Source organism: Bacillus sp. CGMCC 1.16607 (assembly GCF_042683745.1).
Lineage (GTDB): Bacteria > Bacillota > Bacilli > Bacillales > Cytobacillaceae > Pseudoneobacillus.
Genome location: NZ_JBHUJX010000026.1, coordinates 1 through 54,760, shown reverse-complemented (window position 1 = coordinate 54,760; position 54,760 = coordinate 1). Strand labels below are relative to the sequence as shown.

The 54,760-nt window shown below is 31.7% G+C and carries 38 protein-coding genes, 6 pseudogenes and 1 riboswitch; of the genes and pseudogenes, 14 read left to right on the top strand and 30 right to left on the bottom strand.

Annotation, left to right across the window (positions count from 1 at the left end; translation table 11 throughout):
- Positions 1 to 1,124: 1,124 nt before the first annotated feature.
- A complete protein-coding gene (locus tag ACFSO7_RS21805) occupies positions 1,125 to 1,670 on the top strand; it encodes a DUF3231 family protein (RefSeq protein ID WP_377879543.1) in 546 nt (181 codons plus the stop codon).
- 706 nt (positions 1,671 to 2,376) lie between these two features.
- On the opposite strand, the gene ACFSO7_RS21800 is transcribed toward ACFSO7_RS21805, so the two are convergent.
- From ACFSO7_RS21800 to ACFSO7_RS21790, 3 genes are all read right to left on the bottom strand, one after another.
- Positions 2,377 to 2,691: a DUF3137 domain-containing protein gene (locus ACFSO7_RS21800; protein WP_377879542.1), complete on the bottom strand. Its 315-nt coding sequence runs from the start codon at positions 2,689 to 2,691 to the stop codon at positions 2,377 to 2,379.
- Between the two features lie 11 nt (positions 2,692 to 2,702).
- Positions 2,703 to 3,323 (bottom strand): hypothetical protein, encoded by a 621-nt coding sequence (locus tag ACFSO7_RS21795; RefSeq protein WP_377879541.1) that lies wholly within the window; start codon positions 3,321 to 3,323, stop codon positions 2,703 to 2,705.
- An 878-nt stretch (positions 3,324 to 4,201) separates the two neighbouring features.
- Positions 4,202 to 5,356: an HD-GYP domain-containing protein gene (locus ACFSO7_RS21790; protein ID WP_377879540.1), complete on the bottom strand. Its 1,155-nt coding sequence runs from the start codon at positions 5,354 to 5,356 to the stop codon at positions 4,202 to 4,204.
- A gap of 369 nt (positions 5,357 to 5,725) precedes the next feature.
- Here ACFSO7_RS21790 and ACFSO7_RS21785 point away from each other — a divergent pair, with 369 nt between their 5' ends.
- Positions 5,726 to 6,235 (top strand): ferritin, encoded by a 510-nt coding sequence (locus ACFSO7_RS21785; protein ID WP_377879539.1) that lies wholly within the window; start codon positions 5,726 to 5,728, stop codon positions 6,233 to 6,235.
- Positions 6,236 to 6,774: 539 nt separating this feature from the next.
- On the opposite strand, the gene ACFSO7_RS21780 is transcribed toward ACFSO7_RS21785, so the two are convergent.
- The 4 genes from ACFSO7_RS21780 to ACFSO7_RS21765 all read right to left on the bottom strand — a co-directional run bounded on the left by ACFSO7_RS21780 (position 6,775) and on the right by ACFSO7_RS21765 (position 7,859).
- A complete protein-coding gene (locus ACFSO7_RS21780; RefSeq protein WP_377879538.1) occupies positions 6,775 to 6,957 on the bottom strand; it encodes a hypothetical protein in 183 nt (60 codons plus the stop codon).
- A 118-nt stretch (positions 6,958 to 7,075) separates the two neighbouring features.
- On the bottom strand, positions 7,076 to 7,195 hold the full coding sequence (gene sda, locus ACFSO7_RS21775) for a sporulation histidine kinase inhibitor Sda (RefSeq protein ID WP_377879537.1): 120 nt from the start codon (positions 7,193 to 7,195) through the stop codon (positions 7,076 to 7,078).
- Positions 7,196 to 7,514: 319 nt separating this feature from the next.
- Entirely contained in the window at positions 7,515 to 7,652 is a 138-nt protein-coding gene (locus tag ACFSO7_RS21770) for a hypothetical protein (protein ID WP_377879536.1), read from the bottom strand.
- A gap of 18 nt (positions 7,653 to 7,670) precedes the next feature.
- Positions 7,671 to 7,859 carry a Spo0E family sporulation regulatory protein-aspartic acid phosphatase gene (locus ACFSO7_RS21765; RefSeq protein ID WP_377879535.1) on the bottom strand — a complete coding sequence of 63 codons (189 nt, stop codon included), beginning with the start codon at positions 7,857 to 7,859 and terminating at the stop codon, positions 7,671 to 7,673.
- A 33-nt stretch (positions 7,860 to 7,892) separates the two neighbouring features.
- A riboswitch (cyclic di-GMP riboswitch) is annotated at positions 7,893 to 7,976 on the bottom strand.
- A 401-nt stretch (positions 7,977 to 8,377) separates the two neighbouring features.
- Here ACFSO7_RS21765 and ACFSO7_RS21760 point away from each other — a divergent pair.
- Both ACFSO7_RS21760 and ACFSO7_RS21755 read left to right on the top strand, forming a co-directional pair.
- A pseudogene (locus ACFSO7_RS21760) lies at positions 8,378 to 9,733 on the top strand (spore germination protein).
- 18 nt (positions 9,734 to 9,751) lie between these two features.
- On the top strand, positions 9,752 to 9,925 hold the full coding sequence (locus ACFSO7_RS21755; RefSeq protein ID WP_377879534.1) for a GerAB/ArcD/ProY family transporter: 174 nt from the start codon (positions 9,752 to 9,754) through the stop codon (positions 9,923 to 9,925).
- 90 nt (positions 9,926 to 10,015) lie between these two features.
- On the opposite strand, the pseudogene ACFSO7_RS21750 reads toward ACFSO7_RS21755, so the two are convergent.
- From ACFSO7_RS21750 to istA, 3 genes and pseudogenes are all read right to left on the bottom strand, one after another.
- Positions 10,016 to 10,440, bottom strand: a pseudogene (locus ACFSO7_RS21750) (transposase); the annotation flags it as partial.
- Positions 10,441 to 11,853: 1,413 nt separating this feature from the next.
- A complete protein-coding gene (gene istB / locus ACFSO7_RS21745; protein WP_377879533.1) occupies positions 11,854 to 12,576 on the bottom strand; it encodes an IS21-like element helper ATPase IstB in 723 nt (240 codons plus the stop codon).
- Positions 12,576 to 14,084 carry an IS21 family transposase gene (gene istA, locus ACFSO7_RS21740; RefSeq protein ID WP_377879532.1) on the bottom strand — a complete coding sequence of 503 codons (1,509 nt, stop codon included), beginning with the start codon at positions 14,082 to 14,084 and terminating at the stop codon, positions 12,576 to 12,578. Before istA ends, istB begins: the two co-directional genes overlap by 1 nt.
- 1,265 nt (positions 14,085 to 15,349) lie before the next feature.
- Here istA and ACFSO7_RS21735 point away from each other — a divergent pair.
- Complete coding sequence (locus ACFSO7_RS21735) at positions 15,350 to 15,523, top strand: Spo0E family sporulation regulatory protein-aspartic acid phosphatase (protein WP_377879531.1); 174 nt, start codon at positions 15,350 to 15,352, stop codon at positions 15,521 to 15,523.
- A gap of 86 nt (positions 15,524 to 15,609) precedes the next feature.
- A complete protein-coding gene (locus tag ACFSO7_RS21730) occupies positions 15,610 to 16,167 on the top strand; it encodes a CBO0543 family protein (RefSeq protein WP_377879530.1) in 558 nt (185 codons plus the stop codon).
- An 852-nt stretch (positions 16,168 to 17,019) separates the two neighbouring features.
- Here the strand turns inward: ACFSO7_RS21730 and ACFSO7_RS21725 are convergent.
- The 8 genes and pseudogenes from ACFSO7_RS21725 to ACFSO7_RS21690 form a co-directional block, all read right to left on the bottom strand.
- Positions 17,020 to 17,235 carry a hypothetical protein gene (locus ACFSO7_RS21725; RefSeq protein WP_377879529.1) on the bottom strand — a complete coding sequence of 72 codons (216 nt, stop codon included), beginning with the start codon at positions 17,233 to 17,235 and terminating at the stop codon, positions 17,020 to 17,022.
- 56 nt (positions 17,236 to 17,291) lie between these two features.
- Positions 17,292 to 17,924: a methyl-accepting chemotaxis protein gene (locus ACFSO7_RS21720; protein ID WP_377879547.1), complete on the bottom strand. Its 633-nt coding sequence runs from the start codon at positions 17,922 to 17,924 to the stop codon at positions 17,292 to 17,294.
- Between the two features lie 129 nt (positions 17,925 to 18,053).
- Positions 18,054 to 18,515 (bottom strand): annotated as a pseudogene (locus ACFSO7_RS21715) (protoglobin domain-containing protein); the annotation flags it as partial.
- 149 nt (positions 18,516 to 18,664) lie between these two features.
- Positions 18,665 to 19,810 carry a methyl-accepting chemotaxis protein gene (locus ACFSO7_RS21710; RefSeq protein WP_483861714.1) on the bottom strand — a complete coding sequence of 382 codons (1,146 nt, stop codon included), beginning with the start codon at positions 19,808 to 19,810 and terminating at the stop codon, positions 18,665 to 18,667.
- 783 nt (positions 19,811 to 20,593) lie between these two features.
- Positions 20,594 to 20,818 carry a hypothetical protein gene (locus tag ACFSO7_RS21705; RefSeq protein ID WP_377879527.1) on the bottom strand — a complete coding sequence of 75 codons (225 nt, stop codon included), beginning with the start codon at positions 20,816 to 20,818 and terminating at the stop codon, positions 20,594 to 20,596.
- Between the two features lie 225 nt (positions 20,819 to 21,043).
- Positions 21,044 to 21,850 (bottom strand): EAL domain-containing protein, encoded by an 807-nt coding sequence (locus tag ACFSO7_RS21700; RefSeq protein ID WP_377879526.1) that lies wholly within the window; start codon positions 21,848 to 21,850, stop codon positions 21,044 to 21,046.
- Positions 21,851 to 21,941: 91 nt separating this feature from the next.
- Positions 21,942 to 22,400: a chemotaxis protein CheW gene (locus ACFSO7_RS21695; protein WP_377879525.1), complete on the bottom strand. Its 459-nt coding sequence runs from the start codon at positions 22,398 to 22,400 to the stop codon at positions 21,942 to 21,944.
- A gap of 129 nt (positions 22,401 to 22,529) precedes the next feature.
- A complete protein-coding gene (locus ACFSO7_RS21690) occupies positions 22,530 to 23,102 on the bottom strand; it encodes a hypothetical protein (protein WP_377879524.1) in 573 nt (190 codons plus the stop codon).
- Positions 23,103 to 23,614: 512 nt separating this feature from the next.
- On the opposite strand from ACFSO7_RS21690, the pseudogene ACFSO7_RS21685 reads away from it, so the two are divergent.
- Both ACFSO7_RS21685 and ACFSO7_RS21680 read left to right on the top strand, forming a co-directional pair.
- Positions 23,615 to 24,706 (top strand): annotated as a pseudogene (locus tag ACFSO7_RS21685) (HAMP domain-containing protein); the annotation flags it as partial.
- A gap of 3 nt (positions 24,707 to 24,709) precedes the next feature.
- Positions 24,710 to 25,657 carry a methyl-accepting chemotaxis protein gene (locus tag ACFSO7_RS21680; protein ID WP_377879546.1) on the top strand — a complete coding sequence of 316 codons (948 nt, stop codon included), beginning with the start codon at positions 24,710 to 24,712 and terminating at the stop codon, positions 25,655 to 25,657.
- Between the two features lie 688 nt (positions 25,658 to 26,345).
- Here ACFSO7_RS21680 and ACFSO7_RS21675 read toward each other — a convergent pair.
- Together ACFSO7_RS21675 and ACFSO7_RS21670 are read right to left on the bottom strand one after the other, a co-directional pair.
- The gene (locus ACFSO7_RS21675) at positions 26,346 to 27,173 is read right to left on the bottom strand and encodes a methyl-accepting chemotaxis protein (protein WP_377879523.1); all 828 of its coding nucleotides are present in this window, start codon (positions 27,171 to 27,173) and stop codon (positions 26,346 to 26,348) included.
- A 1,061-nt stretch (positions 27,174 to 28,234) separates the two neighbouring features.
- Positions 28,235 to 33,661, bottom strand: a complete 5,427-nt coding sequence (locus tag ACFSO7_RS21670) for an EAL domain-containing protein (protein ID WP_377879522.1) — start codon at positions 33,659 to 33,661, stop codon at positions 28,235 to 28,237.
- 616 nt (positions 33,662 to 34,277) lie between these two features.
- On the opposite strand from ACFSO7_RS21670, the gene ACFSO7_RS21665 reads away from it, so the two are divergent.
- Together ACFSO7_RS21665 and ACFSO7_RS21660 are read left to right on the top strand one after the other, a co-directional pair.
- Positions 34,278 to 34,727, top strand: a complete 450-nt coding sequence (locus ACFSO7_RS21665; protein ID WP_377879521.1) for a DinB family protein — start codon at positions 34,278 to 34,280, stop codon at positions 34,725 to 34,727.
- A 309-nt stretch (positions 34,728 to 35,036) separates the two neighbouring features.
- Complete coding sequence (locus tag ACFSO7_RS21660) at positions 35,037 to 35,330, top strand: hypothetical protein (RefSeq protein WP_377879519.1); 294 nt, start codon at positions 35,037 to 35,039, stop codon at positions 35,328 to 35,330.
- A gap of 1,261 nt (positions 35,331 to 36,591) precedes the next feature.
- Here the strand turns inward: ACFSO7_RS21660 and ACFSO7_RS21655 are convergent.
- From ACFSO7_RS21655 to ACFSO7_RS21635, 5 genes and pseudogenes are all read right to left on the bottom strand, one after another.
- Positions 36,592 to 38,031: a sensor histidine kinase gene (locus ACFSO7_RS21655; protein ID WP_377879518.1), complete on the bottom strand. Its 1,440-nt coding sequence runs from the start codon at positions 38,029 to 38,031 to the stop codon at positions 36,592 to 36,594.
- A gap of 16 nt (positions 38,032 to 38,047) precedes the next feature.
- Positions 38,048 to 39,244, bottom strand: a complete 1,197-nt coding sequence (locus ACFSO7_RS21650; RefSeq protein WP_377879517.1) for a beta-ketoacyl-[acyl-carrier-protein] synthase family protein — start codon at positions 39,242 to 39,244, stop codon at positions 38,048 to 38,050.
- A gap of 135 nt (positions 39,245 to 39,379) precedes the next feature.
- Entirely contained in the window at positions 39,380 to 39,568 is a 189-nt protein-coding gene (locus ACFSO7_RS21645) for an aspartyl-phosphate phosphatase Spo0E family protein (RefSeq protein ID WP_377879515.1), read from the bottom strand.
- A 2,053-nt stretch (positions 39,569 to 41,621) separates the two neighbouring features.
- Entirely contained in the window at positions 41,622 to 42,548 is a 927-nt protein-coding gene (locus tag ACFSO7_RS21640; RefSeq protein ID WP_377879545.1) for a methyl-accepting chemotaxis protein, read from the bottom strand.
- 15 nt (positions 42,549 to 42,563) lie between these two features.
- Positions 42,564 to 42,758 (bottom strand): annotated as a pseudogene (locus ACFSO7_RS21635) (HAMP domain-containing protein); the annotation flags it as partial.
- Between the two features lie 1,390 nt (positions 42,759 to 44,148).
- Here ACFSO7_RS21635 and ACFSO7_RS21630 point away from each other — a divergent pair.
- A complete protein-coding gene (locus ACFSO7_RS21630; protein ID WP_377879514.1) occupies positions 44,149 to 44,337 on the top strand; it encodes a hypothetical protein in 189 nt (62 codons plus the stop codon).
- Positions 44,338 to 44,830: 493 nt separating this feature from the next.
- Here ACFSO7_RS21630 and ACFSO7_RS21625 read toward each other — a convergent pair whose 3' ends face one another.
- Positions 44,831 to 45,637, bottom strand: a complete 807-nt coding sequence (locus ACFSO7_RS21625) for a cupin domain-containing protein (protein WP_377879513.1) — start codon at positions 45,635 to 45,637, stop codon at positions 44,831 to 44,833.
- 195 nt (positions 45,638 to 45,832) lie between these two features.
- Between ACFSO7_RS21625 and ACFSO7_RS21620 the strand changes: the two genes are divergently transcribed.
- Complete coding sequence (locus ACFSO7_RS21620; protein ID WP_377879512.1) at positions 45,833 to 46,735, top strand: ferritin family protein; 903 nt, start codon at positions 45,833 to 45,835, stop codon at positions 46,733 to 46,735.
- 552 nt (positions 46,736 to 47,287) lie between these two features.
- Here the strand turns inward: ACFSO7_RS21620 and ACFSO7_RS21615 are convergent.
- Positions 47,288 to 47,857, bottom strand: a complete 570-nt coding sequence (locus ACFSO7_RS21615) for a dienelactone hydrolase family protein (protein ID WP_377879510.1) — start codon at positions 47,855 to 47,857, stop codon at positions 47,288 to 47,290.
- A gap of 416 nt (positions 47,858 to 48,273) precedes the next feature.
- Here ACFSO7_RS21615 and ACFSO7_RS21610 point away from each other — a divergent pair, with 416 nt between their 5' ends.
- Together ACFSO7_RS21610 and ACFSO7_RS21605 are read left to right on the top strand one after the other, a co-directional pair.
- Positions 48,274 to 49,278: a DUF3231 family protein gene (locus ACFSO7_RS21610; RefSeq protein ID WP_377879509.1), complete on the top strand. Its 1,005-nt coding sequence runs from the start codon at positions 48,274 to 48,276 to the stop codon at positions 49,276 to 49,278.
- A gap of 1,279 nt (positions 49,279 to 50,557) precedes the next feature.
- A complete protein-coding gene (locus ACFSO7_RS21605) occupies positions 50,558 to 51,493 on the top strand; it encodes a helix-turn-helix domain-containing protein (protein WP_377879508.1) in 936 nt (311 codons plus the stop codon).
- 654 nt (positions 51,494 to 52,147) lie between these two features.
- On the opposite strand, the pseudogene ACFSO7_RS24045 reads toward ACFSO7_RS21605, so the two are convergent.
- From ACFSO7_RS24045 to ACFSO7_RS21585, 3 genes and pseudogenes are all read right to left on the bottom strand, one after another.
- Positions 52,148 to 52,660, bottom strand: a pseudogene (locus ACFSO7_RS24045) (PIN domain-containing protein).
- Positions 52,661 to 52,951 (bottom strand): UPF0175 family protein, encoded by a 291-nt coding sequence (locus ACFSO7_RS21590; protein WP_377879504.1) that lies wholly within the window; start codon positions 52,949 to 52,951, stop codon positions 52,661 to 52,663.
- Between the two features lie 478 nt (positions 52,952 to 53,429).
- Positions 53,430 to 54,347, bottom strand: a complete 918-nt coding sequence (locus tag ACFSO7_RS21585) for a tyrosine-type recombinase/integrase (RefSeq protein WP_377879503.1) — start codon at positions 54,345 to 54,347, stop codon at positions 53,430 to 53,432.
- Between the last annotated feature and the right edge of the window lie 413 nt (positions 54,348 to 54,760).

The window sequence follows — 54,760 nt, the reverse complement described above, 5'->3', positions numbered from 1 at the left end:
TTATGGATCTTGTCCTGCAAATACGGATAATACGTGAAAATTAGAGTTTATATTTGCTAGGTGGTATCACTGCAGGATGAAAACGCAAGATCCTTTCACGACCTAGAGGGGCCCTATTATAATAATCTGTGATAGTTGAACCTTCCTGAAAATGGAAGACGGGGGTTTTACTTAAAGTCGGCCATTTTTCTTAAAAATTATTACTTGACCTATTCCCCATTATACGCTGGCACCTTATGTTTCGCTGGTCCAGACTTTTTAAACTCTGGTATTGTTCAAACAACGCACTGCATACTCTTTCTTTTGAATCCTTAACCGATGCATCAGGTAACCCTACAATCACAAATGATTACCGATCCGTTCGAGCACTCACTTCCACCTTGAAACGATACCCATCCCCCTTTTAAGCCTACTGTCATAACGGTTGAAGTCAAGTAATCAACCCCTTTGGTGGGAACTCCCACTATTTTATGCAACCTAGACTCTCCGCACGATCTGGCACCTGTATTGCGCTAATGAGCAATAAGTGTCCAATTGTGGTTGACGGTTACACCCCAGTTCTGTTTGGACAGGATATTCTTTTCACCTTTTTTTCGACTAATTACGAACAAGTTATTTGATTATTTCTGTAAAGAAAAAAACATTCTTTCTCAAACTAAGTTCATTTGAACCATCTCATTTTTAAACAACTTTATAGAACGCTAACTGATTATGCAATAATGCGTCTCCTGGATGATTATGATTCAACAATTAAACAAGTTTTTTTATGCAATTTTTAATAAACTAATTTTCAATTGTACTCCGAAATGACAAAACCACTCGAAAGATGGTGAAGCGAAACAAAATGGGATAAATAATTAACAGATTCATCCATATTGAAGAATTTGACAAAAATAATAAGTAATTTTCCAATATAATAAATTCAACAACTCATTTAAAAAGCTCGTTGTAAACTCAACGGGTTATTTTTATTTACAAGAATGAATTGTAATTACATAGAAGACTTATACTGGAATATTTAAAGAAAAGAAATAAAAAAAGTGGCGAAGTAACAAGAAAATATAGTATTTTTTAAAATTTTTTTCAAACAATAGTAAAAGGAAAAAGAAGATAGGAGGAAACAAATGCCTAATCCTTTTGAAACTGTATGGAATACTTTAATGACTTTAGTTGAAAATGAACCAAAACAACCCCTCCATGTAGGAGAAGTAATGACTATTTGGACTTACTTAACGGTTCTTAATGAGGCAATAAGATACGAAGAAGTAGGGCTAAATACAACTATTGATAATGAACTAAAAGAATTACTTGTAGATGCTAAAAAACTATGCGAAAGTCAATCTCAAAGGTTATCGAGTTTTATGCAAAAAGAAGGAATACCATTACCTCCTAGCCAACAGAAAAAGCCAGTATCAGATCCAAATGAAATTCCACTAGGAGCTAAGCTTACAGATGATGAGATAGCAAATGGAGTATCTTTAAAAGTTGCAACTGCTGGAGTGGAATGTGCAATTGGTAATTCACAATCTATCAGAATAGATGTTGGTTTGATTTGGACAGAGTTTTATACGGAGATGTTAACTTTCGGAGCGACTACTAAAAGACTTTTACAAAAAAGAGGTTGGTTAAAAGTGCCACCTTATTATACCCCATCAGGATTACCTGAATAAAAGCCAACTAAGACTCTTTAACGAAAGGTGAGTGCATATTGTAGAAGGAAAGGTACTGATCTAAGCCAATTAGTACCTTTCTTAACGAAGAAGTATCAGTTAGGAGATTTACAAACATAAAGGGACCATCCCTCATCTCATACAAATCGTGTACCGTTTATGTTTACCCTCCATTCGATGCAAACGGTTCTTCAGGACACACTTTTACGCTTACTTTGGATTAAAATGGAAATTTAACTTAGATATAAATTTAGTCATTAAAAACTGCACCTCAATTGTTAGAGAGTGTCTAACAATCGGGTGCAGTTCAACTAAGGACTGACTCTTAATATCTATAGCTCTTCGGAATAATTGGTTGCTGATGATATACTTGTATTATCTTTACAAAGAATCACAGTAGACATAAATAAAAATAAGGTATTTCATCTGATCTAAACTAGCATTTTATTCAAACAAACACACTGGCTATATACATTCTTTAGGTGATTTTTTATTACGTATTGCTTTCCATGAAATCATTACATACCGAGCAATAATGAGATTATCTAAGAACTGCTGAAATAGAACAAATTGAAATTAGGGGTATTTGAACAGTTTCTTCGTCTTTTTATAACACCATAAAAAAAGGGCCAGACGATTATACCTTACTCCATATTCTTGTATTCAGATCAAAGTCTTCGATTATTCCAAAGTAAAAGCATAACTCCTAATAAATCTCTTCAACAGCCTTGTCGTTTAATTCGTGATTAATATTCGCCTCAAATTGATCTTTATGATTCCAAATGGATATAAACATACAGGTATCAACGAAAGAAATATTGATAGGTGCATATCGTCCTTTGCCTCTATTTTTAAAATTAAGCAAACTCTCCATCATACTGGATGAAAGAATGTAACGTGCTTCTCTTTCGTCTGATACGCGTACTTGAAACGCTTCATTAAAACTTTTATTATCTAGTTTGATAACTTGATTTAAGGTACCATTCTTCCACTCAAGCAGATTCTTACTTATTTGTGTCATGACCTTACCAACTAGGCTATTAGTCGATGACTATTCCCTGTCAGCACAGTAAGCCCTTCAAAATTCTTGTGAAAATCTGCAACAAAAAATACCCCTTGAAACATAATTGACTTATCTGTCATACCATCTGTACCAGCTTGCTCCTGGATAAGTTTAAGCTCCGAAAATTTAAAACTTGTTAAGCCTAGTTTTCCGACAAATAGATTTTCACCCTGTGTGGTAGAAATTTTGTAAGGAAATAGATTGGATCGATGAATTAACTCATCCTCTACGCGATCAGTTGGATAATATTCGCACTCATAAGTATATGATTCGTTCTCGTTAGGGAATCTGCAGAGTTCCGCCATCTTCTGAGTCAGAGGTGCAACGATTTTGCTCTTATATGCCGTTCGAAATTGAGTTGCAGCTTTCTTCTTCCGTACCCAATATACAATGGTCAAAATGATCAATACTGCAAATACAGGCGGAACGAAGTTAGGTGCATATAAGTAGCAGATGATATTCAATACTAGGGTACCTAATAAAATTAATCGCAGCGTCCTTCTCGAAGCTACTAATCGTCTTCGCAAATCTTCAATTTGAGCGAAAGACGAGGAGATTGTATGTTTAAGATCGTTATAAGCCGGAAGCAATGAACTCCCCTCCTTAATAAACTTGTCATATCCACATCTGTTTTTTTACAATATCAAGTAAATTTTCTGATTAAAATCCTGTGCTCTAACAATAAGATTCATGGGAATGTCAGCAATCCTAATCCTATTTTTTTAGCTTGTAAAGATTGCATTATATGTACGTCAACTTGCATATAATTTTTCCTCCAGGTTATTGTCCGTAAGTTGTAAATATATATAATTCATATGCTTTAAGCTTGGGATAGCTCTCAGTTTGTAAGTTGAGCCTAGTGTTTGTTCCAATTCTTCATAGTTCTTTATTTTTGCTTCTGTCGATTGTGGCTCTGAGAGGTCTTTACGAAACGTGTGACTTCCTGCAGCGTATCGCTCTCATATGTTGCATAAGCACATAACATTTTCTTAGATTATATAGTTAGTGATGCTATTTGTTACAAAATACTAATCTTAAGCCGATCTGTCACAACCAATCTATTCTTTGCAAAACATCAATAAAAAACAATCACATGAGGGCTCTGACGGAAAGATATAAGGTAAAAATCCATTACATCCTCAACAATATGGTGTGTAAAAATAACAGAGTTGCTTGATTTTTATAATTCTATACTTGGTGCTAGAAACTTCTTTATTTCATTCATTATTAAATATAGAAGGTATTGATCCTTTCCTTAATTTACTTATGTTCTAGATAGATATAAAACTTTTTTAATGATAGTGGGACAAATAAATATGATAATATCATCACACTAATATTTTCAAATTCACTCCACTGAATACTAATAAAAACATGAATTTGAACAAAGTTTAAATATGTAAGATAATTTTTCTCTTAAAGAGAGGTTTTTTCATTATTATATTTTAAGTCCGAATCTAGAATTATCTTAAATAGTTTTACTTAAATCCCTAATGTATCCTTCTTCCATTTTTACAATAGGCAGAAGAGGGCTGTTAATGAAATCACTAAAGCCTATAATAATCCCTTTTTGGTAATTTGGTAAAAAAAAGGGCTCGTTTATCTTAAAGATTGAGGTTCTATAGATGAATATTCTTATAATTTCCTCATCCAACATAGTTCCCCTATGCTCCCAAATATATTGCATTGCTTGATAAGAAACTAAACTGGTTTCCTCTATATATCCTCCAACAAGTTCATCATATTTTTGAGATATGGCAATAATTTTTCCGAATAAATGGATTTCATTTCCTTTTTTATTTTTGGGTGAACCAGTTCCATCAACCCGTTCATGATGATCAAGGATTCCAAATACAACATTTTTTCGTTTGCAAAATTGAGATGTAGAAATTGCTTCAATTGATTGCTTTATGTGATTAGCAAGTAAATCATGTCTCTTGCCGTGATTTAAATATACAACAAAATCTGATTTCGGGTATTTGATAAATCCGATATCAGCGAATAATGTTGCGATTGCTAATTCCACAAGTTCCTCATCATTTAATTCTAGAGTTAATCCTATCGAAATAGAAATGATCACAGTATTCATACTGTGTATCTTTAAAACATCATGAAACTCTCTCAATTGTTTAAATAGAATTTCAAGAAGTGGATCCTTTTTTAATGTTTGAAAAAATAACTCTTTTACTTTTGGAACTCTCTTTAATAAATAGGTTGAATCAAAGAATCGTTCCAGATTTCTCCATATAGGAGAGTGAATAAATTTGTCAAAAATAGATGTTATATGGAGATTGGATATAAAAGCTCTTTCATCCTTATAATTGAGTATATCTAATTCAGTTTTAATATATATACTGAGTAAATTAGCAATACTTTCAAGCTCTTTTATAAACTTTTCATTCTGATAAATCTTCTGTACTTCAAAGGTTTCTAAGTCATTAATGCTAGACACTATAAGAATCTGAATATTTGAAGGAAACTGCTTTTTGAGAGTAATTAGAATTGAACTAGTCAATTCTTTGTATCTAGTCAAGAAAAGCAACCCATCTGTACGGTAAAGAGGATGTAAAATAATATCTCCTTGCAGAAGTTCATTAATGTATTTCTTTTTATAAATTGTCATAAGTCATCACCCCATTATAATCTTATCAAATTTTGCGTCTATTTATAAAAATTACTAATAACTTAGGTAATCTTTTTTTATTAATAAGTAAGGTGTGATTTAAGGAAATTATTTAACATGTAGATTTTACCTATTTTGTTAAATGCATTAAGGATAGATTTTTTTCCATTCACATACTACTTAAGCATATATAAATGATTTCCGCAGCTGTAACAAATTTAAAAACAACCCATATTTTTGGAACCAATCTTTATTTCATATGTTGCTGAATCATTTATCATGTAAATTTCCTAATAAAATAAAGAACCATTTTCATTAACATTTATATACTGTAAGCGTAAAACATCATGGGTTAGGAGTGTATAGGAAATGAATGAAGAACTTCAAAAGTTATTTAATAATTTGATTCAAATTGAACATGTATCAACGACTTTATATCTTGCCATGTCTTCATATATGGGGAGATTGAACTTAACAGGTATGGCTCACTGGCTGAGATTGCAATCGGAGGAGGAAAGAAAACACATGCTTTCCTTAATTGATTTTGTTGTGGATCGGGATGGTACTGTCCAACTGAGTAGTATTCCTGCCCAGCCAAGTGACTATGGTATGCCGTTAGAGACTTTTCAAAAAGTGTTAGCTCATGAACAATTTGTTACAAATTCTTATCGTCAAGCCTATAACTACGTAAATCAAATAGACCCGCAGGCTGCTGTCATTATACAAGATTTTTTAAGAGAACAAATCGATGAGGAAGCACAAGCAAAAACAATTATTGATCGACTTAGACTTGCTGAGAGTAACCCTTCTGCACTTTTATTATTGGATCAGGAATTAGGAGCGCGAACAGCCACAAAAACTGCTTCAGCAGCAGGATAAACTTGAAATTGCTCTAACACACTCTACACAAGATATGCATAGACTTAAATGTTTTTATGGGAATTATTCACTATTTCCAACCATTCTTTATAGAATAGTTTTGTTTATTTCAGCTGTATTTTTAAACAAACTTCCTATAATCTAATTTTACCTTTTACAAATTCATTTAGTTAGATAAGTATAGACATTCTTTAATAGGATTAATCTAATTAAATGGACATTTTGGGAATATAATATATGTTATTGATTCTTTAGACAAATTACATCTAGAGGAGATGTTATTTTTCATTTTTGTACCCGTGAAGGAGAAAACTGCATCCTTTGGAATTTTTTTATAAAAATGATGCCGATTGGAAACCGTAGTTATCTAAAAATCAATGTGGAGAACTATTGTATTATCAATAGCTCCCCACATTGATGCTTAGATAACCACATAATGTTAGTGGTATCCCTCTTTGTATTTCAAATCAATCTTGTATAAAAAACTTCTTCAGTGTTCCAACAAGCTTTTATAAATAGTAGGAGAAAGTATTAACTTATCAAATATCTACTCTATCCTTCAGTATGGTAGAAATATGATACAGACATTCAAGAATAGTATATGCTTCAACAATTCCTTTTGATTGTCTCATGTCTATTTTATAAAAAAGTTTCAGGGTTGCTATGAACATAGCAACTAGAGTAGGTGTATTTATTTTATCCAATACTTCTAATTCGTGCATGTATATCTCCTCCTCAACACATTAGTATTATACTAGTGTGTTTTAAAATGGGCATAGATGAATTTATTGTATTGCCACTAGTTCAATAGGATTATCAAAACAACTCATAATTTTTTGTCTAAGTTTTATCCAAAAGCTCTCTTTTAATGCTCTCTTTTTTCATTAGCACAACAAAATCTTTATCTAGATTTGACTTAAAGTAAGTTTCAATCAACACTTCATCCCTAATATTTTTCATGATTTTCCCCTCTTTAATTGAAAAATATTGCAGAGTTTCTTCTTTACTTTTAAATTTATCTATTTTGTTCGAATTACTTTAATTTAAATTGATTAGATGAGACTAATTAATAATTTATTTTCAGCTATATGTGCTTGAATTTCAAATGTTTTTGATATATCTCTATCTACCGTTAAGCATATATTTTATGATTTTTCTTATAGGTTTTGACTGTGTAAGCGCAAAATTTAAAGCCGAAATTTTCAGGGTAGCAATTTGTACTGAATTTTAAAACTTCAGAATGATAAAACAGTTACCATTCAAAGGTAATTTATAGTACCTACTTCTTTAGAAGTACGCTATATTCTTCTCTTATCACAGATTTTTGCCACTTTATTTGCTCTTTCTGTTCTTGTTCTTTTAAATGAAGTTCGATAGTTATTGGATCTTTGTTTTTTATAGGTTTCTTTTTAACCAAAGTACACTCCTCCAAATATTAAGTATGGGTTTTTATTAACTCTATATGCTTAGCTATCTTTTGATCCAAATATTGGCTTATCTCAAGGACTAATGAGTCATCTATTCTACCAGTTTGATCTCGAGCCATGTACATTAATCTTCTTAAGATATAAATATCCTTATTTATCATATCTAAATAATTTTCCCTACAAAAATCTCCATCCAAATTACATTCCCCCTTTATTTATTAGGAGTAAACTTTGGTAACATGTGGGCATATTTTCATAACTTAGCCCCTATAGTTTGCGTCACCATCTATCGAATGTTTTTGCCATTTTGCATTTAAGTGCAACTGGTTTATAAGGAAAACGGAGCTGATAAGTTAAATATACTATGTTTTCAGAATATTCACAACTATTTAGATTTATTTTTCGACATTTTTTTACAATCAAAATTTTATTGAATATTAAAGCTTACTCATCTGAAATAAAGTCAATACCGTTATCCTAATTTACATTACTCTTAATATTGAATAATTAAGATACAATTAGTAGAAAATAAAATATAAAAAATGATAGGAGTAAGTATATGTTTAATAAATTATCATCTTCACAGGGTGATGCAGATTCTACTGATAGGAATGTGAAATCTAAGGAAGGGAATTTTTTATCTAAAATTAATGACCTTAAAATGTATTACCCAGATTTAGTAGTCAAGACAATTTAAAATTTCCACCTAGTATATATAGGTTATTTAATTGATGATGAAGAATTGGTAAGATTTGTAATTACTCATTTACAAAATATAAGTGAGAGTGAAATTAATTTCGAATTAATAAAATCTAATTTACCAATTGGAAGAATCGAAGAAGCTAATGATCATAATGGGATTGTTGAGCAAATACTAAAAGGATTTATTTGTATTGTTATTTCTAATCATCAAAGAGTAGTAATGATTAACTTGCAAAAAAATTTAGAAAGAGCCATCCAAAGTTCAGAAAATGAATCAACTATTTTTGGTCCTGATTCAGCCTTTACCGAATCATTGTCAACAAATCTAGCTTTTATTAAAAAAAAATTTAATGATGAAAATCTTATCACTGAGAAACTTGAAGCTGATACTAGAAATAAGACGGAAGTAAGACTTGTTTATATAAATGATATTGCAGATCCTGAAAATGTTCAGACTTTACGTCAAAGAATAAACGACCTTAAAGTAGATGATATTTTAGATAGTACGTATCTTTCACAGCTATTAGACGATGATTCAATTTCCCTTTTTCCTCAATTACTTATTACCGAACTTCCGGATAGAGTATGTTATATGTTATCAAGAGGTAAAATAGCTTTTTTAGTGAATAGAAGTCCAAAAGCAATTATTGCACCAACGTCTTTTTTGAATTTCTTTGAAACAACAGATGATGTATATACCCGCTGGAATATAGGAAGTTTTTTAAGAATTATCCGATATGTATCAATGTTGTTGTCCATTTTATTAACTCCAATGTAAGTTGCTGCTTTAACATTTCACTATCAAGTTATTCCCTCTGCACTTTTAGTTTCTCTAGGAGAGTCACGAGCTAAGGTTCCGTTTCCACCCGTACTTGAGGCATTAATTTTAGAATTTATTTTAGAGTTATTACGTGAAGCCGGAGCTAGACTACCAACAAAAGTTGGACAAACAATGGGGATTGTAGGAGGTATTGTTATTGGACAAGCTGCCGTTGAAGCAGGTTTTACTAGTAATATTTTAGTTATTATTGTTGCATTCAGCGCATTAGGTACATTTACAGCATCAAACTACATGATGGGGGCAGTTATAAGAATTATTCGATTCCCACTTATTATTTTAGCTGGATTTTGGGGTGGATTTGGAATTGTAATCGGACTCATTTACATAATATTACACTTATTAAATCTAACAAGTATTGGAAGACCGTATCTTGTTCCAATATTTCCTTTTAGAATCACTGATTTAAAGGATTCCTTTATACGTTTGCCTATTTCTTTTTCAAGTAAAAGACCTTTATCTAATCGTCCTGTTGATGAATATAAGTTTTCTCCTAAAAAGGGCAAAGAGAAAAAAGATATAGACGAATAGTGAGGGGCTAAAGTGAAAATGACACCTAACATACCAAAGTATTTAATGTTTAATTCATTTCTTGTATTTTTCATTATTCACACAACACAGATGGGAATTGGTGTTGCTGGTGTTCAAAGAATCATCTATAAAGAGTCGAAACAAGATGCTTGGATTTCAATTATTTGGCATCATTTGTCATTCATCTGGTAGTGATAGTAGCAATAAAAACCTTGAAATATTATCAATCTTACAATTTATTTGAGATTCATATTGACATATACGGAAATGTAATTGGTAATGAAAAATGTCGATAATATAGGAGGTGATGTTATCCTCAGATTCTCTTACTTTTGCTTCATAGTAATAGGTACTCCTAGGTAGTTGTAGGACTTCGCACATTTCTGATATCGAGTATTTGTGTTGGTTATTCTTGATTACATTTACTTTCGTCCTAGTATCAGCGCGGCTTGCTTTAAAATATCGTTCTCCATTTGAAGTTGCTTAATTTCTTTTCGGAGTTTATTCAATTCTTGTTCTTCAGGAGTCAGATTATCTTTTTCTTTGAAAGATCCAGAAGTCTGGTTTTGACTCACCCACTTATCTAAGTAAGAGGGGGTTAAGTCATATTCCCTGATAATATCCTTTCGTGCTTTTCCGTTAAGATAGAGTTGAACAATCTGTTCCTTAAATTCAGATGTAAATGTTCGGCGGGCTTTTTTAGTCATAGTAGATTCTCCCCTATAGTATTTACTGTAGTCTACTTGACCTTAAAGTACCTGTCCAACTAAGTGTAGCCTAACCAAACTTTATTTCATGTCGGTTGTTAAATATAAAATTATAGAACTTTATTAGATTTACATATCTCTGGAGTTGATTAATTTTGGATAAATCCAAACTTATGTTATTTGCAAGTATGTTATTTTATCTGGCTTCACTCCCATTATTAATTGGAGCATTTTTTTCAGCAAACAAGATTCCATTCGTTAGTTTAATTATCTTATTTTCCTCACTAGGATCCCTGTATTTAGTTTTACACACCAAGAACAAAACTTCTGTTAAGAACAAATAATCGACGAATACTACGAATGAGGGATTAGGAATATCTAATCCTTTTTATTTTGTAGGTATCATATTAATTCTTTTGTTATTTTCATTTTTTCTGGTAACTTATCCTTAATACCATCTGTCTATTAAAATGGAGGTAATCAAATATGAAAAAACTAACTAAATTACTTTTTTCACTAACCTTTATACTATTACTTAGTGGGTGTGATGATATTATTCTGAACACATTGCATAAGGATCCTTGTGCTTGTAGAGATACTGTCGAAGTACCTGAGAAAATTGAAAATAGGTAATAATTATTCTCTTTTTTTGCGAAAGATAATACAAAATTTGATTATTAATCTACAAAATCCCATATTTAACAAATACGTTTCTCCAAGCCCTAGACAATCTATCTTTTCGACGGCGGGCTATTGCTATACATTATTTAACTCTCAAGAGTTTCGACTCTGATTCTTCATCAATTGGATGCTCCCCCTACGGTATAAATACATTTCCTAGAAATGATGAAAACTCCAATTGTCAATGGATTTTTGGTCTATTAGACAATTTCGAAATTGTACTTCGCTTTAATATATTGAGCCTGCTGTTTTCGATAATTGATTTTGAGCCACTCTGATTATCAAAAAGTGAGGCACTATTCCTTTCAAAACTAGAAAATCTGGAATATCTTGACGTGGAGCCTCCAGAGGTAGGATTTTGCTCGAAAGGCGACACACCAAAGTATTTCGAGAATCCAGCGAGCCTATCATACCTCTCACTCCAAATCAAGACGTGTTCTAGCTGGAAAATGAGTGGCTTACGATTTCGCGATCGGAGTGGCTCTATTTAAATGAGCCAATACACCAGCCAAGCAAAGCCAATGAGTTATGTTTAGAACGATACTAACCATTGAGAATTTTATCGTAGCTATGTAGGTCTTCTATAATTAAATATTCCCACGCAGTACTTCTTTTTGAAGCAAAACTGGCATGAAATTATACAGGAAGCCTTGGAGACGGTAGTATGTTTTTGGCAAGTAGGAAATGTTTTAAATGGCAATTAAAAATGTAAGACTTGCCAACCCCCATAAATTATCTGTTTTGTAAAATTGAATCCTTCATTCGATGACTTGGCCCATTAAAAACTAATAAGTGGGAATGGTGAATTAACCTGTCAATGACAGCCTCGGTTAAAATCGGATCACCAAAAACATGATTCCAATGTCCAAATTGTAGATTTGTAGTAACGATTAAACTTCTAGCTTCATAACACATAGATATAACCTGGAATAATAGTTCAGCTCCTTGTTTATGTAAAGGAATGTAGCCCAATTCATCTAAAATCAATAAATCTAGCTTTTCTATTTGTTTAAAGAACCTCCCTAATAATCCTTTCTCATTTGCCTCTAAGAGGGTATTTACCAGACCTGCTGCTGTATAAAACTTAACTTTTTTACCTTCATTTTGGATAAGATTTAAGGCAATAAGTGTTGATAAATAAGTTTTTCCAGCACCAACGCCACCATAAAAAATCATATTTTCTTGATTGTGTTGAAATTCTCCACTGATTACATAATCTCTAGAAAGTCCAGGAGCCATCTGAATTTCTTTCCAATCAAATGGCTTTCCTGATACTTTTGGTAATGTAGCTTGACTTAAAAGAAGATTAACTTTGCGTTCCTCTCTTTGAATAATTTCATTCTCAAAAAGCTTTAGTAAGTATTCTTCATTTGTCTCTGCTATTACTGATTGATAATTCTGGGGGATCCAGGTAAGCTTTAATCTTTTAGAGAATTCTACAATATGAGCTTCCATTAATGATCACCTACAGTTGATCCAAATAATTGATCATATTGCTTGAGTCCACGTACTGCATTTGGCATAATCGGTATATTTTCTTTAGGGTTTATAGAACTCCTAATCCCTCTACCATTAATCAACTGGTAGAACATTTGTTTAATAGAATCAATACTTGGATGTCCATGTTCCGATGCCATTATCAGTGCCCGTGTGGGCACCTGGAAGTCATGCTCTTTAAGTAACACTGTTAGTAATTGTAGAGCAGCTTGCTTCTCCTGTATGGTACAATTCGATAAATAATCTTGCCATTCAGGTGGCAATTTTTCGTAGAACTCTGTATATTTAATGGCCATTGGTCTTTTGGCCATGAGAGTCAAATATGGTTGCCATTTCATTGATTTTTGTTCTTTGCCATACAAGCGATCATGCTTAATAATCACATCATAATCTTCTGTTAAAATATCAATCTCTTTAAATGATATCTTGGCCAAAACCATTTGTTTGGCAAAACGTGGTGAAGTAGAATAAAGTTTATTTTCAATACGAATATAGCCATACTTATCAGCTTTTACTTGTTCATATCTTACGCATTCAAACTCTTTTGCTGGCAATTGATAAAACTTCTCCTGATCGGCCAAATATAATTCGGCAATAAGAGTTTCTTTTTGATAATGTGGTCTATTTCTATCTGCTTCTGCTTTAATCCATAAAGAATTGTTAAATGATTCTAAATCATGAATAGTCAACTCTGGTAGGAGAAAGTTATTACGAACATATTTGACCATTGCTTCCACATGGCCTTTTTCATTGCCACTTCCAGGATTACAGAACTCATATTCAAATCCATAATGTAAAACGAACCTATGAAATTCATCTGTTAACTCCCGTTCGCCATTTGGTAGGACCTTTTTCACCGCAGGTGATAAGTTATCAAAACGAATAGCTTTTGGAACTCCACCTATGTAATGAAACATTCTTTTTAAACCTTCTAGGAAGCACTCCTTATTTTGCGAAGGAAATACCTGAAAGTAAAATGAATTACTATTTGGAAAAGACATTACTAGAAATGGTAATGTAGTCATCTCGTCGTTGTATTTAAACGGTGCTTCACCAAAATCAACTTGTGCTGTTCCCGGTTTAGCCTCTAATGGTAATGCTGCGGTTTCACTCACTTCTAATAACTCTTTTTTACGGTCAGACACATAACGTCTCACTGACCTTGCTGAGCCTTGAAATTCATACTGACCTTTTAATAATTCATGCATTCTTTTAGCCGTTCTTCTAAACTTCTTTTTCTTCTTTAAATCCTCTTCAATCCACTTATCCAAAATAGGTTTAACTGGATCCATGACTTTCGCTTTCCTGTTCTGCTTTGATTTTTCTACGATATTGAAGTCTTCCATATCCGCATACTTCTTAACTGTTCTAGGATCCTTATTTATCCTCTTTGCAACGTCAGAATATGAACACCCTTTTGTGTTTACCTCTTGTCTGATATAATTTATTTCGACCACTGTTAACACTCCTTAATACCTCCCGTTGAATGGTTTGCCCAACTAGGAGGGTATGGTATTTAGGAATTGTTGGCAAGTGGTTTTTTTAATTTGTGCAGGCCCTAGGGCCTGCACAAATTAATGGCCATTCACTACATTAATAGTTTGCCATAAACATAGTATGCAGATTACAGCTGATGTATATCTCACAACATTAAAAAAATTAAAATATTTAAAATGAACGATTACGAGGAGTATATAAATAATGTCCTTGAATATTTCACCAAAAAATATAGGGTAATTTTTGCACTATAGATAATGGTCTCAAAACTATTAAAACTGCAAAAAAAGAACCCAATACTAGTTGTATCAAGGGTTTGAATGAATTAATACATATTCATATACTGATCGCGTTCCCATCGGTTGACGGTCGTTCTAAAAATATACTATGGTATAAATCCACCTCATTTATTGTGAACCTGGGACAAACAACAGTTCTAGTAAAAGTTATTAAATCAGTCAAAAAAAGGTAACTAATTAGTTGTAACACACGATTACTCTTGTGATTCGTATAGTCTTCAGCAACACTTAGTAATTTTGTTATATTTGTGAAACTTCCATAATAAACTTAACATCCTATTTAAAGGAGGTGATATTGGTGGAAGTTCTCTCAAATAATGATTCATTAATTTGGATATTGTTTCTTTTATATATTTAGGAGTTCCGATTATCGTTCTCTTGAACTTAGGAATTTTAATAATGTTAGTCCAAATCAAAAACAAAATTAGAAAATAGGTATTTTAAATGAACAGGATACTGTTTTTTTGACTCTAAAAAGTGAGCAGATTTAATATTCTATTTGAGTCAACTATGAATTTTAGAGAATTCTTGCGATTCGTATCTAAAATAATTATCCTTCGTCTAAATTAACAACAACACTTGGATTTAGGAGTTAAATGAAAGAATTTACACCATTTACTTTTTATTGTTGAAACTGTCCTTACGATAGTAATATTAATAAGTGTCTGGTTAGATATACAATCACCTAGAACTAAAAATGCAATATTAAAAATTAGGATACATAATAATTCTTTTTGTTATTTTCATTTTTTGGGTGACTTTCCCTGAATACCTTTTAAATTTACTTAATACAATCCTTAGATAAATTTAACCGTTGCAAATTTTGTCTATTCATAAGAAGTTTTGTTGAATCACTTTATTTCTAGATTAAATTTGTCCATAATAACCTTCGTAAATGAAAAATTTCGATTAGCGAATCTTAATGGGGTTATTTCATGATAAATAACGATAAACAAACAAAATTATTAAGACAAATTAATAAACTACGATTAAAAATGATTAAAGTCGGTCTTAATAAGGGACTTGAAAACAATGAGACTATCATTATTAGTGAGCAACTTGACCTTTTACTTTTAAAATATCAATTACTAGCGTTTAAAAAGAATTAGAAAGTTCGTTTATAATATTGGTTTTTAAAATGAATTAACAACTATTCATTCTATGCATACTCTTATTTTCACTGGTAACAATACAAGTGAAAGAGCTGGAAATTATGTTTGAACAGATAATGGAAATCAAAGCTAATTTACGTAATGTAGAAATGGAATATTGGTTAACTCGAGATGTCCTTAGTGGTCATTGGTGGTTTTTATTCCTCATTAACTTATTATCATTTGTTTTTTTTATAATGATTATTGACCGACAAAGAATCCTACTAATCACCATTGCATTTATTATTAGTTTTACATTAATAGGAATTACAAATGAGGTTGGTAATTATTTTGGTCTTTGGAGTTATCCTCATCAATTCTTAGCTTTCCTTAGATCTTTTAACGCGGTCGACTTTGCTACGATTCCAGTAATAATGACAATTATTTATCAAATATTTAGCAATTGGAAATACTACCTAATCGCAAATATAGCCATGTCTGCAATACTTGGATTCATTGGCGTACCCATATTTGTTTACTTTAACTTTTATAAATTACATAACTGGAACAACTTCTACTCATTTATGACTTTGCTTATAGTTGGTTCTCTTATTAAACTGATTGTAGATTTTATTGAATACAAATCAAATGCTAATGTTTAAATTTATTAAGTGAGTTGATTTAAACATTTCGTAATAAATACCGGTCATCTTGAATTGTTGAGTAAACTTGATAACTTACTATTCAATGTACCGGTTAAATATTATTCCTGAGCAAGATATTTACAAGCCATATCTGTAACTTGAATCTTCCTGTATAATAGTCAGAACTTTCTGGATATATTGAGTTAAGCGAGTAAGGTCAAAAAGCCATATTATAAGTGCCTTGCTCGCAATATAAAGTTTATCCAGTATTATTAAATTATCGATCTGTGCTGTACTGATAAAACGAATTTAATATAAATTAATTCTCCGTAATTATTTTTAACTGGTTACTTACCATGTTTAAAGTATAAACTAATGTTCTGAGAAGAAATATTATTTCATTAGTATCAGACTAATCTTTCCTAAAGCAACTGCTCCTACATGATTTAATCCCTCACCAATAATAAATCAATCAAAAAGTTTGGATAAATAATGCCCATTACCTTCTCAAATAAAAATAATTTGCATGCATTGATATTTATAAGTGACGTGTACTGATTAAGAAATAACAAATGTGACTATGAAGTCTCGATATGGAGTTTTGACTCAGTCATACTGTAATCTATCCCCATCAAAACCGGTTTGTCCAATCCTGTAATGGATAATTTTAGGGGTTCCAATACGAATCTTTTGATCCCTCTTACTATTCACTTTTGGTATTTTCAGAGAGTGGCGGACCACTTTAAAATATGGTATTAAGTAAAAGAAAATGATGATTATATTAAATCTTCATATTAAAAACCAATCAGTAAGTTTATTTTTATAGTATAACATTACCTTATAATATATAATTCGTGCTTCCTTCCTTAATTATTTTAAGAAAATTAATCCTTTTAAAATCAGAATACTAAAAGATATAGCACCTATGACACAAAAAGGAGTGGCAAATACTTCAGGGATTCTTAACCAATTTGATAAGTGAAATAAAAAAGTACCGATTATTAATACACTTGTCATAAATATCATTAAATGAAAATAATTAATCTCAATTATTGATATAAATTGTTGAATAACATCAATCAGCATGAAGCCTCCCTTTGCCCTTTTTCTTTATTTGTATTTTTTCATAAGAAACAATTAAACTATCTCATGTCTTGCGTGATCAATGTCAGCCTATCAGCAGATATAGCTATCTCATTGAATGCAATCCCAAAGTCATTTATTACATTGACAAATGTAACTATTTCATTTTCTATCTTATTATTTTGATTTTTAGTTTTAGCCATAGTATTTTTTATTTGTTCAAAGTATTCTTCAGTACCTATCATTATGTTCTTACCATTCACTATTGCATTAGTTATCTTTTCGAGTGAATAAGTTAACTTATCAACTTGTAAGTTCATAGATAAAATTAAATCAGATACATTAGTTACAGATTTCTTAGTTTCTTCTGCAAGATTTCTCACTTCATTTGAAACAACTGCAAAACCTTTCCCATATTCACCTGCTCTAGCTGCCTCAATTGCAGCATTAAGTGAGAGTAAATTAGTTTGGATGGCAATAGCCGTTACAATTTTTATTATTTCCTGCATTTGACTGGAGATCCCTAGTAATACTCGTATATCACCTGATATGTCGTTTACAGAATGATAAATATCTTCCATATTCTCATTCTGTTTGATGAGTTGCTCTTTTCCCTCTTTAGCTCGTTCTTCAGCTTGAACAGATAATTCTGCTCCATAACTTGCTGTTGAAATAATTTCAGCTGATTGCAAATTTAATTGTCTAAAAGTTATGTTGGTTTCTTCTGAGAGTTCAGCAAGTTTTTGTGCCGAACGAGTGACATTTTCTCTTATCAATATCTTCTTTTGATCGAATTCCTTTTTTAATCTTTCTGTTTCCAAATCGTATGCTTCAAGTACTATTTGTTGTTCTAAGTTTAATATTTTTGATACTGCTCTTACAATTAGAAAATATTCCTCTTTAATTTTGATTTTATCTTCGACAATAGATAATATAGAAAGAAACAGGTCTTGAAATGCGCACATATACCACTTCGTTTGTAAACCAATCTTCACATGCATATGAGCTATTCGTTTTCTCTTGACAAGGTAATCATCATTTATCTTACCTTCAAACATTTCAGAAATATGTTGTTTAAGAGTGTTTTTTAATCTTTCTATTGAACTATTATTATTAATTATGGTCAATAATGAAGGTTCACTTTCTAAGTTTCGGTAAAATCTATCAACGATACTATCAATGTTATCAGTTACTAAAGGCTTCAATTTTTTTATTATTAACAAGTCTTCCTCGACAAGACCAATCATAATTAATTGCTTTGCCACATCACCTCTTTTTTCCATGATTATTTCGTTTGACTCATTAGCTTCAAATTTCTGCACTGATGTTCTCCTTGACCTTTTAAATAACAATGAAGTCCCTCCAACCTTTCTTTTTCTATTAAAAAACAATTCTATAGTCATAGTTTAAATAACTGTATAACCATTATTTCTTAAACCTTAAAAATACCAATCGTGTCTTTTAGTGCTTCTGATTTTGACACTAAATCCTGCATAGAATGCGTAATTTGCTTCAATACATCTTGCTGCTCTTCTGAAGACCTTACTACACTAACACAATATTGCTCTGAATTTTGTGCAATTATGGCATTATCATTTACCGATGCAGAAACTTGTTCTGATCCCTCAGATAAGTGTTCTGAAATAGTTGTAATTTCATGAATTTGATCAGTTATATTTCTAATTTCTTGATGTATAGCGTTAAAGACACTTTCAGCATCCTGGGCTATTTCTAAGCCGGATAGCACATCTTTACTAACTATTCCCATTAATTGAACTGTATTGTTTGTTTCCATTTGGGTTTCATTAATAATTTGAATAACTTGTTGTGCTGATTCTGATGACTGTTCTGCTAACTTTCTAACTTCATCTGCAACTACTGCAAATCCTTTTCCATGATCACCTGCACGTGCTGCCTCGATTGCCGCATTTAATGCTAAAAGATTTGTTTTATCTGCTATCTGAGTAATTGCACCAATAATTTTCTCAATTTTCGTTGAGTTTAAGCTTAATCTCTGAACTGATTCAACTGAATTATCTACAGACTCTTGTATTAAGTTCATTTGTTTTATAGTTTTATCGATACTCAACTTCCCTATTTCAGCCTGTTTAGAAGTTCTTACGGATGCATTAGCAACAGTTGAGGTAGAAGAAGAAATTCTATTAACTCCTTCTGCCATTTCACTCATTGCTGTTGCACTTATCTTTGAGCTAAGTACTTGGGTCTTTGAACCATTTGAAACTTGTCCCATATAAGTATTTGTTTTAGTAATTATCTGATTACTCTTCTCAACTATATTAAACAAATATTCTCCTAACCTAACTGTTTCTCCTGACATTGATTTTACGTTAACAATAATTCCTCTCATTTTAGCAGTCATATTATTAAAGGCATTTGCTAATTGACCAAGTTCATCTTTTCTAAAGATGCTTAATTCTACATTTAATTCTCCCTCACTTACTTGATTAAAGGCATCATTTAATTCACTAATAGGTGATAGTAGCCTTCTTGTAGTCAGAAACTGCAGAACTAATACAACAATTAAAATAATTGAGAGGATGATTAGACTATTTTTCATGATTTTCTTCTTGGATAAACTAATAATACTGGCATCCATATCTATTCCGTAATAGGATTTGATTGATCCATCCTTACTTTTAATGGGTATTAGAACAGAAACCCACGTACCAAAGTCATCTTTATAACTTTTAGTTGCAAGCATTTCTTTTGATTTCATAATATTCTTAATAGCTTTAATATTAATTTCTGGTTGAGCATAGTAATCTCCATACGACAAATTTTGTTCGGACTTTAGCACATTCTTAAGATGCGTTGGAACAGTTAAAATTTTATTTTCATTCCCATTTTGTATATCTGTACCAAAGAAATACGACAGGGAGATATCTGGATATTTTTCTGTAATAAAATCTAATTGTTCTTGTAGTTTAGTGTTCTCTTGGGTTAAATTATCTTCTAAATCTAAAGGATCAAAAGTTGCAAAAGAATAATTTGCGAATCCCATCGCCTGTTGTTGGAAGGTTTTTAAAAACAGATTTCCTTGAATAAAGATTATGGAAAATGTAATTCCTAATCCTGTAATAAGGATAAAAAATGCGGAGCTTAACATACTTTTACTAAAAATTGAGTTCATGATGTTTGTCCTTTCATTATGACCAGTGTTTTCCATTTTCTATATGAATCTTTTCAATTCAACTTTTATATACTTTTGGCAGCCATACTGTTATATTTAAATACTTTTATTAAGATTCAACCTAAATTCAAAAAAAATATCATCCAGTATCATTTAGGTAGTACTGCTATTTATATAGAAACATACAAATTTGATTGTTCTTTACTTTTACTAGTGTTTCCCTGTATTAGATTCAATCTTATCAATCTGCTTTTGATGTAGTGATAGTACGCTCTTAGTATCATCCAGGTAAAAGATAAACAATTGTTCCTCGTAGGAATATTGAATCAAACGACCAACTAGTGATTTTCTGCCTTCTCGTGGAACAATATAGTCTACTTTAAGTAATTGATTATTGTTCATCCATAGAAACAAATTTTGATAAAGCCATTCCATTATTATGCCTCACTTAATATTTTTAGTATTAATATAAAAATAGAGTCGTCTCGCAACTTCAGAAGTAGATGTTCATTAGGTTGTTTAAATTAAAGAACTTTCTTAAAGATAGGATTTTTCAACAGGATCCTTAGAATAGTTTTTCTTTAACTAGTGTACATCCATAATAGGTCTTGGCCACATTTTTTATTTGTACCATTGGGTTCAGCATTACATCATCTACATCTAAAACCAAATGAAAGACTTATTCGATAAATTTAATAGGTGCATGAAGCGTTCAAAAGACAAGGGATCAGAAAAAAGTGAACCTTGAATTATGTTACAATTTCTCTGTTTTAGGTAGGTCAATTGCTTCATATCTTCAACACCTTCTCCAATAATCTCCAATTCTAAATCTGAGGCAATTTTAATTATCCCATCTAATACAGGAATATCTGTTTCAATATTTTTAATTTTTGAGACATAGCTTTTATTAAGCTTAAGTGTATCAATATGTAAATAATCAAGGTAACTAAGAGAAGCATAGCCTGTTCCAAAATCATCTAGAGCAACACGATAACCTAATTCTTTCAGTTGTTTTATATTTTCTATTGATTCTTCTAAATATGTTATGATACTTTCTGCTAGTTCAAATCGAATTAAGCTAGACTTTATCTCAAATATGCTAGTGTTATGTTTAATATGTTCAATCAAGTTTTTATCTTGTAATTGCTGGGCTGAAAGAGCGATAGATAAAGTAATTGATACTCCGTTTTGCAGAATTTCATTAAATTGTTGAAAAACCTTCATTACCATCCGTTTACCAACTTCTTCTTCATCTAGTAAAGAATAAAATTGATTAAATGATATAAAACTATCATAAAGATTCATTTTTCTAAATCGTACTTCTACCCCTACTATTTTGAATGTGCGCAAACAAACCTGAGGTTGATAATAAATTAGATAATTTTTATAATACCCTTCCTCTTTTAAAACGGAACACAACACTTCACTTGTATCAATAGCACTGGGTATACTTAATTTAGGCTTCATTGATTTTTCCTTTCACTAATTAAAGATAATACTAACTGAAAATCATTGATCACTATCACATTTACTGAAAATTTACAAATAAATCTAATAATCAACAATAATTGTTTTCACTTTTTTTACCTATTGTACCTAATAGACAGTTACTGTTTAGAATCTTAATTATCCTCCCATTAATCTTAAAGATTCCTTGGACATAACTTTCATTTTTTTGCTTAAATATCTCTGGTGTAGGCTGGATATCTGTACGATTAATATCTATTACATCACTTGCAACATCAATAAGGTAACCAATGATTTCATTATCTTTATTAGTCACTAGAATTTTTTGATCCTCAACTTTTCGCTTTTCATTAACCTCAATATTTAATAGTTGCTTTAAATCGATAATAGGAGTAACTAATCCTCTTAAACTTATTACGCCTAGCATCATTGAACTTACTCCTGGTATATTTGTAATATCATAATAGGGTTCTATTGAACTTATGTATTTAACTTCTAAAGCAAATTCTTCCCTTCCAAGCGTAAAAATTAAAACCTTTGCATTTTTCACAGTATTTTCCTCCTTACAGAAATGTAAACTTATACTTTCTTTAAATTGTAGTCCTTAGAGAATTTCTTTTTTAAATAACTCTCTCAAACTTTATAAAACGATTCTCCTAACAATATAAAATATTTTATTTTAGTTTTTATTCCTCCTAATACGATATAACTTTCTTTGGACACTTATTTTTGTTCTATTTAAAGTTTTACTAATCTTATCAACGGTGTGGCCATTTTCGCTTAAAAGTAACAATAGGCTTTCTTCTTTTGTACTCCAACTTTTATAAGTAGTTGATTTGGGTACAAGACTTCTTAATGGTGTCACCCATTTTGGTTCTGGAGGTATTGAATTATGTTCTATTTTGGTAAAATCTATTTTATCCTTATTGTTACTTGCCCAATCCCAAAAATGTTCCGGACAAATAAATGAGTACCTCCTTTCTATTCTTGTTATTTTTTCTATCACTTCTAAACCATGATATCTTACCCATCTTTTAGCAGTGGTTGAATTAACATTGCAAAGGTTAGCTAATTCATAAATAGTTAATAACCCTACTTGGTCTCTTGTGTTTCCAATTCTCAATCTTTTCATTTTCATTAAGACAGCGGTCACTGTGCGATTTAATTTCGATGCAATAGTTGGGACTTTCATTTTACCTAGATTATCCTTTAAATATTGAATCTCTTCCGTAGTCCATTTCTTTTTCGTCATTTTAAGCCCTTTCCAAACTGACTAGTCACCCTATTTTATTAAAAAAATAAAACTACCACCTTTTGCCAAACTAAACTGTCAGCTAATTTAATATCCATCCGTCTTTATTAAGAACCCAAATTATCGATTGGTGTTTTAAAACATTTAATCTTAATTTAGACCCCACTCCTCATAAAAAGAGTGCATGGACTAGGTCCAGGCACGTAGTTTTTTCTTTCCTTTTTTCACATTCAATATAGCATACATTTTAAGTAACATACACCATAATTCGACATTTTACAAATATTTAAACTGAAAAATGTCGTTATTTGTAGAAAAAGAGAGCTAACTTGTTTTAATATAGATCTTTTTTATATGGGCTACATGTAGAAAATTTATATCTATTAGCCTGCCTTAATAGCCCTCTTAAAATCCGACAATATTTGACACATATTAACACATAGATTATACTGAACAGCGAAATGGACTGTTCAGTCCATTTAATAAAATAGTAAAGAAAGGTGTGCCCTAATATGTTAAATAATATTAGACTTGTAAATAAGTTAATATTATTTGTTCTAATTATTTCAATTATCCCCATTGCTACTATCTCAATAACTGGTTATAAGACCTTAGACTCCACCTTAGAAGATAAAGTTTATAAGGATATCGAGCAAAGTGGTATCAGTAAGGCAAGAGAGATTAATCAGTGGTTAAACGGTAAAAAGGTTGAGACAGAAACAATGGCGAACTCATCTATTCTAAAAAATAAAAATGTTAGTAATGAGGAACGTTCTAATTTGGTTGCCAATAACCTATCTCTAATGAAAAGCAGAGAACCTGGAATATACGATGCACAATGGACCGCTGATAATTTAGGAAATGTTGTCGCACCAATTCTTGATAAGCTAGGTGAGATAACGGAAATCCGCACAGGTAATATAAGTGAAAGATACTACTGGGAACCTTTAATGGAAGGAAAAATGGTAGTTGGAGAGCCCATGTCTGCAGGTCCAAATGATGAATTAGCACTAGTGATTGCAGCCCCGTCATTAGGGGACAATAGTGAGGTTATAGGAGCTTTAGGTACCACTGTCCTATTAAACAATATCCCAAGTATTTTAGAAGAAATCGAATTAAGCCCAAGTAGCTTTCCGGTATTAATAAGCCAATCCGGAACATATATATCTCATCCTAATAAGGAATTATCCATTACTTCCGAAAATCCTGAAGGGGTTAATATTAAATATGCCAACGATTCATTGAGTAAGGCAATTTCAACATTAATGAGTAATGAATCAAAGAGCTTTATTCAAACTAAGTATGATGGTAGAGAAAAAATAGTCTCAATATTTGATATTACTGAGTCAGGCTGGACATTAGCAATCGTAGCAGATTCAAAAGAATTATTTCGTGAGAGGGATAATCTTGTAAAAAGCAATTTAATTGCTATAGTTATTTCAATAATATTAATTATTATTACATGCTATATTCTTATTAATAATATAAAGAAGCCTCTAACTCTATTGATGAGAGAATTCAAGAAAGTAAGTGTAGGCAATCTACAAGCAAAAATGAAAGTTAATACAAAAGATGAATTTGGAGATTTAAGTAAAAGCTTTAATACTATGGTATTAGATATAAAGAACCTAGTTCGAAATATTAAGAAAATGATGAATAAATTAGGTGATGCATCACAAACAATTAGTCTTTCGTCTGAAAAAGTTAATATTTCTAACAAAGAAATTGCGAAAACTATACAAGAAATCTCTAAGGGAGCCGAGCATCAAGCAGATGAAAGTTCAAAAAGTCTTGAGGCTACAAGTATTTTAGCAGAAAAAATAATAGAAATAACCAACAAACTACTAATAACTACCTATAATACTCAAAAAATGAAGGATATTAATGAACTAGGTGTCCAGACAGTAAATGAATTAGATGAAAAGTTCAGTCAAAATATTGAGATAACCAATGTTATTGGAAATAGTATAAATGAATTATCAGATAAATCCAAATCAATCGGGGTTATTGTTAAAACCATAAATTCATTATCAGAGCAAACTAACTTATTAGCACTTAATGCTGCAATTGAAGCTGCTAGAGCTGGGGAGCATGGTAAAGGTTTTGCTGTAGTCGCAGATGAAGTACGAAAATTGGCCGAGCAATCTTCAAGTTCGACAAAGGAAATACAATCTATTATACAGGATATTATTAATGTCATAGATCAGGCAAATCAAGACATGGTCAAAGCAAATTCTGTAGTCAATCTTGTCAATATAACAATTGATAATACTAGAGATCTATTTTACGAAATAAAAAAATCTGTAGATGAGGTCATTGAACAGGTTGGCAATTTAAAGCAAGATATTATCGAGGTTGATCAATCGAAAAATCATGTTCTAGTATCAATTGAAAATATTTCATCTATTGCACAACAGTCTGCCGCCTCCACACAAGAAATTAGCGCATCAACTGAAGAACAAGTTTATGCTATGGAAGAAATAACACACTTGATAAGTGAGTTAAATGAGTTGACGAAGTTTTTATCTAAATCTGTTGAAGTATTTAAAATCTAATTATAGGAATCGTAAAGAAAATTCGAGAAACCTTAAGTTATTTTCCTTACGATTTCTTGTTAATTGTAATTTTATAACCATCAATCATGTTCATTTCATCATTGATATTATTCTTTAGAATAATTAGTAAGTACTTCCATGACCTATGTTTAAAACAAACTAGTCTTAATTTCTCCCTGTGAGAATATGTTTCTATTCATATCTAATCTTCCAAATTCCCCTTTTCTCATCATGTGTTTCTAGCAAATTTCGACATGATGAAAGCCTAGTTTTCCTACGCTAAGGAATCATCAACTTTTTTTTATTAAATAGGATGGCGCAAAGAATTTAAACTAGCTATTCTTATATCAAAGGTAAAATGTAATTAATATGCTCCCATTCCATACAAAAGGCATTAATTATAATATTTTGAGAACTTGCACATTGTAGTTAGTCTTGCTAGTATGGCTCTTTTATTCTTCTTTTTAGGATCTATGGTATAACTGTTACTACATCTTCAATTTTCACAAGGAAGAAAAGTAAAAAATTAATTTCCAAATGGAATTAGCCTTAAACATAAGAAATGTTGTAAGGCTTTTATCATATGTTTTCTTATAAAATAAAAATTTTTAGGCATTAAAGGGTGAATTAGTAATATAATTTCCATCCATCATTTTGAAAAAAGTTTTGTATTTGGGGGGATTTTTCTCTACTTTATAATTTCGGTGTACCTGTTCATCATTTTCCGCATATTCGACAGTTGTCCTACCATCTTAATGTACTCTTCAGCAAATGCAGCTTGATAATTCGCTGCATCAGATATGTTTAATAATCCGTCATTAATGCTTTTAATATTCAATCGAATATCATTGAGAAATTCAGACACTTCCTGAGAAGCTTTTGAAGACTCTGACGACAGTTTTCGAACTTCATTTGCAACAACAGTAAAACCTTTCCCATACTGTCCAGCTCGTGCAGCTTCAATAGACGCATTTAATCCAAGAAGATTGGTTTGCCTGGAAATGTTATTTATAAGACCAATTACACTATTGATTAGTTTAGTATTTTCTAATGCAGTGTAAGAACTCTTTAACATCTCCTGACTAGCGGTGGCCAATTCTTCAGAATGAGCCGCTAAGTTGTTAGTTTGATTTTGAATATTTTTTGCCAACTCATCTAGCTCCAATATAGTCTCTTCAAGCATGACTTGATCATGAATATTATAGCCAAACCCAATCGCTCCAACTACCTTCCCATTTTCAAAAATAGGAGTTGTCTTCCCGTAAAAATGGAAACCATATATTTCCTTCGGGAGTCTCGCTTCAAAATTTTCTCCCCCAAGGGCTTTTTGTAAACTTATATCGTCTTTAGGTACAGGCGTCCCTTTCTCTATCCCTAAGTTTAAACTTTTGCTTGGAACATAAGCTAAGAATTTTTCATGATCAATGACTCCAATCATTACATCTTCTTTTAAACATTTTTGAAAAAAAACAGCTGAGTTTGCTAAAGTCTCCATAATAGATGCAGTTTTAGTCATATACAACCTCCAACATTGTTTTATGCTATATGAATTTTACAAAAAAAGGTTTGCTGGCTCCCTACTTATTTTTACTATCATCTAATTTGATTAACGTTATAGATTAAAGACATAACCACAGAGGAATCTTATAAGGTTGCAATTGTGGCGTTTATAAATAATTTCTTTAAAATGGCAATTTCAACATATTACCTACGGTAAATTTTATGTTTATGAAAATGCTACATCCTGTTCATGATTATTATTAATACTTGGCACACAGACCTTGCGAAAAAATTATAATTTCGTTAGGCAATTTTGGTACGTATATTTTGATTAAAGGTGGGAGAGGTAACCCTTCCTTTCAATCAAAGTTGATAAGTTATCATACCAGATGGAACTGCTATTCTAATGTTTTGTTTGATACAGACTCAGTTCGAAAATCGTTACTAGTTTTTTTGAGTTCCCATTGAAATAAAGAGGCATTCTAGTATAGATTTTTATTTTTAGATAAGGCAGTAAACCCTTTCCAACACCATCTATTAATTTGTTTTTAGAGAAGATATTTTTCCACTTACAACTCCTATTCAATACAGTTCCTACATTTTTAGCCAAAATTAAAACCAGCTGTTTTCGATAATTGCATTTTGAGCCACTCTGATTATCCAAAAGTGAGCCACTAGTTCTTTCAAAACTGGAAAATCTGGAATGTCTTAACATGGAGCCCCCAGAGGTATGATTTTGCTCGAAAGGCGACACACCAAGGTGTTTCGAGAAGTCAACGAGCCTATCATACCTCTCACTCCAAATCAAGACGTGTTCTAGCTGGAAAATGAGTGGCTTACGATTTCGCGATTGAAGTGGCTCTATTTAAATGAGCTAATACACCAGCTCTCATTATGATCCCAACTTGATCCTCTACAATTCGAAGAGAAGTAAAAAATAACCACTTTTGAGTTTTTCGCTTATTCTAATCTATAAACCTTCTATATCAATAATTCCACTAAATCGAACTCTCTTACTAGTAGCAGTTAGTGTTTCCATGCGAAACTAACCGAAATAATCAATCATAGATTATTAAACTAATAGAATAATGGATTTCTCATTTCCCAATAACAAATTACTTGGTTCTTCCCATTTTTCTTAGCAAATAATTCAGCTTCATCTGCCTTTTTTATAAGGTCCTCCTCGTTTTCTGGATGATCTAAATCTAAACTCGATATACCTATACTGGCTGATATTTTATGATTTAGCTCTTCAGAAATTTGTAAAAATTGATTGAGTAGTTTTCCACCTATTTTCTTCGCAGCTAGACCGCTCGTATTGGGAAGGATAATTATGAATTCTTCTCCCCCATATCTTCCAATAATGTCTGTGTACCTAACCATTTTTTGAAGTGTTTTAGCTACTGATATCAATACTCTATCTCCTTCTTGATGACCATATTCATTATTAATATCACTAAAGTTATCCAAATCAATCATAATAACAGCTAAATCATTTCCATGCTTTGATGCTTTTTTGTACTCCTCATTTATGCGCTTTAAGAAATAATTACGCTTATGGAGACCTGTTAAATCATCAATAATAATAGATTGATACATAATAGAATTTTGTATATTGGTGGAAATATATTTCATTAGCTTATTAATCCATTGTTTCTCTTCAACTGTGAATTTTATAGGGAATTTATTACTTTCTAGTAAAATTGATCCTAAAACCTCTTCGTTTGAAATTATAGGTGTACCGTATCCATAGGAACAATCTGTTAATATATCTAAACCGTTTTTATTATCTATTATTTGTTTTATAAAATCCTTATGTTGACAATCATAATGAATAATCTCTGAATATTCGTTAAAACATTTGGTTTCCAATACTCCGATAGGAGATAATATAGTAATATAAAATGTGTCGAATAAAATATTTTCAAATAATACTGACGCTAATCTTTGGATGAGGGTCATAAAATCAAAAGTAGAATTAATTCGTTGTACATTATCCAGCAATAAATCTTGTTCTTCAAGAGCATCTAAGTTATTTTTTTCTTCTGAACTGTATGTTAAGGAATTTAAATCGTAGATGCTTTGCTTTAAAAGTAAACTTGAGTCTTTATCATACGGTTTTACAAGAAGTAATTTTTCTTTAATCTCTTCTAGAATTGATTTATTATTTTTATTTTCCATTACTTCACTTGAAAGAATAGTGGATGTCTCCTTGACTTTTTTACTTTGGTGTAGCTTAATAAACCACTTGTGAGCTCTAAGCATATAAATTTTTGATTTGGTAATATTATTTGTCTTCCTATAGTAAGTTGACTTTAGAAGATAGTAATCACCCATAAAAAGATTATATGAAGAATTTATCATCAACTCTTTTGTGTAATTGAGCTTTTCAAGCACCTGATCTAGTAATTTTAAATTTATATTGGCTTCGGCCAACAATAAATTTCCCATTATTTCCATTTTCTTTGAAATATCTTTTCTTTCCAAAAAATTCGGCAATGACTGTAAAGCGAATTCATAATTTTCTACAAGAAAATCATGTTTTATTTTAAGTATGAATAACTCGTCCTCAAAATGGTACTTTTCACAAATTGATTTAAGGATAGGAAACATTTTAGTCAATCTTTGCATATTCCTTAATTCTAGGAAGACCTTGTATTTCAAAATAAAGACATAGGACCGGTATTTATTTTGACCTGTTTCCTTTGCTGAATTTTTTATTTTTTCAGCAATCTCTAACACCTTCTCAAACTCTTCTATATACAAGTAATGATGAGCTTCCTGTAATAATAATTCAATTGAGTGGGAATTGGTTGTAATTACTTCTTCGAGATTTCTGGCCTTTTTAATATATTTTTTCGCATTAAAAACATCACCTAAATAGGTATAACAACCAATCAAATTTACTTTGGCCGTTAATTCGTGATTCTTAAAGTTTTGTTTTTGAGATAATTGAGATGATTGATAGAAATATTCTTTTGCTTTATTTAAATCTTTTGAACTCAACATAAAACCCAGTACATTATAGATAGGAACTAAAAAATTATACATATTATATTGTTCTGCTAAGTATAAAGCTTCATACAATATGTGTGAATATTCCTCTTTCTTTTCCTCAGAGATTTGAGATAAGATTGCATATAAATTGTAAATCCACCTTATATAGTTTTTTACATTTAATTGAGTTCTCAGTTTTTTATGAAAACGATTATGAAATAATTCAAGTTCTGTTAAATAATTATGATTACCAATATGCAAGTAGTAATACCCTAATGCAATGAGACAATCGGTTCTTACCCTCATTTCAATAAAATCATTTTTCACACTCAATTGCATGGTTTTTAAGAACGGTTCAACTTGTTTAAATTGTCCACAATTTATACTACTGAAAGCAAAGAGATTTAATATTTTAGGAGATTTAATCTCATTATATAAACGATAATGTAACTTCGAAGATTCTTCAAAATCCCCCGATTTCCATAAAACCATACCCAAATATTTTTCAATAATAATTGGTGACTTTTTTCTATTACTTATCCGATAAAGCGATAAAGATCTGTTAATTAATTTTATAGCCTTTTCAAACAAATGGTTTTGAATACACCTTCTCGCATCAACCAAATATAAATATATTGCTGATTCAAACCTTTTACCCATTTCGTATTGATGGCCAATTAATTCAAAATCTAATACTTTACTAGATAATAATGCGTCAGCCATTTTAATATGTAATTTTTCTTTTTCATCCTCAGATAATGATATGTATACATTTAACCGAATCTCACTATTATTAAACTGAAAATGAGTCATCAGTTCAATCATTATCCCTAATTCTACAAATCTCTGAAGAATTATTAATAGTTCTTGCTTACTTTTTAAATTTGCTAATCTAACAACCGTTTCTAATATTGGATCATCTTTTTTTATATTAAAATCGAAAAGTGAAATAATTTGAAGTACTTTCATATAACGACTAGGTAATGTCTTTAATTTAAGTGTGACGACTGATTGAATAGAATTAGGTAGTTCTAAGTCTGATATAGTCCCAACCATTCTCCAATGGTTGTCTTTCAAGTATATTTGTTGAGAATCAGCCAAATAGCTGATTAAATAAAATGTTTTGTTTAATAGTCCACTTGAGTGAAAATTTATCCAGTTATAAAAATCGTCGTTGATAAAAACCGTTTTCCCAAATATTGAAGAAATTAGATACTTATAATCATTAAAAGTCAGTGGATTAACTTCTAATTTCTTTTTAAATAACAAATTGCTGTTCGGATATTCAAAATTGGAAACCCCAATAACTCCAAACTTAGACTTAGTTAAAATCATTACAGTTCTTAAAATTTCAATGGAATCTAGATCTAATAAATGTGCATCATAAATTTCAAATACCATAGTTAAATCTGTGGCATCTAAAAAATCTATAAATAGATTTACTAATACCATTTTAGGATTCTGTTCTTCTAATACCCTTATTTTCTGATGCACGAAATGATCCTTAAACATATACGAAACATCTGGGAAAATACGGCTTATAGAATGAAGATATTTTTGCCCTAGTTTTAATTTTTTTGCTGAGCTAAAACATGATATTAGAATCTTTCTAGTTATTTCCTCCAATGAACTTAATGGTATTTCTTTTGCAGTACCACTAATATAACCAATTTCTTTGTGGTAATTAGCCGCACTTTCAATAATAATTTGTCTTCTTCCGGTTCCAGTTTCACCTATAAGCAACAAATTAGAATTATTATCCTCTCCGCTTATTAGATTACTATAGTAACGAGAAACTGCTTCAACCTCTTTTTCCCTTCCAGTAAATTCTGAAGAAAATAAAAATTGTGAACCATATTTAATATTAGAAGATTGTAATGAAAACGCCTTGTTTTCTTGAAATAACGATAAAGCTTCTAAGACTTCCTCAACCCATTGATATCTCTCTGATTGCTTTTTATGGAACATTTTTAATACTATTCGGTCAAGAACCAAAGGGATATCTTCATTTAAAGCAGACGGAGGAAAAATTAGTTTATCCTTTGATACGGGAAAGCGCTCAGTAAGTATATAGTAAAATAATACTCCAAGGTTATATAAATCAGTTCTAGAATCGATTTGCCTCATTCTAAATAATTCAGGTGCAAAATATGGAAAACCTTCGAAAGAAATTTCGTATGGACTTATAAGTGTAAAAGGCGTAGATGTTATTGAATTTTGGAAAACAACCTTTCCATTTTCGCAAACCCAAATATACTCGGGAATTAAACAACCATGCCACTTTATATCAATGTGCAATTCAAATAAAGATTTGGATATTTCTAGCATCAATTCTAATTTACCTTTATAAGTCATTCCTTTTATGTATTCGAATAATGGCACTTGTCCCTTCTCATAATGATAAGTAATCATAAAATGACTTTCAGTAGTAATAAACTCTTTTAATTTTAGTATTGAATTTGAGTGCCCATACATCCTTGTACAATTCAATTTTATTTGATTAATGCCTATAAAGTTTGCTATTTCATTCGAAAAGGAGTGACATAATATATCTTCTTCATTATCAATATCTCTTATTAATTGAATGTCTCCAAAATATAAATTTTTTGAATAGGTCTTTAGAATTTTAAATTTCCTCTTTACATCCATAGTCACTTTTGAAAATGTATTCAATGCTTGTTCCTTAAGAGCCAATGCACTACTCTTTTCATCACTTAGATAAAAATCGCTATAATATTTTTCAAACTCTAATGGTGTGCATGGGGATTTAAAATAATACCCTTGTAGGATATCACAATCTAATTCCCTCAAAATTTTAACGTGTTCCTCCAACTCTACACCTTCAACTACAACTTTCATATGAAGTCCATGCGCCACATTAACAATCGCTTCAACTATCTTCCAATTGGTGGACCCAATTTTTAACTCTTTAATAAATGACTTATCAATTTTTAATGTATGAATTGGTAGTTTACTTAAATAGTTTAGAGAAGAATATCCTGTACCAAAATCATCAAGTGCCAAATTCACTCCATACTTCCTTAAATAGTTCATCTTGCTTATCAAATTCTCTTTACCATCCATAGTAATACTTTCAGTAATTTCTAACTCTAAAGAATTCGGTTCAATTCTTGATTCTTCGATTATTGAAGTAATGTCATTTATTATATCGTTTTGTTCCAATTGCAATAGAGAGAGATTTACAGATACTTGAAGTTCCTTGGAGATATTTGAATGCCAAAGTTTAAGTTGTCTGCACGCCTTTTTTAATGCCCAATTGCCAAGATGATGAATTAATCCACATCTTTCAGCAATAGGAATAAATTCAGACGGGGGAATGTAGCCTAGTTTTGGATGATGCCAACGGAGTAGAGCTTCAGCACCCATTATATGACCTTGGTGCAAACTTATTTTAGGTTGATACATCAGTGAAAAATTATTCATACTTTCAATTTCTAATTGTAATTCACTTTCTAAAAACATTTCTCTAGTCCTGTTTTCGTTCACATATTATTCCTCCCGCTATAAAATGTTGGTTTATTTAAGGAACTGACAAAGTTAATGACTTAAATTTAGAACGTTGTTAAATATTTGAATATTATGATAATCCATTTGAAATAGAGATATAATTCGGAGCAACTCAGTAATAAATTTATATAAAAAAATATTTTCTAATCTAATTTGAACTTTCTATACATCGAATCTTTCGAAATATTGCCCATGGTTTGTTTATCGAATAATAAGCAAAGTTGATTTATAATACGATGAACTCAGTATTTCATAGACTTCTTTTTTTACTTTGAATTTTTCAGAATAGCATTGATAGAAAATCTCAAAACAAGTCATAGATTAACAATGATTCTTCCGATCATTCAAAAGACAAGAATAATCATCGTTTGAACTTCATATGAGTAATTCAAAAAATAAAAAGACCAGTCATTTTATTATATATTATCTTAAGTATTGTAGAAACATAATCTTATCAGGCTATCATTAATAAGCTACAAATAATCCAAAATATATTCTCTCTTTTCAAATCTAATTAACTGAGTCAATCTTGTGTCAATCAAATCATGCATTTGGTATGATGTGTATAAATTGGATAAAAGAGGGACGCACTGAAATGTTATTTCCATATCGTAACGATCTTCGTAAATCACTTATTCCATATTTAAAAGAACTTGATGAAAATTCTTGGTACAAAAAATCTGATAATTATCCTAAAACCATAGCTTGGATTATTACCCACATCTCACAAAGTGAGGAATTTTGGATAAATTCAGTTGGCTTTAAAAAAAACAGTGTTCTAACGATTCATAAACATAGTAGCCCAATTGAAATACTTAACGGATACATTGAAGTCAGAAATAATACAGATAATCTCTTAGCAACTTTAGATCCTTCGCAGTTATCAAACATAGTTCATGTACCAAAGTTCTCTGATGGTTGGGTTCCTCCTTCAGAACCAACAATAAATTGGTTTTTTCATCATGTATTTAGCCATGAAGCATACCATGTTGGTCAAATTGCAATCATTGCTAACATCAATGGATTTAAAAAACCATTATTTTAATAACCTAGCCAATCATTTTGTTAAGATTGGTTTTTTCATTAGTCATGATACTGGTATCTATTAAACTTAGTAATTATTAAGTTAGACTTGCTGGTCGTGGCCGATAATAGAACTTTTATTTTTCATATTCACTTGCTCCTGCGCCCATCTCCAAGGCTACGAAATGTTTAATAAGTAGATGAACGACCTGGCTATCATCCAGTTTCATAATTGCGTTGAATTAATTGCTTCACTAATATCCATCTGTGAGTTTTGCTTCGTATATTGGAAACAATAATTAATAAATCTCCAATTAGTGGGGTATATCTAATGGAACGACAAGCGATAGAAAAATTTTTTTATTTTCCTTATGATGATTTTCCAGAATTCGCTCCTGAGATATGGGTATATCTGGAAGACAATACTTATATGTTTGGTTATCTTGATCATTGTCACTGGTTGGGCAATGAAAAATATCCTTATAGAAAAGAGTGTATTACTTTTCAGGACTTCACCAAAGATGAAAACGATGAAATACATGAAACCATGTGGAATGTTCATAGAGACTCCATAATTGAAGTAAATGGACTCATGAGCCCCCAACAATTAATTAAATTTATTTGACTCTTATTGCACGATATTCAACTAGAATGAATAATTATTTTAAGAATCGGGTACTGAATTAGGTTCGTTCAAAGGTATTTTCCCCTATACAGTAGCCTATATCCAATTATGATGCCTTGCTCGCAACGTATTTCTATATGTATTGTTTAGCTAATTGAAACCTTTCCTTTATTGCTTCGTCTAATCCATAAGACCTATAAAAAAATGAAGAAAGGAATAACTCTATGTTTTTTCCAACTATCAAATGTTTCCTGTCTCAATCTATTCATGCAATTAATGACAGTAATAATTGTCTATGTGGATTCACCTACAATTATTCTGAAACTATATTTAGAAATGAATTAAGAAAAATAAAGTTTATACATGTTAATGACATTACATGTAAATCATGTAAAAATTCGTTAAGATATTTAAAAAGAAGTAAATAGTTTCACTGAGAATCGGTGATTATTCAGATTTTAATTACTCCAATTACTTAACCTGAAATACCGATATTTGTTCTTGCGTGCTTATATAGTAGCTATGGTCTTCTGTTATATTTACCATTCGAATAATTCCTTTGATACAAACCCAATTTTCCAGCTGAAAGATCGTTTATTTCAATATAGGTTTAATTTTGTTATCTTCCATATATTTCATCCTGCCATTTGCAGAGATTGTATCCTACCAATAAAGTAATCTGTATCAACTCTACTTAGGCATATGGCTTTATTAATAACGCTATGGTTAAAATAGTTACCATATATAAGGTAAATTCTAATGAAGTCATAACAATCTCTTCGAAGTCATCTATTTAAAAGCACATTCATAGTTACTAGTAACTATGAATAAGTTAGATATAAGACTTTGGATGAGTTAACCAAATTTGTCCATCCTTCTGATAACTCCATAATGCTATAACCACTTTCATCCACATACCAAACAAGGTGCTTTCGAAAAGCAGCTGATTGAACATTTACAGGCTCATTAGGAATTGCTACACTTTTACTAACAAAAGGACTCCAACCAAATTCGATGTTAATATTGACATCTATTTCTTGAGATGACTGATTATAGATCTATACACCAAATTTTTTTCATCGGTAAACCATACTAATCCATCAGTCATTGGTTCACGAGGAGGAATAGATAGATAACCTTCATAAAAGGTATGTTCTCGGAATTTCGCCCACTTAAAAGTAAAAATGACAAGAAAAAACCGCTTTTTAAAAGCAGCTTCCTTGTTGTCATATAAAATACTACCTATGTAGTGTAGGTACATTTAGTAAATATGAAAATCACTAAAAGAATATTGTGGTAATGTGATTTGAAACTTGGTACCTCTTTGACTACTTTCCACAATATTAATATCTCCACGATGTTCAAAAACTACTTTCTTGACAAATGGTAATCCTAATCCTAACCCATCTTTTTTAGATGTAGTGAATGGGTCAAAAATACCTTCCCAGTTTTCTGCTGGTATTCCCATACCTGTATCCACAATAGTGATGAAAATTTTATCTGCCTGGATATCTGTAAAAATCATGATTTCTCTTAAAATTTCTTCTTCAGGAAATGCTTCAATACTATTTTTTATTAGGTTAACAAATACTTGTCTTAAATTCGTTTGATTTACAAACGCTTTTAGTGTCCTATATTTTCGATCAAAGCTAATCTCTACTGATTTTTCTTTAGCCATTTCATTTGTAATTTTGATTGCTTGTTCGATAACTATATTTATATCATCCATCGTAAAGTCAATCGATTGATCATTTATATATTTTGAATAATTTTGAGTTAATTCCTCTAATTGTTGCGAAGCGAGTTGAATCATCTCATTCATTTTTTGATCTTGTGAAGATATTGTGGTTGACTCATTTAATAATTTGGAATAGCCATTAATTATTTGTATATTATTTTTCACTTCATGAACTAGGCTTGCAGTAAGATTCCCTGAATAATCTAGTTTCTTCTGTCGCTCCATTAAACGATTGTAGTTTACTGCCATGACTGTGTTCATTCTTACAAATGAAAAGATAATAATGACAGAAAAAATGATGACCCCTAAGCTACTGAATAATGTCCCTGTTTTAGGAATGAAGTTTAATAACCCTGATAAAAATAGTAAAAATGAACAAAATGAAAACGTACCTAGAAAATCTTTCAAGTATTGATTTTGGATATTCCTTGAAATCAAATAAGTAAACAAAACAAATATGATAAAGCTACCTGTATGATAGGTGTACAAAAATGAAAGTTGCCCATATTCAGGGAAATAGGAATAGGTATTTGTGTTTATTATCTTGACTTCCGTTAAACCTGCAACTCCTAATTTTGTCATATTAATAAAATAGACAAAAGTGCTCCATATAGTTAATAATATCAATAATTTACGATTAAAGATTGATAATAGAAATCGATTATAAAATTTATTCTTTATATTTATTGAATGCTTCTTAATAGATACATAAGATAAATAAAAAACCAAGGGAATCATAAAGGTTGGTCCTGCCCTAAAAATCCTGAAAAACCATAGAATAACATTTTCGGGAAGTATTTCTTTTAAATATAATGAGGCAATATCTAGTTGCCAAAAGCCGATGGAAAGCATATAGAGAAGCAGAGCATACCCTAATTCCGAACCTTTATATATTTTTAATACGGAAATTGCCAATACGACTGGAATAATTCCAATAATAGCAATTAAAAATGCGATAATCACTTTTCTGCTCCCCACTCTAACGATATCTTTTTATATATGCACATGCATTATTTCCTCCATGCCCATGATTGGTAACGGCGACTTCGTTCACTTCTTGGAATCTAGTTTCTTGAACAATATTCATCTCTTCAAAACCTTCTTTACTTGTTCGAATAGTTGGAGGAATAAATCCATGATTTATACTTAATAAAGAAGATATAACTTGCAATATTCCTATGGCTCCATAAGGGTTTCCGATCATACTTTTAATGGAAGAGTAAGGAACCTCATGATTAAATAATTCTTTAGAACAACGCTCCTCTATACGATCATTGGTATTAATCCCCAATGCCTGACTATTTATATAGTCAGGTTTTCTACCTCTAATTACTTCATTTAAAGCATTAAGCATCTGTTCACCCGTATTATCTAATGTATAGATTGAAACCCCATCATTATTTGAAACGATATTTTCAATTTCACCTAAGATGGGCACATTCCTCTTCAAGGCACTTTCTTCTCTTTCGAGAATCACAACACCTGAACCTTCCGAAATAGCGAAACCAGAACTACGTTGACTAAATGGTATAGCACCATCTGCTAATGTTTGATTAAGTGCAATCGCTTTTGTTTTGGCAAATCCGTAGGTAGCCATTTTATCGACTAGACTATCTGTACCACCAACAATCGCGATATCAATCTCACCACTTGTTAAATAAACCATGGCATCTTGAATGGCTTCTAAACTAGAAGTACAGCCAGTGGTTATCGTTTTTGTTATTCCTTTTGCTCCTAAAAAATGAGCAATCCCTGATGTAATACTATGATAATTGACTATATGAGAAAAATTTATTGGAATTTCTCTATATTTATCTTGATGAATCTGTATTATCGATTCCTGAAACGCCATTTCTCCCATTGCTCCTAATGAAGTTCCAATAAACACTCCAACTCTCTTGTCAGAAAAGCCAGATAAATAAGCTTTGTCTAATGCTTCTTTTCCTGCAGACATACCTAGAAGTGTAACCCTTGGATATCTCTTAAAACGCTTATCAGTCTCCTGCTCTTGCAAACTTCCGTTTATACGTCCAATTATCGTTTCCTCACCATTTGGTGAAAGGTCGGTAATACTTTCTAAACAGCAGACCCCTTTTTTTAAATTGGATAAAAATTGTTCAATATTATTTGTTTTTGGTGCTTTGACACCATACCCAGTAACTACAATTTTCCCCAATGAACATACCACCTTTTTAATATAAAAAAATCTATATAAAAAATTATATAGAAAACAGACCAGTTATCCTAGTTAATTTTAGTGTTATAAAAAGAGAATTGAGAGGACTCGGCCACTTATTTAACCCGCTATTTATCACTTGTTCCCAACATATTTATTTTCCAATTTTTCTATCAAACATTTTTGATAAAGTAGCACTTTTTGATCTAATTGTTGGCTTACGTTTAATATCTCTCCTTGAGAGTAACTATCTGCATTTTTTGCTAATTCATATAAGTATAAACGCAAGGAATTTATTTCCTGCTCTAATAAAAATAGGTTCATGAAAAAAACCCCCTTAGAATACTTCCATTTAATAGTAACATTTTCCCTCTCGGATTTTTACCTTTTTTACAATTTTCTACAAAAACAGGAAAATTTTAATCACTCTTTTTGCCCTGAGGTGGTTTAGTCTTTTGACAATCTAGCACTAAAAATAAAAAAATAGCACTTATCCTTGACTCAAGATAGTGCGAGGTTTTCAATATAATTTTTTAATTCTTTCGTGTATAACGCAGTGTAATAAATATTATTAACTTCTACTAAAAATACAGTTTCAACATCTATAACTAAATACCTTTGTTCTTTCTATTAAATTAATTTTGAGTTAAGGAGTAATCTCTACATCCCTACGTTCTATGTTTTTAGAACATGAAACGAATATTGTCAAAAGAATGATAACAAGTACGATTTGAATAGAAGCAACAACTTTCTTTCTCCTCTTCCTTGTTTAACTAAACCGTTTCGCATTAGTTTAAGTACCAAATTTCGCAATCTATCCTACACTGGATCATAGGTATCCAATTTCCACTAAAAGTCATGCCCAATAACGTTGCCCGATTGTTGAACAGAATAATTCGCAATTTTAAATAACTTTATCGTATTACAGCTTTTGTCACTTAACAGTGAAATCAGGCCCTCGAATGTCTCATAAGATATTTCTTAAGAGTCTTATCGTTGTAAAATTCTTTCGTTTTAAAGTCACAACCTGCTTAGCGATGTAAATTTGAGATCCTTATATAACTGATAGTACATCTATATAGGCGCAATATTGAAAAGCGTATTGTTACTTGAACTTTTTAAAAGAAAAAACTGGACCCAAATAGTTAGAAGTTCCTAACCTCTGGATCCAGTTCATTTTTTATTTATCTACAAATACTTCTTCTCCATTTGCTTCAAGCGTGTATGAATGCGCTCTTGCTGCTTCTTCAATTTCCTTATATGCCCAATAGGAGGTTGGAACGTCTGTAAATAACTGGGGTTCAAAACAAGATTTCTCTAAAGTTGGAGAAAACAAATATACTGGTGTTATGGAGATTTATTTACCTAAGGAAAAAATGTATCAAGATAAAATCAATGTAGATTTAGCGATTAATAAAATTATTGGGGTCAATGGAAATTGGAATTATAATTTTGATGTAATTAAGACAGAGAATAAATAAAATTTATAAGGCAGTAGATAATTAACCCAATAGGTTTTTTGTCTACTGTCTGAATTTCAGAAACTCTCGACATAAAATGTTTTGTCTCAACTTCTTAAACTTGTTTTAGAAATTTCTATGTTGTAATGCATTTAAATCTGATTTCTTTATATTCTCTTCTAAATATTTCTGTAGTTGTAAATCCAGTTTCACTTAAATACTGGACCATATAATTGCTGGTAAGTGTTATTCATTTTTATACACATTTCCAATTTCTTCTATATTTTTCTTTGTCAATAGCTATAGCAGCTACTGGCTTCAGGAACGGCAGGAAAATGCGATTTTGTTGGTCGACCAACTACTCGAATTAACCAGCTTCTTATTTTTGTTGTCTTTATGGAATCATTGTATAGTATAAGTTTATTCGCAGTTTCTAAGACCACGTCTTGAGCATCATCATGAGAGATTCCTAATTTCTTTAAATAATGATAAACAATATTCTGTTCAGTAGCATTCTCTTAATCGATCCGGAACATTCATTCTTTACCACTCTGCAAAGTATACAAAAACTTGAAATGTTCTTGTTGTTAAAAAGCTACCATTATATCAACAAATTTTCCCCCTTGAAATTAATCTTCAAAGGGGGTTAAGGCATTTCATTGTTAAATATTATTAAACAAAAAAGTGTTATTTTGCTCAGGTCCAGGATCGATAATTTTAGAATTTTTGTTTCATCTAATTGAATCAACACAAAATAGTATCATCAAGTTTTTGCTTGGCACCACAGTCTTTGCAAATGACTTTCCAAATGAATTTTATTGTAATTAGCATCAAAGTGCCAGGTTTAAGCTATCAAGAGATTGTGTCTTTAAAACAGCTTACTTTCCCTCTGACTAGCTCATCCCTCGGTTGATATTTTAGTATATAAACATATCGATTTGTTGTTGCATATTCATTGCAATGCTACTTAATGATTCTGCGGATCTTTTTATTTCTTCCATTGCAGCGTTTTGTTGTTCTGAAGTTGCAGCAATATTAGCTGTATTGTTAGAAGATTCTTGTGCAACGAAAGATAGTTCATTAACCTTAACTAAAACTTGATTAGATTCTATAGATAGTCTTTCTACTGAATTTGAGACTAAACTGATTTGATCAGAAACACTTCTAGCAGATAAAAGTATATTTTTAAAAGCATCTCCTGCACTTTCTACTACTCTCATCCCGTTTTCAACTTCAATTGTTCCTAAATCAATTGAATCTACAGCACTTTTGATTTCATTTTGAATATGTTGAATTACATTGGCGATTTGATTTGCAGATTTTTCCGATTGCTCTGCAAGTTTCCTTACTTCATTAGCAACTACAGCAAACCCTTTCCCACTTTCACCCGCACGAGCTGCTTCTATCGTAGCATTTAAAGCGAGTAAATTAGTTTGAGTCGCGATCTCTGATATAACCTTAACAAAATCTCCAATTTCTTTAGATTCCTCTCCTAATGCATTGACAATGAAGGATGATTGCTTAACTGTTTCTTTTAAGGTTCTCATTTGGTCAGTAATAATACCTATGTGTTCTTCTCCGACCTTAGCATTATTTAACATTTTGACTGATTGACTTGAAACTGTGTTTGATGTGTTAACTATGTCCTTTATATCATTAGTTATTCTGTTTATAGACTGAGAACTGTCCTTGGTAACCTTTTCTTGAGATTCAATGCCGTGTGCAATTTCTTGTATAGATACAGTAATTTCATTTGTCGATAGCAGCGTTTGCTCTGAACTAGCTAACAATTCCTGCGAGGCTGCTGCCACCTGCTCTGATGTTTCACCTACACTTTGGATCATCTCTTTTATATTTTGTACCATCTTATTAAATTGCTTGCTTAATTTCCCCAACTCATCCTTACGAGTTTCATTTAATTTAACATTTAATTTTCCTTCTCCAACTTCAGAAATAGCCGAAAACAATTCTTTTACTGGAGAAAATATTTTTCTTAAAGTGAAAAACTGAATACTCCAGATTACTAGCAGTAAGATAACTAGAGCTACTGTCATTTTAAGAATTAATTCCTGTTGTCCATCCGTTATTAAACTAGCATCGGTATCCACTCCAAATATAGCAATAACCTCCCCATTTTCATCAATTATTGGTTCTAATGTTGTCACCCATGTTCCTATCGTATCGGTATAGACTTTAGTGGAAGTTGGTTTTTTTTCTTTTATGAGACGTTCAGCAGCATCTATCCAAAAATCTGATTGTTCAAGCATATCTCCTAATTTCACTTCTTCAATATCCATTAGATGTTTAGGTCCCGGTAGTATCATTGTTTGGTTCCCATTTACAATTTCTGCTCCAAATAAATACCCCTGTGCTACATTCTTATTACCATCTGAAAGTTTGGTCAGATTATTAATTAACTCTTTATTTGATGTTGAATTTTTATCATAATCATGGAGTGCATTTTTGACCAATTCTATTTTTAGTGTATTCTTCCATAGAGAAGTAACACCCTGTGCCTGTTCGACAATATTATTCGTCATTACGGTTTTTTGAATAAAATAACTTGCTAAAATTAAAATACATCCTAAAAGAACCGAACTAGTAATAGTAAATAATAAATTTTTACCGAATAATGATTTTGTCATAGAATAGTCCACCTTTGGTTAAAGTTAAGGTTAGTAATTTCCTTGTTTATCGTGCTCTTTTATTTTATTAAAATTATTATAATATAGTAAACTAAGGATAACAACAATATTCAGAAAATTAATTCAAATAAAACATCTTATCATTTATGATTTGGTCATAACTAAATTTTTCACCTCATTTCTCTTAAATAACTAATTTGGTGAGTACAACTAGATGCATAAATGAAAGGTTCGTATTTCACACAAAAGCTTGGACTAATCGAAAGTATGAGTCAAAGTGAGTTATTAAGAATTCACAATTCATGTTACTAGATGATAAATTTACAAAATACTCCTTATTTACGAGTGGTGAGGTAGGCATTCGTACTCCTATAAAAATATACTAATTTTCAATTCACTAAAGTTTGGCGCGTAAAAAGTGCAGAAGTGGTACGAACATTACTGGAAACACTCGGTTTTAATACCTCATAAATCTAAATCTAGGTAATGGAAGTTATAAAGGAAGTTGGACCATCCAATTTACCGTTTATTGCTGAGAAATTAGAGCTTGAATACGCTAATATGAGGAATGGAAAGGTGATCTATGGAAGTTCATATTTGAGAAAAGAGAAAGGTGATTTTAGATAAGTCTTAGTTTAGAATATACAAAATTGATAGAAATCTAGAGTATCACTTCGATGGAGACTTAGACAAAATAAAGGAATTTGTTCAGACCATAAATAAAAAACTAAAATAATATTGGAAAATCTTCATTAAGAAATTTGTAGATTACCTCTCTAATAAACAGAAGGAATTAATGATGGAAGATTTAATTATAGAACATGTCTCTTATTTACGAAATATACAAGAGGAAAAGGTTTTACCATTTTGTGGTTCTTGTATTAATGGTACAGCTGTTTCTCATCATGGGATCCTAGCAAATTTCGAGATGATGAAAGCCTTGTTTTCCTACGCTAAGGAATCATCAACTTTTGTTTTTATTAAATAGGATGGCGCAAAGAATTTTAACTAGCTATTCTTATATCAAAGGTAAGGTGTAATTAATTGCTCCCATCCCATACAAAATGGCGTTAATTATAATATTTAGAGCACTTGCACATTGTAGTTGGTCTTGCAAGTATAGCTTGGTTTCGTATCTTACTAGGGGTTTTTTCTTTATGCAAGAAAAAAGACAATTATGCTAAGCATAATCGCCTCTTAATGGTTAAGGTATTAACACTATCGTTGTACTGCGCAGCAAATGATTTTGTTTTGGTAGTTGTTCTTCTTAAATATAAGCCACCATTTGGACATAATAACCTCAACAGAAAATTATAAAAACCTTTTTCGATTATCATTTCCTTAAAGCTCAGTAAGAAAAGTGATTCTTATAAAATTTATGAATCGCTGAAGCGCTCCTTAATTGTTAATCTAACGTTTTTTTAATGTAGAAATAACTGGGGTTATCAAAGAGTTATTAATTAGAGGCTATTATTCTATTTTTACATATTTTTGCTTTTCTGAAGAAGTTTAGATTCTCCTGTCCGTTCCCATTCTTCTACTGTTTCATATGCTCTTTCAGGAGAATACCCTTTTCCAACAAGAACTCCCATTAGAATAAATTCTTGTAAAATATGTGTAGCATTGATACCTCTTTTAACGTCCTCAAGCCCTTCGTAAACTAAATATTCGGTGTGCTTTATCCACTCATCTGGTGTCTTACCAAAAACATCTGTATGGCCATTTCCATGACCTTCTTCCGCAGCCATTGCATCACCTTTGGTAACATGGACAGACCCAAATGGATGGTTAGGGGGAGCATATATCGAATAAAGTTTAAGTGGAATATTACCTGTATTAATTAGATTATGCCATGTACCCGCTGGTATAAATATTGCATAATCATCATACACATTTCTCTTAAAGTTTAAATTGTTTTTACTCTTTCCCATTTGAACAATCCCTTGTCCCTGTTCAATACGTAAGAATTGATCAACGCCAGGATGCATTTCCAAACCGATATCATCTCCAACATCGATACTCATTAAAGTAGTTTGTAAATGTGATCCTGTCCATATAGCTGTACGATAAGTATTGTTTTGCTTTGTTGCTTCATTGATATTAAAGACAAAGGGTTTTGTTCCATAATCTTTTAACACAATACTTCTATCACCATTGAAAGAGTGATAAGAGTAGCATCTGCTTTCGTTAGGATAAGTCCAGTAAGGTGGTTGTATGCCATAGTTAAACCTTGGTGCATTAACATAATAAGGATATTGATTTGGATACATATAAGGATTATTGTACATTTTTACCTCAATCCCTTCACAGTTTATAAAATTATCCTATGCACTTGTTAAGAATGTGTACTGCGAGATAAGAATACTTGTTTAAAGAATAATTTGTGAAGAGAGGTAAAAAGCAAAAATACAAGAAATGAACTATCACAGCTACCCAGACTTAAAACATAAGATAAGTTGATGATAAACAAAAGGAGGACAAACATGAATTCAAATCATTATGGTCCACATTATTATGATTATTATCGTATGCCAAATGACATTCAACTTGTAAATGATATTCAGAAAGCCATAAATGCAGAATATAGTGCTGTTGCTTGTTATAAGAAGTTAGCCAAGTTGGCACCTACAATGGATGAAAGGAACAGAACTCTTGAGAAACAAAAGGATGAAGAACGTCATCTCGAAGAATTCAGCAGAATTTATACAAACTTAACAGGAAATAAGCCTTCATTTCAAATTATTGAGGAATTTCTAGACAATTATAGAGCAGGAATAGCATTTGCTTTTAAAGATGAACAAGAAGCTGTTGATTTCTATTTAGATATAGCTGATAAAGCAAAGGATCCGATTATTAAAGAACGGTTTCGACGCGCAGCTGCAGACGAACAAAATCACGCTGTATGGTTCTTGTCTTTTTTAAAAAATCTAAGGCAAACAAACATCAATAGGCAAATCAATAATTACGGTGCTAAAGGGGCATTAAGTGTTTCAACATTAACTTTACCTCAAATGTTGACGTTTGCCCTTCAAGACGAATACCTAGCTCAAGCAAGATATGATAATATTCTGGGAAACTTTGGATATATACGTACATTTGCACAAATAAAAGAAGCTGAAATGAGGCATATAAATGCTTTATTACCACTTTTTGAACGTTATCAGCTACCGTTACCTGAAGATAAATCGCAATCATTTGTTACAACTCCAGAAAGTATTAAGGCAGCATATGCTGACGGCGTTCAGGGGGAAATAGACAATATTTCTATGTCTGAAAGGTTTTTATCACTTAATATTCCTAATGATATTCGAACCGTTTTTTCTCAACTACGTAATGCCTCTTTAAATCATCTTTCAGCATTTGAAAGAGGTCTTGCAAGAATTTAAATAATTGAAATTTTGACAATTACATTAGGATTTAAAAGTTATAGAAGGGGATTGTCCCCTTCTGCTTCTACAACCTTATGCTCATTAACTAAAGTACATTCTTTCACAAAATGCCCTCGAAAATGAACATATTGCTGCGCAGTAATAATCTACAACGAAATTAGGGGGTTACACTACAATCTGGCCCTTTTCATGAAAAAAACGCTATTCTTATTTCAGAAAAGCTCTCGGTTAGTTTAAGTACACTTTTTTACAAACTAGAAGGATATGGAGTTGGCAAAAACAAAATTTTTTTCTAAAGAATTAGGGGGTAATATGATGCTACCCTTTTTTAAAAGATAAGAAAATATAAAAAGTGCGCTTTCTAATCCAGCTCTAAGCGCCAAAAACTAGGCACTTCACAACTAGCCCTACGATAAATCATCATTGGTTCGCCAGCTTACCGTGATTCCATTATCACAGTTGATTTGCTCCAGTCGTTACGTTTTTAAACAGGCGCTCTGCTCTTTTGTTACTATTTTGGTCAGCTGCTGAAAATTTTTTCGTTAACAACTATGCAAGAAAATCGAGAACCCGCTTCATCACAAGTTTCGTCGCGTCAGCATCGTAAGACGGTAAACTGCTGTCGGTGAAGAGATGTTCCTTGCCTTCGTACAGAAAAAGTTCAGCGTGATTGGCCGACGCCACAAGCTCACGGGCCGCGTTGATGTCGCCGTCTTCAACGAAAAAAGGATCTGCACTCATGGTGTGAATTTGCACTGGCAAGTCGACCGGCCACTGAGATTCGAACGCCGAGGTCGGGAGGCAGGCATGAAAAAACAGTGCGCCTCTGGCACCTTCACGAGTTTGAGCGAGCTGCTGTGCTGCCGGGACACCGAGTGAAAAACCAGCATAAACGACATCTCGTGAAAGCTCGCTGGCTGCCCGAACGCCACGCGCCGTCACTTCGTCAAATCCGATTTCCTTCACAAATACCAAGCCTTCCTCCAGCGAGGAAAACATGCGGCCGTCAAATAAATCTGGCACGTGCACAGTATGCCCCGCTTCTCTCAGTTGATCGGCGATTGCTTCAATCCCCTTCGTTCGACCTAAAACATGGTGTAACAACAAAATTTCTGCCATCGTTTATTCCTCCAATTTAATGAATTTCATATGTCTAAATTTCGACAATAAAGCTTGTTTAACCTGCCAGAACTTTACGATTTAGAAATATCTACCTTAAGAAAAACCCTCCCCTTGCTTTTTCAATAATCCAGCCCCTTTACTCCCTGAAGGAATGAAAATAATTCAAAAATAAACAAGTTATGTATAAAAACTTGAATATTTTTGGCATAATGTGATCCTTACTTAAGGAAGGATCGCTCCCCCGTTACTTTAAGTAGAATTCTTCACAATCTAATTCTCCTTAGAACAATAAAATCCATCCTTATTCAAAGTATCATATTTATTAAAATCAATAAGAAACCCTCTTCACACATTAAAATCAAGAAAATCATATTAAATCTTTAATCGGGAAATAATACATGGGAGGTGAAAATATGGATACGGAAAAGTTGCAACTGACATCTTCTGAAATTGGTTCATTGTGGGGTGAATATATAAACGGAACAGCGGTGGACGTAGTAAATAGATATATGTATTCAATAATTGAAGATGAAGCTATAAAAGCAATTTTTCATGATGCTCTCAAAACATTCGAACAACAAAAGAAACAAATTAAGACTTTTATTGAGAATGAAGGATTTCCCGTTCCAATTGGATTTAATGAATCCGATTTGTATTTAGGAAAACAGAGATTGTTTACAGATGCATTCTGCCTGAATTATATACACGTAATGACATTACATGGATTATTAGGGCATATCACTGCCTTAAGCATTTCTGTTAGAAAAGACTTAAGGGATTTTTATGACTCATGTGATAATGATGCAAAAAAGATGTATCACCAGACGATTGAGTTATTGCTTGATAAAGGACTTTTTCAAAGAGATCCCTTATATTTTGCAGATGAACACCCTCAATACATTTCAAGCAATGATTTCAAAGATGGCTTTTTGGGAAAGGGTAGAACGCTTGCTGCCACAGAAATCATTAGTATTTCTATTAACATCAAAAAAAGTATTCTCGCTAAAACCCTTTCTATCGGATTCGCCCAGGTGGCAGGATCTAAAGATGTAAGAAAATTTTTAACTGATTCTGAGAAAACGGCGGATGGACAAATAAAAGCATTAGCAAAAATATTACAAGCTGATAATCTACCAGTCCCAAAATCATTGGAAACTGAAGTGACCATTTCAACTGACTCCCCATTTTCTGATAAATTATTAATGTATCACATGGGGTTTTTGTTTCAAGCTGCACAAAATTATCATGGTGCAGGTCTTGCATCAGCCATGCGAACAGACCTAGTGACCACATATGAGGCAACTATTTTACAAAATCTTATGCTTACAAAAAACTGGTTTAAAATTATGATAAAGAATAAATGGTTAGAACAACCCCCACTTGGACCGAATAGGAAGGAAATTGCAAAACAAAAATAAAGAAATTGTGCCCTTCCAAATCGGTCGGGCATTTTATTTTTTAGAAGAGCCTTCTTCCACAAAACTGTCCCTTTAGGTTTAAGTGCATTTTTTCACACTCTCACATAATATCCAGTTTTGTTTAAAGACTTATTCCATTAAATGGCCTGATTGTTGAATCAGGATGACTCCTTTTTTAAACAACTTTATTATTTCTACACTATTCCTAAATATCTCGAGAGCACTAGCACCTTATATTCATTCAGATTCCCATGTTAAATAGAAAAGCCTTGTAGAGATTTCTCTTCACATAGCTTTTCGAAAGGTATGTCAATTTACATTACCAGATTTCTAGATGGTTCCTGCGACCTTAGTTCTTCTATCTTCGTTATATTTTTTTACCTATTATTATACAAAATGATAGGATGAAACAAAAAGAGATAGCTATACAAAAAGAGAAAAGCCCGACAGAGATTTCTCTCTATAGGGATTCTTGGACAATTTCTTTTGCATCTTCTGGATTAGCCCCCATTGAGCAAAGCTTTTGATATATATCGTTAGTTAATCTAGTTATTTCTTCATTTGAGAGCTTACTCATTTTTTCATCTCCTTTCACAATTACTAAAACGAATTAAAGGTGATTACAAAAAAACTTATTTTTTTTAGTAGGCATCTTGAATATAAAAAAGCCTTACTAATTGCTGTTTTACTGATTCATAGATTCCTAGAAATGATGGATATATCTCCACCAACTAGAACTTCCCTTTCATATTAAATATAATCTGCATTATCATCAACTGGGTATAGTTGACTAACTCCTACAATTTTTGATAGGTCCATTCCTTTTTAGTCTGCACGATCATCTGTTTGAATAAGATTATTTATTTTATATTAATCCTATTTTATAATCCTCATTAAAATAATTTTTCCTAAAATTTGGTCCTCAATGCTTTTCCATATAGTAGGCTGTTCTATAAGCACCCTCGGGTATTTTATAAACGCTATCAACTTTTCCGATACATAGACATTCTTTGTTTTAAACTTTTGGCAACATTTACCCAATCCCTAGCATTAAAAGGAGCTGTTGACTGGACACCTAAAGAAGGTGCTTCAATCGTATTAGTTGAGGACCTATTATTCTATTTAAAATTAGCTACATTACATCATTAGCATCATTTTTAAAAAAATTCTTACAAACAATTAACATTCAAGCAAAATACTAATATATTGATTAAATGTTTATCTTTCTTTCTTTTTGTCTAGAATAATGATACTAGATTTAAACAAGGAGGAGTTAATAATGAAAAAGAAGGAATTTGCAAGCTTTCAGGACCTGTTTAACAATTTCAAAACAAGAACAGGTAGATCAAATTCAGAGTTAGCAAAAGCTATAAATAAGTCAACTGGTTACATTTCTTTGATTTTGAGAGGGCACAAAATCCCTAGCACTGAATTAGTTAGTGATTTTTGTAAAGAGTTTAATGAGGATGAACAGTTGTGGATTAGGATAAGAGAGAAGAGCTTAAACATTCGTGAGGAACAAAAACAGGGAAAAGGGACAACAAAAATTACGAAGAAAAAAAATATAAATAAGTCAAACGTAATAGTGGACAATCAAGATAAAGAATTAAAAAATGTTCTTCAAACTCAAAATATAGTACCAACTGTATCTAACTTATTTGACCCTAACGTTTTAGCTCTCGCTGAAAAACTACAATCACTCCCTAATCAAATTCGGGAGAAGTTAATGGATGATGTTCATAATGTGGTTGAACAAAGTATTGATGGTTTACTACCCCGAATTAATATAATGGAATTTAAAGAAACTTTAGACAAAGTTTTTAACATGTGGAAAACTCAGTGTAATCCAAGTGCAACGGGAAGTTCAATCGATCAAACCCTTCATCTGGAAATGGAAGGGAAGCTAGAATTAAACAATGGTTCATTTCTAATTGAATTAGTTGCAAACAACTCTTACTTGTCCATCAAAACGAAAAAACATGATAGTGATTATTTAAATGAGTTTCTAGCTTGTTTACCCGGATTACACGTTACCTTCGAAAGTAATGGAAATCTCGGCAAGTTGCTCAATCATATTCCACTTTATCATTTAGTGGTTCTAAATCCTAGTTCTCTAGTTAACGAACTAACTGCCATATTATCTAAACATAATAGTCCGTCTGAAAGTGTTACGGTTACTAACTTTTCGGTAAATCAGTATTTAAAATACGCTTAGGCAGATACCTGATACGATTCATTCTTATTTATACAAAATCATACTTAATGAGGAAATTTGTTCCAGAAGAAATAGTAGTGATGATACGAATTCAAAAGAAGCAACGGTAAGAGCTCTACATTGCTTCTTTATATTTACGTTTGAAAGGTTGAAAAAACTATACTTATTGATACGATTATTCTGGAAATCAGAATATAACAATTTCATCAAATATTTCTCAAAAGATACCCCTAAAGAGATAAAAAAAGAAAAGACCTTTTTGTCATTTGTTTAGTTCAGCTAGGATTTTGTCGATATTTACTTTTTTTAATATTCTCCTAATTTTCTTCTTTTTTAAAGTAACAATGAAATTGTTGGGTATTTCTTCGTGAAAATTGACTCCTAAGCTTTTCAAATATTTGATCTCTTTATGTTCAAAGTATTTGGGAAACCTCCTAGCTAAGAACCGCTTAAACCTCAAATCAACACATCCCTTGTGGTTTTGTCATTAACTATAAACAACTTCTCATTTTTTTATACCCATTTGATTATAGTGGTCGTCGACGGACTAATAAATAACTGCTCGACAGGCCTATACCAAAGCGTTTTAAAAATTAGGTCAAAACAGGTTTCTAAATAATTGATGGTGTCTGGCACCGTTCACCCATGTTTTCATCATTTTGAAAGCTTCCATTCATCTTCTAACTTTAGAACTTGTTCATATAAAGGTTTTCCAATCCTATAATCATTGGCAATGAGGATATCCATGTAGGGCTTGATGTGATCAATTACCCCATTTGACTTTGCTAAACGTAATATCCCTATAGTGCCAATAGGTGTAAGGAAAAAATTTTTCGCCATATTTCTAGCAGCTCTTTCATCTATCAAGACAAATTTTGTGTCTAATTCTTTTCCTCCTACGATTGTTTCCAACTCACCATTATGAAGTTTTCCGTACATGTGTTAAACCAAAAGCTCATCCTTTACAGTATAAGGAATAACCTTTTCTCCCTTTACAGCCTCTAGAATTTCAATTCTTCCATAATCATTTTCATGATTGCTATTCGTAAGTTCTTGAAGAACTGCTTTTGGAACATATACTTTATCGAATAGTTCCCATAATATTGATAGCTTCCCAATTATGGAGAGAGCAATGATAGGACTAGTATTTGATATAATTGTTTTCATTTACTTTAACCCATCCATATATTTTTGAATTGCCTGTTCATCTTCCTCTAAATGTTCATCTGTGTACTCCATCCAAGTGATCCTTTTACTACGAAGGATATCGATAAAGTTAGCAAGAGGAATACCCGCAAGCTCAGCCGCACGCTCTAAAGTAACTGTCCGATCAACAAACATTCCGATAGCAAGTGATAAGCGTACTTTTTCCTCAATATTTTTTCCGATGACGCTTTTATCCAGGATTCGGATCATTTCATTTGGTAAACGAACGTTCATATCATTTGGCTCTAACATTTATATTCACTCCCTTTTTATACTTATTCCAACCTGTTATTAACCATATTTTATCATATTCCGAGCATATTCAACCGTATAAAAAATTACCCTATCTGTAACTATTATCGAACTTACTTGGATTCATTTTCTTCCTTCTCTTCATGGTGAATGGCACCTTACTTTTGGGCTGGGGTAGCAATGATCATGAGAACACCACTGAAAACAAAAAATAAAAGCCCTGCAGAGATTTCTCTCCCACAGAGCTTGTCAAACGAACCCCATACTAATTTCTAAATATCTGGATGGGATCTAGCATCCTATGTTCATTAGATGTAAGTGAAAGAAAAGCAGTTTCAGTAAAACTTCCAAGGGAGCGAGCCATGTCCGTATATCGGTAGCTTTTATGTCTTTATCATATTTCCAAGGAGAGGAGAGGTATGGTTTAAGTGTAATTCGGTTACTCAGATTCTTTTGTGGACTATATACTGCTTGGTGATCATTTTACATTCATGGATGGATCTCTATACCCCATTTTTTTTAAATGCAAAATCATGGCTTCCGTTGGAATACGTAAATAGTTGGGTGTTGAATTCAAACTTTTATGTCCTCCCTTCATATTCGAGATAAATTCAATGTTAGTTCCCCTTGCAAACATGTTCATTGCAAACGTCTGTCTACAAACACGAGGGTTTAATCTTTGCGAAATCCCTGCCTTTCTGCCTAGTTTAATAGTAATTTCATAGATGGAAGTAGGGTGAAGACGACCACCCGAATGGTTCAAAAATAGAGGATCGGTATCAACGTAAGATCGAGTTTGTAAATAATCCTTTAAGACTATGGCAGTCTCTTTTGAAAAATGTACTTGCCGTATCTTTTTTCCCTTTACATTAGCTTTTTGCTGATCTAAATAGACATCTTCAATGGATAGGTTCGATACTTCCGATTGCCGACAACCTGAAGAAAAGAGAAATAAAACTAACGCTTGATCACGAAGAGATAGGCCTTTTGCCGCTAGCATCACTTTAGCATACTCATTTTTATTAAGAAATTGAGGTAAGGATGGCGATATCTTGGGTCTCCATCTTTTTTTCATGACCGTTTTCTTTATATAATCCTTCTCAAGACAAAATTGAAAAAACGAAGTAAGGGTGGAAAGAAAAAGATCAATTATCCTGGCTTTTTTACCTGTAGAAAATTGAATTAACCAATGTTGGACATCGTCTGAATGTAACTGATCGATAGGAATAGGACACTCCCTAAAAAATCGCTCTAATATCCACCGATATTTCTTAATCGTGGCTTCGGTCTTATTTGCTAGTTGTAAATTTAATAAGTATTCATTTAAGATGGTTCTGGTTGGTTTTGATATGACTTCGATGGTACTTGTCGAATATTTTCTTATTTGATTCATCATTCTATTAACCTCTTTTCTATTAATATTTGAAACTAAATAATCTGTTAATATCATTGTTAACGGATATTTCTTTTTAATACACCATTTTTAAAATAATTTATTACTAGTTAAAGAGAAATGAGAAAGAGTATCACAAATAAATTTGACAACTTTATACTTCTTTCTAAGTAACTCAGTTTCACTTCCATTGATGCTATGCAGCAACTTTATTCAGGCGCACTATAAAAAGCCCTGCAGAGATTTCTCTCCACAGAGCTTTTCAAAAGGTATGCCAGATTATTTTTCCAGATATCTTGATGGTGCCTAGTATAGTAAATAGGTCAAATAAATAGAAAAAGGCCACCGTTTTCATTGTAAAATGGAAGTACCTATCACAGAACTTCCAATATTACTACCCTAACCAAGGAGATGAA

What these genes read in the sequence shown, in the direction of transcription:
- ACFSO7_RS21805 (WP_377879543.1), top strand. Translation starts at nt 1,125, where the DNA reads ATGCCTAATCCTTTTGAAACTGTATGGAATACTTTAATGACTTTAGTT.
- ACFSO7_RS21800 (WP_377879542.1), bottom strand. Translation starts at nt 2,691, where the DNA reads ATGACACAAATAAGTAAGAATCTGCTTGAGTGGAAGAATGGTACCTTA.
- ACFSO7_RS21790 (WP_377879540.1), bottom strand. Translation starts at nt 5,356, where the DNA reads ATGACAATTTATAAAAAGAAATACATTAATGAACTTCTGCAAGGAGAT.
- ACFSO7_RS21785 (WP_377879539.1), top strand. Translation starts at nt 5,726, where the DNA reads ATGAATGAAGAACTTCAAAAGTTATTTAATAATTTGATTCAAATTGAA.
- ACFSO7_RS21780 (WP_377879538.1), bottom strand. Translation starts at nt 6,957, where the DNA reads ATGCACGAATTAGAAGTATTGGATAAAATAAATACACCTACTCTAGTT.
- sda (WP_377879537.1), bottom strand. Translation starts at nt 7,195, where the DNA reads ATGAAAAATATTAGGGATGAAGTGTTGATTGAAACTTACTTTAAGTCA.
- ACFSO7_RS21755 (WP_377879534.1), top strand. Translation starts at nt 9,752, where the DNA reads ATGACACCTAACATACCAAAGTATTTAATGTTTAATTCATTTCTTGTA.
- istB (WP_377879533.1), bottom strand. Translation starts at nt 12,576, where the DNA reads ATGGAAGCTCATATTGTAGAATTCTCTAAAAGATTAAAGCTTACCTGG.
- ACFSO7_RS21735 (WP_377879531.1), top strand. Translation starts at nt 15,350, where the DNA reads ATGATAAATAACGATAAACAAACAAAATTATTAAGACAAATTAATAAA.
- ACFSO7_RS21725 (WP_377879529.1), bottom strand. Translation starts at nt 17,235, where the DNA reads ATGCTGATTGATGTTATTCAACAATTTATATCAATAATTGAGATTAAT.
- ACFSO7_RS21710 (WP_483861714.1), bottom strand. Translation starts at nt 19,810, where the DNA reads ATGAAAAATAGTCTAATCATCCTCTCAATTATTTTAATTGTTGTATTA.
- ACFSO7_RS21705 (WP_377879527.1), bottom strand. Translation starts at nt 20,818, where the DNA reads ATGGAATGGCTTTATCAAAATTTGTTTCTATGGATGAACAATAATCAA.
- ACFSO7_RS21700 (WP_377879526.1), bottom strand. Translation starts at nt 21,850, where the DNA reads ATGAAGCCTAAATTAAGTATACCCAGTGCTATTGATACAAGTGAAGTG.
- ACFSO7_RS21690 (WP_377879524.1), bottom strand. Translation starts at nt 23,102, where the DNA reads ATGACGAAAAAGAAATGGACTACGGAAGAGATTCAATATTTAAAGGAT.
- ACFSO7_RS21680 (WP_377879546.1), top strand. Translation starts at nt 24,710, where the DNA reads ATGGTATTAGATATAAAGAACCTAGTTCGAAATATTAAGAAAATGATG.
- ACFSO7_RS21675 (WP_377879523.1), bottom strand. Translation starts at nt 27,173, where the DNA reads ATGACTAAAACTGCATCTATTATGGAGACTTTAGCAAACTCAGCTGTT.
- ACFSO7_RS21665 (WP_377879521.1), top strand. Translation starts at nt 34,278, where the DNA reads ATGTTATTTCCATATCGTAACGATCTTCGTAAATCACTTATTCCATAT.
- ACFSO7_RS21660 (WP_377879519.1), top strand. Translation starts at nt 35,037, where the DNA reads ATGGAACGACAAGCGATAGAAAAATTTTTTTATTTTCCTTATGATGAT.
- ACFSO7_RS21645 (WP_377879515.1), bottom strand. Translation starts at nt 39,568, where the DNA reads ATGAACCTATTTTTATTAGAGCAGGAAATAAATTCCTTGCGTTTATAC.
- ACFSO7_RS21640 (WP_377879545.1), bottom strand. Translation starts at nt 42,548, where the DNA reads ATGATCCAAAGTGTAGGTGAAACATCAGAGCAGGTGGCAGCAGCCTCG.
- ACFSO7_RS21630 (WP_377879514.1), top strand. Translation starts at nt 44,149, where the DNA reads ATGGAAGATTTAATTATAGAACATGTCTCTTATTTACGAAATATACAA.
- ACFSO7_RS21625 (WP_377879513.1), bottom strand. Translation starts at nt 45,637, where the DNA reads ATGTACAATAATCCTTATATGTATCCAAATCAATATCCTTATTATGTT.
- ACFSO7_RS21620 (WP_377879512.1), top strand. Translation starts at nt 45,833, where the DNA reads ATGAATTCAAATCATTATGGTCCACATTATTATGATTATTATCGTATG.
- ACFSO7_RS21615 (WP_377879510.1), bottom strand. Translation starts at nt 47,857, where the DNA reads ATGGCAGAAATTTTGTTGTTACACCATGTTTTAGGTCGAACGAAGGGG.
- ACFSO7_RS21610 (WP_377879509.1), top strand. Translation starts at nt 48,274, where the DNA reads ATGGATACGGAAAAGTTGCAACTGACATCTTCTGAAATTGGTTCATTG.
- ACFSO7_RS21605 (WP_377879508.1), top strand. Translation starts at nt 50,558, where the DNA reads ATGAAAAAGAAGGAATTTGCAAGCTTTCAGGACCTGTTTAACAATTTC.
- ACFSO7_RS21590 (WP_377879504.1), bottom strand. Translation starts at nt 52,951, where the DNA reads ATGTTAGAGCCAAATGATATGAACGTTCGTTTACCAAATGAAATGATC.
- ACFSO7_RS21585 (WP_377879503.1), bottom strand. Translation starts at nt 54,347, where the DNA reads ATGATGAATCAAATAAGAAAATATTCGACAAGTACCATCGAAGTCATA.